Genomic DNA, 57,671 nt, shown 5'->3' with positions numbered 1-57,671 from the left:
TTTGGCCAGCGTCAAAAACAAAGACTTCATGGCTTTCTCCAAGGAGACGCCTCCCTTCGCCTACAAAATCCGGCTGCCGAACAAGGAGCACAGCAGCTCCACCGCCAGCTTCGACGTCTGGTTGTTCCGGTCGAGGCTGGGATTGACCTCCACCATATCCGCGGACGTGACGAGGCCGGACTCGCTCATCAGCTCCATGATCAAATGAGCCTCGCGGTAGCTGAGCCCGCCGCGGACTGGCGTGCCCGTCCCGGGAGCCTCAAACGGATCGACGCTGTCGATGTCGAAGCTGACGTGCAGACCGTCCGTGCCGGTCCCGGCGATCCGCAGCGCCTCCTGCACGACATGCTCGATGCCAAGCCGGTCGATCTCGTACATCGTGAAGCAGGTTATGCCCCGCGAGCGGATCAGCGTCTTCTCGTCCCGGTCCAGATCACGGGCCCCGATGATGACGCAGTTCTCCGGCTTCAGATGGACGGCGCCTGACAGGACTTGCGTCAGCTTCAGCTGCGTCAGGCCGAAGGCGGCTGCCAGGGGAATGCCGTGCATATTGCCGGATGGGCTGGTGATCTCCGTGTTCAAGTCGGAATGGGCGTCCACCCAAATGACGCCCATGTTCGGGTAGCGTCGGCTGAGCCCGGCCAGCGAGCCCATGGCAATGCTGTGGTCTCCCCCAAGAATGAGGGGGACACCGCCGGCCGATGCCGCCGCCGCAGCCTCCCGGGCCAGCTGCGAACAGATCGCCATGACCTGGTCCACATGCTTCATATGCGTGACGGGATAAGGCTTCAAGCTGGAAGGCAGCTGGATCCTCCGCCCGGCGTCCACGTCGTAGCCGAGCTGCTCCAGCTTTTTGACCAGGCCGAACTTCAGGATGCTGTCCGGCCCCTGCTCACTGCCCGGCCGTCCCGCCCCGTAACCGAACGGTACGCTGATAATCGAAATGGTTGGTTGGCCCATACGTTCTCACGCCCTCCCTTGTCCGGTGAATACCTCCCCAATTCGGCTGAGCGCAAATTCAAGTTCTTCTTCGGACAAGATGAGCGGTGGCGCAAACCGGATCGTGGTATCGTGGGTTTCCTTGCATAATAGGCCGATGCGGGCCAGCGCCTCGCAGTAGGGTCTGGCCGGTACGGACAGCTGCAGCCCGATCAACAGGCCGCGCCCGCGGACCGAGACGATATCGGGATGGGAGACCGATGTAAGCTTTTTCATAAATAGGCGTCCAAGCGTTTCGGCGCGCTGCGCCAGCTTCTCCTCCTCCAGCACATCCAGTGCAGCGGCCGCCACCGCCGAAGCCAAAGGATTGCCGCCAAAGGTCGAGCCGTGCGATCCAGGTTCAAACACGTCCATGATCTCCCGGTCTGCCGCGACGGCGGAAATGGGCAGCACGCCCCCGCCAAGAGCTTTGCCCAGGATGTACACGTCCGGAACGACGTTCTCCCAATCGCAGGCAAAACGGCGTCCCGTCCTTCCGAGCCCCGTCTGAATTTCGTCGGCCATCAGCAGGACCTGATGATGGAGGCACAGCTCCTGCACCTTGGATAAATAGCCTTCAGGCGGCATCACGATCCCGGCCTCGCCCTGAATCGGCTCCACGAGAAAAGCCGCCGTGTTCGGTGTAATGGCCTGCTCCAGTGCGGAAGCATCGCCGTAAGGGATGATCTTGAAACCGGGCGTGAACGGCCCGAAATCCTGTTTGTACGCCTCTTCGGAGGAAAATGAGGTGATGCTCAGCGTACGGCCGTGAAAGTTGCCGGCACAGACGATGATCTCGGCCTGATTTTCCGGAATGCCCTTGATCCGGTAGCCCCACCGCCTCGCCATTTTCAGCGCGGTTTCTACCGCTTCGGCGCCCGTGTTCATCGCCAAAATTTTGTCCTTGCCGGTATATGCCGCCAGCTTACTCACGAAAAGTCCGAACGCTTCGCTCTGAAACGCCCGCGATGTAAGGGTAACCTTGCCGGCCTGTTCCTGCAGCGCCTGCATGATTTTAGGGTGCCTGTGACCGTGATTGAGGGCGGAATATGCGCTGAGCATATCCATATAACGATGTCCGTTCAGATCCTCGACCCATACGCCCTCTGCCTTATGAATAACGATCGGCAGCGGATAGTAATTGTTGGCGCTGTGCTCATCCATCATTTGCAGAATCTCGTCTGTCGTTGCCATGGCTGCACATCCTTCTCTTGGCATCGTGTTCTCACCCTATGTGTATTGCTTTCTTTTTCATTTCATGTTTGTAAAAAATCCCGTAACGGGCGCATGCCAAATAACCCGCGCGGCGGGCTTTTGGCTGAGATGCTTATTCGTGATTGATCTGGGGGATTCAGGACGGGGCGACGCTTGAAATTGGTCATTTTCCGAGCTCCAAAAGAAAAAGCACCCTCCAGTTTCACGTTTTGCCGTGAAGCGGGGGTGCTTGGCCTATGGCTTCGGTTCCATGCAAATTAATTCTTGGATTCCAGCGTTTCCAGGTATTCCGAAACTTCGCCAGGCGTTTTAGCGAATTTGCTGTGCAGATGGGCGATTTTTTTCCCGTCCTTGTACACGAGCAGGCTTGGGATGCCGCGCACGTCGTTCTGGGAAGACACGTTCTCCAACTGCTCTACGTCCAGTGCATAAAATTTCTTATCCGGATGCTTGGCCATAATGTCCGGAATAAATTTATCGAGCGTTTTGCAGTCCGGGCACCAGGTTGCGTCATACTTGATCACCGTGATACCGTCCCCTTGAATCAGTTCGTTATATTGGGCTTCCGTTTGAATGCGTTCCATATCCCTATCCCCTTTGTCCATTAGTCGGTTTACAACAGGCCCGGCAGGCTGCCGGACGATAGCGGTGTAAGTGTAACCAAAATCATTACAATTTAGCCGTTACCTGTATTGTATCCGTTTATGAACGATTTTGCAAAGGACTTACATGGAATGCATCTCATGTCCCGTCACCGGGATCTCTCCGGCAGGGACGGCATGGCTGAACAAGGCGGCTGCGCACAGGGTAACGACCGGCAGGATAATATACAGCATCCAAAAGGAAAGCCGGATCGGCATCAGCCCGGGCACCGGACTGCTTCCCTCCGCCCGCTCTTCTTCGTCCGCAGACTCCTGGGCTTTATATTTCTGGTTGTGAATCAAATACATGACCATGGCTGTCATCGCAATAAATAGCGCATCCATAATAAACAGCATGACGTCCCACCGGGCACGGGGAATCATCTCGCCGAGCATGGCTCCGTGCAGTCCTCCCATGATCCCCCCGCCGATACCCTCAATCACCGCCAGCAGATGGAGCGGCTTGCCGACCAAGTAGCCGATCGCAAAGCAAAACAGCACCGACAAGCCGGTGGACAGCACGAGGTCGCCGGCAAACATCATGCCCAGGATGACCCCGATCGTCAAATTGGAGATCAGCCCCGTCGTCATCGCCACCATGTTGCCGGTCATGTTCAAGAGATGCTTCCGGTGAATTTGGACATATCCGATACATACCGCCGTATATACCAAAACCATCAGCACGCTAATATTTAACAGCATGAAGCAAAACCCGCCTTTCCAGTGCCTTTTTCCGATGATATTCAGCTATAAACAGCCTATTCTGAAAGGCGCTTTAATATTCAGGAGGGAAGCGCAGCAGCCGGACATAAAACAGCCAAAGCCTCCGTCATGACGGAGGCTTTGGCTTATCAATGCGACCGAAAAGGCTGAGGCTCACCGCCTGCAAATCGAAAGCACGGTACGAAACTTCGCTCGCTGCGAACGATGATTCGGTGTTTTGCCTCACTCGCCGGAAATTTTAATGATCCGGGTCTGATTTCAAGCTATAGGTTTACTGGCGGGATCGCCGCCTTCCGGATCAAGGATATATCTTTTCTCCTCTTTTCAGCATGTCGATAAACTGGTCGATGCGCTTGGCCCTCGTCTCCGGCTTCTTGGCGCTTTGAACCCGGAATACAATGGCGTATTTGTTCCGGCTGTCCAATGCCGCAAAAAAGGCCGCCGCATCCGGATGCTCCTCGAACTTCTGCTCCAGATCCTCGGGAATTTGCGACCGGCTCTGGGAGGCATAGGCCTGCTCCCACTGGCCTTTTTGCTTGGCTTCCTCGATTGCCGCGAGACCGGCCGGCTTCATCCGCCCTTCCGAGATAAGGCGCTCCGCCTTGTCCTTGTTGATCATGGACCAAATGCTCCTCGGCCCGCGCGGACCGAACCGCTGAATCCAATACGTCTCGTCCCAGGGCTCCTTGCGGCTGTCGATCCAGCCGTAACAGAGAGCCGCCTCCAGCGCTTCGTCGTACGTGATGGACGGGATGCCCGATTGTTTCTTGGCCATCTGCAGCCGAATGCCGTGTGACTCGGCATGGTGTGCCTCCAGCCAATCCTCCCATGCCTGCTGATTTTCAAAAAAGATCACGGGCAGTTCTTCCCGTCCGCCGCCTGTTTTACTGGACATATGTCGGTCTGCACCTCCAACGATCAGGATTTTGCTGAGCTTCTGCCTATTTCCACGCCCGCGGATGCGTGTCCTGAACCATGTCGAGGTCTGCTGCAGCCGCATTGGCCTCGACCTGCTCCGGGCTCTTGCAGCCCGGGATTACGCAGTCCACGGCGGGATGCTGCAGGCACCAGGCCAAGGCCCATTGCGCCATGCCCACGCCTTCGGGCACCTCGGTCCGCTGGATTTCCTCCACCTCGCGGAGACGGGCATCGATGTTATCGCGCTCATGCCGTTTGCGCACGTTATCCTGGAACACGGCGCCGGGCTTGTACTTGCCGCTTAGATAACCGCTGGCCAGCGGCACTCTCGCAAGCACGCCCAGATCCTGCTCGGTACAGGACGGAAAGACGCGCTCTTCCGGTTTCCGGTCCAGCCTGTTGTACACGACCTGAATCGCTTTGGCGTTCAGCTCGGTCGCCCGGGCAGTCTGTTCCAAATTATCGTTGCTGCCGATGGAAATGCCGAGATTGCGGATTTTCCCGGCCTGCACCTTCTTGTCCAACAGTGTCCACAAATCGTCGTTGTTAAATACCTCATCTGATCCCGAGTGGAACTGGTAGAGGTCGATATAATCCGTTTGCAGCGCTTTCAAGGACTCGTCCAGCTGGACGAGAACCTCTTCTGCGGACCAGGCGTTTTCCCAGTGATCATGCCACCGGTGCCCGAATTTCGAAGCCACGACCCAGTCCTCCCGGCGGTCCCGCTTCAGGAAGTTTCCGATGAGGCTCTCGGACAGGTGATGCGGACCATAGCATTCCGCCGTGTCGATCAGGTTGATGCCAAGGTCCTTCGCCTTGAACAAAATGGCGTCCGCCTCCTGCTGGCTAAAATCTTTGCCCCAGTCTCCACCGAACTGCCATGTTCCTACACCGACCACCGATACCTTCAAACCCGTTTTCCCAAGCCGTCTGTATTTCATTCTCAAGCCCACCTCTCTCTAATTGTTTTTCATCATCAGCACACTATTTTTGAAAAACGATGCTGTAATATTTCTCCGACCACGGCTGCCGGCTGAGCACCTTGAGGCCAAGCTCCTCTCCCATGCGGGCCATGTCCGATGAGGAGATGCGGTGATCCGACGGCGGTTCGCTGTCCGGATAAGCCCATTCGATGCAGAGCGCCTTGCCGCCTTTTTTGAGAACGCGCTGTATTTCCTTCATTCCCTGCTCATGCGGTTCGGCAATATGCAGAATGAGGGACAGGATCATCACGTCCACGCTTTCATCTCCGAGCGGAATCTGCTCTGCCGTTCCCTGAATCAGCCGAATGTTCGAAACGCCCCGCTCTTCCGAACGGCTTTTCAGCGTGTCCAGCATCTGCGGATAGGTATCCAGCGCATAGACCGTCCCGGAGGTTCGCGCCGCCGCCGGAAATGTGAAGTAACCGCTGCCGGCGCCCACATCCAATAGATCCTCGTGGCCAGCTAACTCCAGCAGGTCCAGCACCTTCTCCGGGGGGAGCTTCTCCAGGCGTTCAGGGCTTTCCAGCCGCGCGATCAGCGTCGGGTCGTACTCTTCTGCCGCCAATTGCTCATCCTCCTTGTCGGATATCCCCTGTTATGGATATCATCTGTAATTTCTTTCATCCTACCATTTTCAGCCATAGGGACACAATTGCCGGGGCAGCGCATGCCTCGACAAAGAACTTCCATTCAAGCCTTTCCCTATCGCGGGCTCAAGCAACGATCCCAAGGAATGGTAGCGATCCATGTACGGTTGCTCAAACCGGGTAAATGAATTCGACTGCGATCAACCGAAAACAATTTTCGGGGTGGATAAATACTGACGATGCAAACAGCAAAAGGCAGCCTGTTCAGGCTGCCTTACGAAACTTTATGTTGTTCACGCGTAACCAGCGCTAATCCGGGTCCTTCTCGGAATGCTGCATCGAACCCTCATTCTCCGCATCCTGCTGCTCCGCACACCCAAAGCATTTCAACGACTGGTCCTCCAGCACCACGCCATTCAAAAAGCCATTCTCGCAATAAATGTCCCTGCCGCAATCGCGGCATTTGCCGATCCATTCGCGCATAGGGCAATCCCTCCTGATCCCACGGATGTTTTCCGCGGCTGGTGTATTCCGTTTTTTACTAGTCCAGCTAAGATCAGGTTACCTCGAGTGAGTCCTTTGCGCAACGGATATGTTGCGGATGTGCGGCAGATTTTTTAGCTGTGACCGAAAATGCCTCGCTTTTTCGCCGCGTGCTGGCTGCTCTACACCTGCCTCTACATCGTCTGCCCCGCATCCACTGTAATCACCTGACCGGTCAGCGAGTCCTGTTCGACCACGGCACAGATCATCTGAGCAATATCCTCGGGCAAAGAAATCCGGTTCAGCAGCAAGGAGCCTGCCAGCTGCTCCATCTGCTGTTCACGCCCGGCCCACCATCTGGTGGCCACCGCCCCCGGCGCTACGCTGCTCACGCGAATGTCCGGGGCAAGTGAACGGGCGAGCGAGCGGGTCAGCCCGTGCACCGCTGCCTTGGATACGGCATACGGCAGCGATGAGCCGCTGCCCGTTATGCCGGCGATACTCCCCAGATTGACGATGACGCCTTGTTTCTGCTTTTTCATTTCAGGCGCTGCTGCCCGTGCGCAGTAGAACATCCCTTTCACATTGACCTGATACAGCTCATCCCACGCCTCATCGGTCACGGATTCCAGGTCATTCATGGCAATATGCCGGGTAATGCTGGCGTTATTAATCAAAATATCGACCGAACCGAACTCCTGGACGGCTCTGTCCACCATCGCCTGGACCTCCGCTTCCTTTGCCACGTCCGCTTGGACCGCGATGGCCGTGCCGCCGTCCGCTTGAATCGTCCGCACCGCCTCCTCCGCGTCTTCCCGCGACCGTGAATAATTGACGACCACGCGGGCGCCCCGCTTCGCCAGCTCCATCGATACCGCTCTCCCAATTCCGGTGCCTCCGCCCGTGACGATCGCTGTTTTATGCCGAATGTTCATGCCAATCCCTTCTCCTCTCCGCAACTGATTTGTTCAAAGCGCTATTCACTTTCGTTGAAATCCAATCACGGAACCATCTGCGCGATGCCGTTTCCGAACGACCAATTATCCGCCGTATTTTCCGTTAAAATGATCATAACGTCCTGCGGCCGGATGCCCGCCGATTGCTGCAGCCTTTCCGCGATGGCGGCATACAGCGCCTTTTTCTTCGCGAGCGTGCGCCCCTGCTTCAGCGTAATCTGTATAAACATCTGCTGACTGGACCGCTCGACGTTCAAATAGCTGCGATCATACAGCAGTTCCCCTGCCCCATGCCGGGTAATGACCTGAAAATAGTCGTCCTCCGGGACGTCGATCGTGTCCACCATCGCCTGATGAATGGATCGGCTGATGACAGCCAATTTTTCCTCCGAGGGTTCCTGCCCCACATCAATCCGCACAAATGGCATGTTCCATAACCTCCTGTAGCTTCAGTTTCACTTCCTGCCGGCAATGCTATTGTAAGCCCACGATGCTTATTTGTATAATTGAATTAATGAAACAATGAGTTCAAAAATATTGAATCATAGAGCAGGAGGCTGAATTTCATGGACCTGAAAGCCGTTAAAACCTTTCACCGGATCGTCGCCCTTGGCGGCTTTAACCGGGCGGCCGAGGAGCTGAATTACGCCCAGTCCACCGTCACGATGCAAATCCAGAAGCTCGAGGCGGAGCTCGGCGTCCGGTTGATCGAACGGGGCAAAACTTTTCAACTCACCGAAGCGGGCCGCCTTTTTCACGAGCAGAGCGCGCATATCGTCAAGGATGTGGAGCAGCTTCAAGGCACCATGAAGGAGCTGCTGTCGGGGGAAGCAGGCCATCTCCGCCTTGGCGCCGTGGAGCCCGTTGCCAGCTATCGGCTGCCGGAAATCCTCGCTTCTTTTCTGCGCGATTATCCTAATATACGGGTATCCGTGACGATCGCCAACTCGCCACAGCTGAACGAACAGGTGCTGCGGGGAGATCTGGACATGGCTATTTGTTCTCCTCCCCAGCTTGGTGCCGGGCTTTATTATGAACCGCTGCTGACCGAAAATTTTGTCGTCCTCATACCGGAGGATCATCCACTGGCTTCCAAAGAGCTCGTCACGCCCGCCGATCTGAGAGGACACCGCCTGCTGATTACTCAAGCCGACTGTCCTTACCGCAGGAAGCTTGAAATGATCATGCAGGAGCCCGGAGGCCCGCCTATGGATGCGATGGAAATTGGCAGCATGGCTGCGCTGAAGTTTTACGTGCAGAGCGGATTGGGTACGGCCCTTGTGCCGCTGACCGTCCTGCAGCCTGCTCCGGCCGGGACGGTGATCCGTCCCTTCAAGGGCAATGCCGTCAACATCACCTGCGGTTATGTATGCCGGTCGGCCGAATACCCGCCGCGCCTGGCCGCCTCCAAGCTGTATGAGGCGCTGAAGCTGGAACTGCCGCAGACAGAAGAGTCGTACGAGGCTGTGCGGCGGAATGCGTAAGTTTTTGCTTGAGATGCCGATTGCAGCAATATTCATGTTATAGCCAAGGTGCTAAGTACAACATGACCGTATCCACGAACCATGCCTTTTAACAATCGAGCCAGCGCAAAAAAAAGCCCATTTCCTCGAAATGGGCTTTTAACATGGGATCCTCCTCTTCAGTGCCCGTCCTCCTCCTCAAACAGCTCGTTCAGCACGCGCTTGCGGTTTTCAAGAAAACGGCGGGTGATGATATAGTGCATCGTATCTTCATATTGAATCTCTTGGGGAGGATGGACGTCAAAATCGATAATATCCGCATCGGGATATCCGAGCAGGATCGGCGAATGTGTCGCGATGATAAACTGGGCCTCTTTCTCCAAATCCTTGATCACCTTTAGCAGCGCCAGCTGCCGCGCCGGGGATAAAGCCGCCTCGGGCTCGTCCAGCAGGTAGATAGCCTTTTTACCGAACCGGTGCTTAAACAGCGACAAAAAAGCCTCCCCATGCGACTGCTCATGCAGCGACCGCCCCCCGTAATAACGTAAGCTTGCGGGCATGGTGTCCAAATGGCTGGCAAAATGGTAAAACGTCTCCGCTCGCAGGAAAAAACCGTTCGTCACTTTGGGCATCCAAGACAGCCGGATATGGTCGCCAAGCGCCGATTGGGAAGCATCCACCTCATACGCGTTGTTTCTGCTTCCGCCTGCCGTGTTGAATCCGCACCGGTCAGCGATCCCCTCCAGCAGGGTGGATTTGCCCGACCCGTTTTCCCCGACAAAAAAGGTTACGTTCCCCCGAAACGACAGCGACTCCAAATTCCTTAGCGCCGGTATGGAAAAGGGGTACTCATTCCCCTTGGTATGTTCATTGCGCAGAATCGTCAAGCTTCGTAAAAACATCGGTCTCCTCCCTTCAAAATGGCTTCAATATGGTCGGTCCTACCCGATCTCCCGTATCACCTGCTCGATGCCGGTACGGATATCCGGTTCCTTGACGCTGGACACATTCAGCTTGAGCAGCGGCTCTTTCACGAACGAATCGAGGTAACCGGTGTCTGCCGTCTCAACCCGAATGAACTTTTTCTGCAGCCGCTGAATCACCTGACGGGCACGAGCAGCATCCTCCAACTTCAGATAAGTGTGGACACCCAGCTGCCGGGCTGGCTCGTATATAAAACGGGGTGAATGCGCCTCCGCCGCGTGCATCAGGATCGTTTCATGCAGCAGGGCGGATCTACGCCCATAGCAGCTGCGCATCTTTTTGCGGTGTCGCTCGAACATGCCGCTCTTGAGGTACAGCTCCAGGGCTGCTTGGGAAAGCATCGAGCTGTCAATGTCCGCCAGCTTTTTAAATTGGTTGAAATCGTTCCGCAGCACCTCAGGGAGCACGGCCACGCCGATTCGCAGGCCCGGAAAGATGATTTTGGAATAACTCTTTAAATAGACCACATGCTTGGAGTCGTCATACGCATAGATCGGATCCTCTTTGGCATCCTGCTCCAAATCAGCCATGTAGTCGTCCTCGATAATGTAGACGTCGTACTGTGCCGCAAGACGGGCAATGGCCTTTTTCTGCGACCGGTTGTAGGATCCCCCTAACGGATTGTGAAAGCGTGGCACCGTATAGAACCACTTGATCTCCCTAGTCTTAAAAATCCGCTCCAGCTCATCCAAATCGATCCCGTCACCCGACCGCCGGATTCCCTCTGCTTCAATACCGTACGTTTTCAGGTACTCCATTAGCAGCGGATAACACGGCTGTTCCACCAATACCCGGTGCCTGGCGTTCGGAAACGGAATACGCGTCAGCAGCCCCAGCGACTGCTGCACCCCGGACGTAATGAAGATGCTGCGCTGATCCGCAAACACCTGGTAAGAGGCCAGTTGGCGCTGCATTTCGCGAATCAAGGACGGCAGCCCCTGAGGCGTACCGTAAATGAACAAGTCATTGCGGTACATATCGATCGCTTTATTGATGCAGTGCTGAAAATCCAGATACGGAAAAATATCCGGATCCGGGGCGGCTGCCGTAAAATCGATCCACGGATTGCCCGTATTCTGCTTCTTGCCGGACCGCTTCATCACGTAATATCCGCTTTTGGGTGCGGCATAAATCAGATGCTTGTCCTGCAGCTCCTCCAGCGCGCGGATCACCGTGCTTTTGCTGCAAGCATAGCGCTCCGACAGCTCCCGGATGGATGGCAGCTTGTCCCCCTCCTTATAACCGTCACTAGCGATTTGCAGTTCCAAATCGTTGATTAACTCGGAGTATTTATACATATTCGCACCCCCTCTCCCGCCATTCTGTACCGGTACAGATCATGATTAATGTTATTGTAGCACAGCCGTGCTCCCCGTAAAATGAAACCATCAACAGGACCGGTCCTTTAAGCGCGCGCAGTTATTTTGGAGGTCTGACATGATGGATGCTTCTTCGAATCAAAAAGCGGTCGCAGCCGCACTCATTAACGCCTTGATCATCGGATTATCTTTTATTTTCGTAAAAATCGCACTCAGCGTATCGGATCCGCTGGACACGCTCGCCCACCGGTTTACGCTGTCCTTTCTGGCGGCATCGCTGTTCGCCTTTCCCGGACGGGCCCGGCTGAAAGCCGCCATGCCCCGGGCAGCTAAGCTGCTTCCGCTGGCACTTCTCTACCCTTCGCTGTTCTTTGCCTTACAGGCGTTCGGACTGCTGTATGCGCCGTCTTCAGTGGCCGGGATCGTTCAGGCGGTCGTGCCGGTGTTTACGATGATTCTCGCCGCAATCTTCCTGAAGGAGCACACGACACTCGCCCAAAAAATGTTCACCCTGGTGTCGGTAGCGGGTGTGGTCCTCATTTTCGCCGTGCCTGGAGTGAGCATCTCGTCCGCCAGCCTTGGCGGTATCCTGCTGATTCTCCTGTCTGCCCTGTCCATGGCGGGATATAACGCAGGCGCCCGGAGGATGACCAAAACCTGGAGTCCGAAGGAAATGACCTACATCATTACCTTCTTCGGATTTTTGTTTTTCAACGCCGTATCGGTGATCAAGCATATATCCGCGGGGACGCTCAGCCAGTACTTCGTTCCGCTTCAGGAGCCCAAATTTCTGATGGCCATGCTGTATCTTGGCGTTCTGTCCTCCCTGATCACCTCGCTTCTGACCAACTATGCCCTGTCCCGCATGGAGGCTTCCCGCGTCAGTGTCTTCGGCAGCCTCTCCACCGTCGTGACGATCGCCGGCGGCGTGCTGCTGCTGAACGAGCGTCTCGATTGGTACCACTGGGTGGGCGCCGTCCTGATTATCGGCGGCGTGATGGGCGTGAACCTGAAGCGGCGCCCAAGCGTGCAGGCAGATCAGAGCAAGCAGATTGGGGGCTCAAATGGATGATGAGAGATGGCACTTGTTCGCATGATCCTTTGGGGAGTGAAATGGAGGGGTATGTCCTGCTGCGTAGCAAAAACAGCTGCAAAAACCTGCAGCTGTTTTTTCACTATTATTCACGAGCCAATGGATACGTCCCCAAGCCTGGCTCCTGATCCTTACCAGTCACGCCGCAGCGTAAACAGATCCTTCAGCGCATCGGTCGACAGCTCGGTAATCCAGCTTTCCGTGCTGGAAATGACATTATCGCTGAGCTGCTGCTTGCTCTCCAGCATCTCGTCGATCCGCTCTTCGAGCGTGCCGAGCGAGATGAACTTGTGCACCTGCACGTCCTTGGTCTGGCCCATCCGGTAGGCGCGGTCCGTCGCCTGGTTCTCCACGGCCGGGTTCCACCAACGGTCGAAGTGGAAGACGTGGTTGGCCGCGGTCAGGTTCAGACCGACGCCTCCGGCTTTGATCGACAGGATAAACACGTTCGGCTGCTCGGCTGCCGGCAGCGACTGGGACTGGAACTGATCGATCATCCGGTCCCGTGCGGTTTTGGACGTGCTTCCGTTTAGATACAGCACCTTCTCCTGCAGCTCCTGCCCCAGAACCCGCTGGAGCATCTGGCCCATGCCGATATACTGCGTAAAAATCAGGCAGCGGTCGCCCTCTTCCCGCAGTTCCTTGACCATGGCCAACAGTCGCTCCAGCTTGGCCGAGCGGCTGATGAGCCGTTCCGTGTCGAGCGTACCGCCTGCAGTGTCCGCTGCTGAGTCATGTTCATCCGCCGGAGCCCCTGCATCACTTATAGCAGCTTCATTGCTCTCAGCTTCATGCTTTCCAGCAGTCTCCAGATCACCCGAAACTCCTGAAGCGGTCGAATGACTCAGGATACCTGAGTCAACCGCATCGCCCGCACCTCCCGGTTCACCTGCCATGCCCGAAGCAGCTGGAATATCGCCCGGATCCACGAAGTTCTCGACCGATTCCCCGGTCAGGAGCACCGGATGGTCGCAGATCTGCTTCAGCTGGGTCAGGGCTGACAGGATAGCCCCTTTGCGCTGAATCCCCTCCAGCTTCTGCACCCGGTTCATCAGGTCGTTGACCGTCTGATCGTAGATGGCGCTCTGCTCGGCGGTCAGGTGGATGTAAGTCTTCATCTCGTTCTTCTCCGGCAGCTCAAGCTGGATGTGCGGATCCTTCTTCTTCCGCCGCAGCATAAACGGCTTCACCAGCTTCTGCAGCTGCTCCGTCCGCTGTTCGTCCTGATCCCGCTCGATCGGCTGGATGAAACGGACCTGGAAGCTGCGAAGGCTGCCCAAAAATCCCGGATTCATAAAATCGTACAGCGACCACAGCTCGGAAAGCCGGTTTTCGATCGGCGTTCCGGTCAGCGCGATCCGGTGTCTGGCTGGAAAGCTGCGGACGGCGGCCGACTGCTTCGTCTGGGCGTTCTTGATGTTCTGGGCCTCGTCCAGACAGAGCGACTCCCAGGTGAATTCCTTCAGCAGCTCCTGGTCCAGCGTCGCGGTCGCGTACGAAGTCAGGACCACATCGGCCTCGCGTAGTTCTTCGCGCAGCGCCTCCTCGCCCGACCGGCGGCTGCCGTAATGCAGCAGCACCTTGAGCGAAGGCGCGAAGCGGCTGATCTCCTTCTGCCAGTTGCCCAATACCGAGGTCGGGCAGATCAGCAGCGAAGGCAGGTGCCGCTCCCCATTGGCGTCCGCCCTCTCTTTCAGATGCAGCAAATACGTGATAAATTGTATCGTTTTCCCAAGGCCCATATCGTCGGCCAGGCAGGCGCCCAGCCCAAACCGGCGCAGAAACGCCAGCCAGGAAAAACCGTCGTACTGATAAGAACGCAGCTCGGCCTGAAGCCCGGACGGAACGTCCAGTTTCGGCCAGGCCGACTTCTGGCTGAGCTGGTTCATCAGCGTCAGAAGATGCTCGTTCAGCTCCACTTCGAGTTCGATCCTTGCCTCTTCGTCCGGGGCTTCTTCCGCCTCTTCTTCCTCACCGTCTTCCCGCTTCCGGGCGCCGGCATCCTCGTCCTTCCGCTGAAGGTGCAGATGCAGAACGTCCTGAAGGGACAAGCCCTGCGAGCTGTCGACCCCTTCCATCATCTGGCCGATTTGCTTGATTAGAACGGGATCAAGCGTAATCCATTCGCCGCGGAAGCGGACCAGCCGCTCGTTGCGGGCGACCAGCTCTTTGAATTCGTCCTCCGTGATCTGGAGGTCGCCGATCGACACCCGCCAGTCAAACTGAATGATCGAGTCCAGGCCGAACAGCGAGCTGCCCTGCCCTTTGGCGGCGGCCTCCTCGCCCTCGCCGGCCTTGACCTTGGCCCGCAGCTTCGGCTTCCGCCGGCTGGCGCCCTCCCACCACGCGGGCAGCAGCACCTGCCAGCCCGCATCAAGCAGACGGCGGCTGTCCGCCGTCAAAAACTGCCACGCCGCCGCGTCGGACAGCGGCTGGCCCAGCACGTCGCTGCGCTCCGCAGCCCGCACGCTTGCCGGCAGGCTGGCGCGCAAATGCTCCGCCCACCCGGCGGAGCGCTCTTGGATGTGGGCCGTCCAGACGTCCGGCCACACGCCGTAAGCCTGTCCGTCCGCATCCAGGCGGACAGGCACCAGCACCGACGGGTCCAGCTTGTCCTGCAGCACAAGCTGAAGGCGCCAGACGGGCTCGGCTTCGTCCGGCTCCAGCAGCTGCAGCACGGGCCGGAACGGCGCCGTGTCCGCTTTCCAACCGATCGAGATGAGCCACGCCTGCTCGGTCAAGCCGGCCACGGCCCCCTCTCTGGCGAAGAGCATCGGGTACTCGCGGCGCAAGTCGGAAGCCGTCGCTTCCGTACCGTAGCACTCGCTGAATACCATCGAAGAGAACGCGGCGCGCAGCCCCTCGGCAAACTCCGGCCCCAGGTCCCTGATCTCCTCCCGCGCATCGGCATCCAGCCGGGCTTCATCCCAGTTCCACAGAAGCTTGCCGGACTGAAATGCGGACAAGCTCGGGGAATACCGCTTCTCACGAACGCAGGACATCAGCGCGGGAGCGAGCCGGATCAGCGTCTCCGTCCCTTCGTCCCCTGCCCACTGGATATGGGCAAGCAGGTTCAGTCTGCCAAAGAAAGGAATGACGTACTCGGCCGGCAGGATGACCAGCTCGATCTCCTGCACCTGCTGTACGTCGAGCTGCGTGCCGTACAAGGTGTCTTCATGCCAGGCGAACAGCCTGTGCTTCAGGTCGATGCCGGGCACGGACCGGCGCGTTGGCGTCGATCCGTAGATGAGCGCGTCGCCGTACCCGCTAAGCCGGGTATGGATCGTGATGGTGTCGGTATACGGAATCATGGGATCAACTTTCCTTTCCGAAGCTCTTCCTGAAGCGCGCGCAGCCGGCTGTGGCGGCTGGAAAACACGATGATGAATTCTTCCCAGCGCTCCTCCCGCTTCAATTTTTTGTACAGCTTGGCCAGACGCTTGAGCAGCTTGACCGCTGCTTTGTAACCGGAACGGTTCTTCAGGAGCACATGCCGCTCCACGCCCTGATGATAGAAGGGCAGCAGCAGCTCCGGCGCCTGCTTCTCGATCGGCGCAAGCACGCTGACCCGAAACTCCAGCGGGTCTTTGCCGGAACTGAGCTGCACGTCCATCCATAAGCGCCATTTTTCATGGGCCAGCAGGTTATCTTCATAGACTTCCTTCGAATATGGCAGCATACCGGCGAGCGTATGCCACATCGTCTCCTCCGCTTCGGGAACATGCTGGACAAAGGTATTCCAATAGGCGGCATAATCGTGCAGCGGCTCCTTCCGGTGATTGCTGAACAAGGGAGCAAGCCGCACCAGCCATTCCTGCAGGCGGGCCCAGTCCTCCGATGCGGACAGCTCGTCCAAAAAGGATGTTAAAAATCCATGCGGAATGATGGACGCTTTGTCCGCCGCCTGCAGCCAGGACCAGGCCTGCCGGTCTTCCCCCATCAGGAAAGCGATCTTCGCCTGGGCGAGCATCCACGGCAGGCGGGAGAGCGTCTCCCCCAGCTCCTCTTCGGCGCTCTGCAGCTTACGCATCTCTTCCTCATGCTGAAGAGTGTCTTTTACGTTCGGATGAATCCATTTCAGCCAGAACCGGTCATAAATATCGAACAGATAGCCTTGCTGCCCCGTTTCCGTCAGCATCTGCCGGCGCAGGTAGTTCAGCGTCTTGGTCACGCGCGGCCACTGATCCGGCTCGGCGGACAGATTGATCCCTTCACCCAGCAGCTGCAGCATGCCAGCCCGCAATTCATCTGCGGCCACCTGCACATGATACCCCAAAAATGCCGGAGATCTTCCGCCCGGCGCAATCGGTTTGATCAGCTTAATCAGCATATACAGCCTCGCATGGAGCTGATACAGCTGCTCCATGGCCGGAGACAGGTCCGGCTTGACGGCGTTGATCGCATGAATGGCGTTCCGGGCATAGTGCGAATTCTGGCTCGTAAATTCCAGCGGAGTGACGCACAGCTTAAAGAAGGCGTGCCATTCAGAGAGGCTCATCTCCGCCAGATGGCCCGCTTTCTCTCTTAAAGCATCCACCGCATTTCCACGCCGCGCGGGGACGAGGTCTTCTTCGTCTTCCGGCTCCGGCAGGTGGTGCTGCAGTCTGACCGTCGTGTGCGCATTGACAATCGCATGCACGGACCGTCCTTGCCGGCTCACATACTCAAGCAGGGCGGCAATCGAATGCTTGCATCGTTCCCCGACCGGGCAGCTGCAGCGGCCGTCCTGAGGGGACTCGGGGCTCAAACGAACACGGTAAGCCTCCCCGCCCTTCACCACGGCCTCGATTTCTCCATCGCCGCCGACTGAAAACTCCGCTACCCGGCCCTGTTTATAATATTGAAATCCGCGTTTGATCGTCAGGTCGTTATAATATTCCGCAACGCTGCGGATCAGTTGCTGCCACTGTATATCGTTTAAGGTTTGGTTCACACTCATGTTTGTTCATCGTCTCCTGAGAGAGCGTTAGGAAAAAGCGTGGGGAACCCCCCACGCTTCCCTACAGCAGTTCGTTTCTTTTTTTCAAATACCGGTACAGCACAAAACTCATCGCCGAGCAGACCAAGGCGCACAAGCCGATAAACGAATATCCGGCCTGCAGTCCCCGGACCAAGCCTTCGTGGGAGCCTGCACCAAAGATATGCTTCACGCCGCTCGTGATGGCGCCGATCAGATAATTGCCGATCACGCTGCCGACCCCCATCAGGGTGACGGTGAAGGTGATGGCCGTATCGCTTCCTTTCACATAACGCTTGGCAATGACCGCCATGACGGTCGGATAAATCGGAGCAATACCGATGCCCGCGGCCGCAAACAGGAACGCGCCTCCTTCACCGCTGAAAATGGCGGCGAACGTGCACAGTCCCGAGAAGCCGGAAAGGATCATCAGCGACAGAATAAAACCGATCCGGTCCGTTACCGGGCCTAGGAAAAGCCGTGCGAGCGAGAAGCACAGGAAGAAGATCGAGAGCATGCCCGAAGCTGCGGTCTGATCCCACTGATAGCTTTTCTCCAGAAAATTCACCAGCCAACTGCCCACGGCCATTTCCGAAACGACGCCAAAGGTCAGCAGCAGTACGATCATCCACAAAGCACGGTCCTTGGACAGCATTCGCAGCGATATCCGCTCCTCCTGGACGGTGTCATCGCCCGGAAATCGGCCGAGCAGCGCCGGAATCATCGGGATTACCGCCAGCGCGAGCATCACCATATACATCTCACGCCAGCCGAGCGTCACGCCCATGATCGAAACGGACATTAAGCCCGAAGCAATCATCGGCGCCACGATCGAACTGAGCCCGTAGAAAAAGTGCGACAGGTTCATCATCGTCCCGGTATTGCGCACGAAAATCCGCGCTCCCAGAATCGCCAAGCCGATTTCCAGCATGCCGTTGCCGATGTACATGAAAAAATAGGACGCCGAAAACAGCGGGTACGTTCGCGATAATAGGATGAAGACGCCCGATAGAACCATCGATCCGAACGAGATCATGCTGACCCATTTGATCCCGATCTTGCGGGTGATATATCCAGTAAAGGAGCAGGCCAGCAAATACCCGAGCGAATTTAGCGAGAGCAGGGTTCCAAGCTGCTGCTCGTCGAGTCCGAAATCCGCCTGAATGCGGGGAATCGCCGGACCCTTGATATTTTCCGAAAATCCAAAAATGATGAACCCGATAAAAACGGTCGCCAGCTGCAGCATATAGTTGCGGCCGGCCGGCTTGGCCGTCTTCAACTCGTTCATTTCCGCCTGTGTCTGCAATGATAAATCTCCTTAATCGTAAAGTGGATAGATTGAACTAAAGTTTTGCATTTGAACTTCCTGTTATAACGGCCCGATACGGCCTATAACCTTCAATTTCTTTAGTTCATGCTATATGGATGAAAGTTTTATAGCATTAAACCCATTTGGGGTAGGCATTCTCCAAATTCGCTCTGGACACCAGCCCCTTCTGCAGCATCGGGTGCGGCACGATCCGGTTATACGTTCTGATTTTGTCGTTGACCGTATCGAGTTCGGCACGAAGCTCGTGTTCCGAACGGGGATTTTCGGCCAGACGCTTCAAATCCGCGGCGATTTCCTTCCGCAGCTCGGCCCAAGGAGGCTGATAATTGTTCTTCTTCAAAATGCTGCTGAACACATCTTCGTCGTCGATTTTATGCGGCTTGCCTTTGCCGGGCAGATCATCAAACCCGCCCCTCTTCGCAAAATCGTCAATGGCCGATTCCACCAGCCCGTACCGCGTGGACATGTTCTGGTAGCGTTCTTCCGCTTCGTCCTTTTCGCCATGATCTTCGGCTTCTTTGTTCTTATCTTCCCGATTCACCCGAGTCACCTCTCCCTATGCCAGGATCGTCGATCCGTAGTTTGGAGCCTATCGAATATCGTATAGTCTCATTGTAGCATACCCCGGTCTTCCCTCCGCATGTCGTATTCGAAACTTTTCGAAATGGCCGCAAAATTTTGTGTACCAAGCTTTATAAATTCTTGATAATTGCCCCTTACCATAACCAGTAACATCCAATAAGAGAGGAAGTTATTCATGGAAATGACACCTGTTCGTTCCGCGGCGGCATTCAGTATGACTGTGCTGCTGCTTACCCTGCTGGCCAATCTATCCGGAAATATGAATCTCGTTGCGCTCAGCCAACTCGCTCCAATCATCACCGTGATTCTGATGCTGATCATTCTGCCCGGAAGAAGGGATGCTTTACGGTCATCGGGGCTTGGCACGGTCGGCGGGCTCCGCTGGTACTTTGCCGCCATTTTGTCCATCGTCCCCATTGGGGTCGGATTTGTTGCCGCGTGGGCTTTCGGGATCGTCCATCTGCCGTCGGCCGAATTCCTGAGTCAAGGCACAGCCCATTTTACCGTTTCTGAATATGCCTGGTATATCACGAAAAGCTCCTGGTCTCCTATCATGCTGATCAGCATGCTGATCTTTTCCTTCGGGGAGGAAATCGGCTGGCGCGGCTATCTGCAGCCCAAGTTGACGGAAGCCTGCGGCATTCGGAAATCCATTATGATTACCGCCGCTGTGTGGGCCTGCTTCCATTATCCTTTTTATATCAATCAATACAATGCGGATGGTAATGTGTGGATCGACCTGGTGCTGTTCACCGTCATGATCTTCCCGCTATCCGTGTTTATGGGCTGGGTCCGCTGGCGGAGCCGCAGTATCTGGCCGGTCGTTCTCATTCATATGATCATCAATTTGTCGCGGAACTGGCTGGAGCAGCTGTTCTTCGATAAAGCTTCAGGCTGGTCTTACGTGGCCGGGGAAAGCGGGGTCATTACCATTGCGGTATGGGCGGCCTGCGCGGCGGTGATCTGGGTCCGGCTTAAGAAACATGCCCAAGTTAAAAAGACATCCGGTGAGCTGACAGGCATCCATGCGCGTTAAAGTGGAATTTGAGCAGGAAGGTTATTGCCGGTAATGGATGTTAAATTTCAAAAAAACAACCGTCCCCTTTGCGGGAGCGGTTGTTTTCTGCATTGGATTGGCTTATTCACCTAAAAAATCAAGCCTTAACCTCGCGGCGCTTCTCGGCCTTCGCCCGGTACATTCGCCAACCCGTCAGGACGGCAGCCGCCAGGCAGATGCAGGCCGACGTGCTGAACACCGCGTGCATTCCGCTTAAGAAAATGTCCGGATGTCCCGGCACCAGCCCGGTCACCCGCTGGCCGGCGCGCAGGCTCATGACGTGGAACAGAATGGTCGTCGCGACGGTAATGCCGACGACCATGCCCACGTTCCGCACCAAGGAATTGACGCTCCCGGCCGAGCCGAGCTGCGTGCGAGGAACTTGAGACATGACGAGCGAGTTGTTCGGCGACTGGAACAGGCCGCTGCCGATGCCGAGCATGGCGATCCACAGTCCGACGAGCACGAGGCTGCTTCCTTCATGAAGCCAGGCCAAGCCGAATTGGGCGATTACCATCACGACCAAACCGGCAAAGGTGAGGAGCTCCGAGCCGATTTTGTCCGACAACGCGCCGCTGATCGGCGCCACGATGACCATGCAGATCGGGAAGAGCATCAGCAGAAATCCGGCGGCAAACGGCGACAAATTCAGCATGTTCTGGGCATAGAACGGCGCGATGATGTTAAAGCAGAAATTGGCCGTGAAGACGAGAAAGCCGCACAGAATGCTGATGGAGAAAAGCGGATTTTTAAAGAGCGACAGATCCAATAGCGCGTCCTTGCGAACCGCTTCGGTGCGAAGGAAGACGACCAGCGCCACCAGCGCGACGGCAAGGGACAGCAGAATCCAGACGTTGCCGTATCCGGTCTGCTGGCCGAGCAGCAGTCCTGCAAACAAAGTGATGATGAATACGGCGAACAGCGAGCTTCCCGGCATGTCGATCTTGGCCTTAACCCGGATCAAATCGGCCGGAAGCACCTTCCACCCCATGATGATCGCAATCAAACCGATCGGTACGTTGACCCAGAAAATGTACTCCCATCCAAGCGATGAGATGATAATGCCGCCCAGCGAAGGCCCGGCAATGCTTCCGAGGGAGACGAACGTGCCGATCAGCCCCAGCGCTCTCCCCCGCTCGTTCGCCGGAAAAATATCGGTCAGAATCCCCTGGCTGTTCGCCATGGTCATGGAGGCACCAAGCGCCTGAATGACCCGGGAGACGATCAGGAACGGCAGCGTGGTGCTGAACCCGCACAACAGCGAGCCGATAATGAAGATGATCGTGCCGATCTTGAAAATACGAATCTTGCCTGCAATATCGCCCAGTTTTCCGAAGAAAAGAATGACCGCGCAGATCGCCATCAGGTACCCCGTTGTTACCCACTCGATCTGGGCGATCGGCAGTCCCATCTGTTTGGACAGCACCGGCAGGGCGATATTGACGATGCTTCCGTCCAGCGTGGACATAAACGTAAATAAATTCAAAACAATGAGGATGATCCAGCGTTTCTTCTGGATATTCGCATCCTCTTGATACGTTCGCTGCAGTGAACTCATGTGCTGCCTCCTGGTCCTGTTCATATTCATTAGTTGCGCGCGCAACTAATTGGCAGTAACAGTGTACCTTATATTAGTTGCATACGCAACCATTTTAAGATAAAATATTTTCTGAATTGCGTTTATCGTTCCCGTTGTCCCCCCACTTCATGATGAAAGAAGGTGCCGATGCATGCCGAACAAAGAACCGATTGGCAAGCTGATCTCGTACATCCATCGTCAAAACCAAAAAAGGCTCGCCAAGGAACTGGCTCCTTACGGCATGGGCGGCGGCGGACAGCACAGCTTCCTGAAGGTGATCCTGTATCAGCCGGGAATTACGCAGGAACAGTTGACCCAGCAGTTGAAATTCGACAAGGCCACCACGGCCCGTTCTATCAAACAGCTGGAGGCGTCCGGTTATATCGTGCGTAAGCCGGACCCGGACGACCGGCGTTCCCAGCTGCTGTATCCCACCTCCAAAGCCAAGCAGATGCGGCCTCAGCTGCAGGCGATCCTGGATGAATCGAACCGGATTTTGACCCGGCATCTGACCCCGGAAGAGCATGATCAGCTGATCTCCCTGCTGCACAAAGTCAGCTTGGCCCAGAACGAGGAATAAAGGAAAGGAGCCCCACGAGGATCGTGGAGCTCCTTTTTGCTTCCGTAATATTCGCTGATAAACTTACGAACCCATATTATGAATGCTGCGACTGGGCCAGGTGCAATCGGCTGTATATGCCGCCGGCCGCAATCAGCTCCTGATGCATGCCCTCTTCGGCAATGCCATGCTCATTCACGACCATAATGCGGTCCGCGTTGCGGATCGTCGTCAGCCGGTGAGCGATGACCAGCGTCGTGCGTCCCTGCGACAGCTCGGTCAGCGCCTTCTGGATCGCGGCTTCCGTCTCGGTATCGAGCGCAGACGTCGCCTCGTCCAAAATAAGGATCGGCGGGTTCTTCAGGAACATCCGGGCGATCGACAAGCGCTGCTTCTGTCCGCCCGACAGCTTCACGCCCCGCTCGCCGATCACCGTGTCCATGCCCTCCGGCATGGAGCGGATCACTTCGGCCAGCGATGCGCGCTCCGCCGCTTTCCAAATTTCCGCATCGGTAGCTTCCAAATTGCCGTAAGCGATATTTTCCTTCACCGTGCCGGAGAACAGGAACACGTCCTGCTGCACGATGCCGATGTGCCGCCGCAGCGAATCCAGCTTGATGTCACGGATATCGATGCCGTCGATCGTAATCCGTCCCCCCTCCAGCTCATAGAAGCGCGGCAGCAGGCTGCAGATCGTCGTTTTCCCCGCTCCGGAAGGACCGACGAACGCGACGGTCTCTCCTGCCCGGATCGACAGATCGATGTTGTTCAGTATCGGTTTGGCCGGATCATAACCGAAGGTGACGCCTTCGTAGCGGATGTTGCCCTGAACCCGATCAATTTCCACCGCATCCGGGGCATCCGCAATGTCCGGCTCGGTATCCATGATTTCCAAATACCGCCTAAAGCCGGCAATACCTTTCGGGTAGCTTTCAATGACCGCATTGATCTTTTCGATCGGGCGGAAAAAGACGTTGGACAGCAGCAGGAATGCCATGAACTCGCCCAGCTCGATCCGTCCGCTGAGGAAAAACCAGGCGCCGCACAGCATCACGAACACGGTGACGAGACGCATCATCATGTAGGTGACCGACATGCTTTTCGCCATCGTCTTATAAGCCATCAGCTTGGTAAGGCGGAAGTTCTGGTTGTCGACGTCGAACAGCTTCTTCTCATGCTCTTCATTGGCAAAAGACTGCACGACGCGGATACCGCCGACATTGTCCTCGATCCGGGCGTTGAAATTCCCCACGTTCCCGAACAGCCGTCGGTACGTCGTCGTCATTCGGCCGCCGAAGTGGATAATGACCCAGGCCATGACGGGGATAATGATAAAGGTCAGCAGCGCCAGTTCCAGGTTAATGGAAGCCATTAGCGCAAAAGAGCCGATCAGCGTCATGACCGCAATGAAGACATCCTCGGGCCCGTGATGGGCCACCTCGCCGACGTCGTTCAGATCATTGGTGATCCGTCCGACCAAATGCCCGGTTTTATGATTGTCGAAGAAACGGAACGAGAGCTTCTGAATATGGTTGAACAGCTTTCTACGCATATCCGTTTCAATGTTGATGCCCAGCATATGCCCCCAATAAGTCACGATATACTGCAGCACCATATTGAGCCCGTAAATGGCCAGCAGCGCCAGACAGGCGACCACAATAATCGCCCAGTCCTTGCCGGGCAGCAGGTTATCGATAAAACGGCTGACGGCGAGCGGAAAAGCCAGCTCCAGCAGCCCTGCGAACACCGCGCACACGAAATCAAGGATAAACAGCCCCTTGTACGGCTTGTAGTACGCGAAAAACCTTCGAATCATGGATGTATCACACTTCCTTGTTGTTATTTTACGCCTGGGCGTGAGCCAGGATATTGACTAGTTTACCAAAAGGATCCCTTACATAGAAACGGCGCACGCCCCACGGCTCATCTGCCGGGCCGTATTCGATCTGAAATCCCGCTTGCACCATGCGGTTCAGTGCTTCGTCAACGTCGTCCACTTCGATGGACAGATCCGGCGTTGGAGTCCCGAAGCCTCCTTCCGATGCCACGCTGACCTGAACATCCATTCGGGCATCGGTCCCATAGGTGGCGATCCATCCGTGGTCCATCCATTTCTCCAACCCGAGCACGTCCTCGTAAAAAGCGCGGGCGGCCGCAAGATCCTCGGCGTGAATATTTGTGACGATCCGCTTTACCTTCATTTCCATCCCCCTGTTCCTTTTACTTCCAAATTTAACTATTCGACATCGATCGGGAACCCCCTGCCCCCATGCCGAATTTCCTGTATTCAGCAAGGAGTTCCGCGAAGAGATCTATCCTTCGGTCCACCCGGATCTGACACCTTCTTCGGGATTTATGTAAATACGGACATGATTTTACCTTCCGTTGATGTTCGGATAACATGATTTCAACACTTCTCCCCCATCATAAGGAGGACAACATGCATTTTCCAAAGTCCAGAGGGGAGAACAACGACGATGATGAAAAAAACGATTCTGCTGGGAACGGCCCTGCTGCTTTCGGCTACGCCGCTGTCAGCAGCCATGGCCAGTGCAGCCGCGCCAGCGGGCAAAGCGCCCGCATCCGGCATCCAAGCCCATGCCAAGCAAGGCAGCTTTACCGGGGCTACCGTGGAGCGGGCCAAGGACGGTACGCTGACGCTGCACTGGCAGACCACCGCCGATTTGGGACCGGTTAAAATCTACTGGAGCCAAAGTCCGGACGGCGGCTGGAAAGAGCTTGCCCGGACCTACGCATCGTTTGGCGGTCTGCGAACCAAGGATCCGAATCCGGGCAGCCGCGTTTACTTTAAAGTGAAGGCGGCAAGCGGCGCCGTCATCAAGACCGCCGAGCGCCTGCTGCCGCTCCAAGGCGCCACCAACTTCCGCGATCTCGGCGGCTACAAGACGACGGACGGCAAAACGGTCAAGTGGGGCAAGCTGTTCCGCTCAGACGAGCTGGCCGGCCTGACGGCAAGCGACATTACTTATTTGCAGAAGAGCGGCCTGAAGACGATCGTGGACTATCGTACGGACGATGAAGTGAAGTCCAAGCCCGATCCGGCGATTCCCGGCGCGACATATGTCCGCAACCCGGTCTTCGGCCAGTCCGGCAGCGGTACCGACCTCATGAGCTTCATGGCCAGCGGCGAATTCGAAAAAATGGGCAAACCCGGCGACGTGCTGATCGCCGCCAACCGCGACATGGTCGACTCCCCTTCGGCTTACGTGAAATTGTTCGATATGATGCTGGACCCGGCATCCGCTGCTCTCGTACAGCACTGCACCGCAGGTAAGGACCGTACCGGCCTCGGTTCGGCGTTGATGCTGCTGGCGCTCGGCGTTCCGAAAGAAACCGTGGTCCAAGACTTCCTCCTTAGCAACAAGTACCGCGAAGCGTACAACAAGGCGGCCGTGGACGCCATGGTGAAGCAGTTTAACCTGACCGACGAGAACGCGATTGAAGTCATCCAAGCGTTAATGGACGTTCGACCGGAATATATCAACGCCGCTTTCGACGAAATGGCCAAGAAATACGGCTCGATCCAGGGCTTCCTGGAACAAGGCCTGGGACTGAGCGAAGACGAGCAAGCGAAGCTGAAGCGGATGTATCTCGAATAGTGACGCAGCCCGGCTCTTTCGGGTACGAAGATAGACGATCTGCATGGCCGAAGCCATGACGGATCGTCTTTTTCTTTGGTTGTTTACACGTTTGCCGATTCCCTCCCCCTCCTTCCGTGGATTTTGTCCATTTGTGGCATATGGTGCTGAAACCTCACCGATTCGTTGAGACGGATCAACCCGATTCACGTATAATAGGAATAATTGTATAGATTGAACTAAAGTTGGCATTGAACTTCCTGCTATAACGGCCCAATAGAGGGCTATGACATTCATTTCTTTAGTTCATTCTATATGGAATGAAGATGGAGGTTGAACGATGGGTTTGTTTTCTTTTATTAAAGGCCAATTTATCGAAGTCATCGAATGGACGGACAACACCAATGAAATCGTGCACCAGTTTCCGGTATACGACAAAGCGATCAAGATGGGCGCCAGGCTGACGGTGCGGGAATCGCAGGCCGCGATTTTCCTGAACGAGGGTCAGATTGCCGATGTGTTCGGTCCCGGCACGTATACGTTAAGCACACAGAATATGCCGGTGCTGACAGCGCTAAAATCATGGAAATATGCATTCAATTCGCCGTTTAAGGCGGATGTGTATTTTGTAAACACACGTAATTTCACGGATCAGAAATGGGGAACGACCAACCCGATCATTATGCGGGATGCGGACTTTGGAGCCATCCGGATGCGGGGGTTCGGCAGCTATGCATTCCGTGTACAAGACCCGGCCCTGTTCCTGAAGGAAATCTTCGGGACCCAGTCCTCATTCGGTTCGGATCAAATCGGCGGTTATCTCAAGTCGGTGATCGTGTCCGGTCTGAGCGACCTGATTGCCGAGGCCAAAATTCCGATCATGGATATCGCGCTGCAGTACGACGAGCTGAGCTCCGCCCTCCGGGCCAAGCTGGAAACCCACTTCAACGCCATGGGGCTGTCCCTGTCCGGATTTTTTATCGAAAACATCTCCTTGCCTGAAGAAGTCGAAAAAATGATCGACCGGAAGTCTTCCATGAGCATTGCCGGCAATCTCGATCAGTACATGAAGTTTCAGGCTGCCGAATCGCTTCGCGATGCAGCCAATAATCCCGACAGCGGGCTCGCAGGCGCTGGGGCAAGTCTCGGGGCGGGCATGGCCATGGGGCAAATGTTCAATCAAGCGATGAAGACTTCTGGGGATGCTGCGGAACCCCAGCCTGCCGCGCCTGCCCATCCGGCGGCCACCGCCGATACCGAACCCTGCTCCCAGTGTGGACACGGACTCAAAACCTCCGACAAATTTTGCCCGGAATGCGGTACGCCGCGGCCGGAGAAAAAGTTTTGCTCGGAATGCGGAGGCAGCTTGAGCAGCGCGATGAAATTCTGTCCGAGCTGCGGCAATAAAGTGTAGAGGAGAGCGCTTATGTCAGTCGAGGCACCCATTCGGTTCCCCTGCTCGGGCTGCGGGGCGCAAATGATTTTTGATACCGAAACCCAGCAGATGAAATGCACCTATTGCGGAAGCCTGGCTCCCATTGAACAGTCCCGCTATCCGACCGAGCCCACCGAATATGAGCTGGATTTTGCGGATGAACAAAACCAAGCCTTGAAAGACTGGGGGACCGAGCATCAGGCGGTGCAATGTGAAAATTGCGGAGCCCAGATGCTCTTGCCTGCAGGGCAGACTGCGGCTCTATGCGCATTTTGCGGATCCCCCAAGGTCCTTCCCCAAGGTGACCCGGACAGCATACGGCCCGAATCCGTCATCCCTTTTCACATCTCGAAGGATGAGGCTAACGCCCTGTTCCTGAAGTGGAAGAAGAAAAAATGGTTCGTGCCCAATGCCTTCAAAAAGCAGCAAACCCGCTCGAGTGTTTCCGGCATTTATGTCCCCTTCTGGACCTTTGATGCCCAGACCGATTCCGACTACTCGGCAGAGGTGGGAACCTATCACTACCGGACCGAAACGCGTACCCGCACCGTTGACGGAAAAACGGAGACCTACGAGGAGCAGGTTCGGTACACCGTGTGGCACTGGACATCCGGCTCTTACGATCGGTTTTTCAACGATGTGCTTGTTCCTGCTTCCAAACAACACGACACCCGCCTCATGGAGCAATTTGACGATTTCAGCCTGGAAGACCTGTTACCTTATAAGCCAGAATATTTAAGCGGTTTTGTGGCGGAAAGGTATACCGTCCCCCTCCGAGAAGGTTGGAACGACGCCGTTTCACGGATGGACGACAGCCTCGAGGATTCGATACGCCGGCAAATCGGCGGGGATGAACTGCGCAACCTGAGCATCGATACCCAATATTCCGAGCAGACCTACAAGCATATCCTGCTTCCGCTTTGGAATGCTTCTTACACATACAAAGAGAAGACTTATCGGTATATGGTCAATGGGGAGACGGGCAGCATTAGCGGCAAGGTCCCGCGCAGCGGATGGAAAATTACGTTTTTCACTCTTTTTTGCGTCCTCGTGGTCGCCGCTATTATTTTGTATTTCAACAGTAGATAAATGTAAACCCACTGTCCATATTGCGTATTACCCGGGTAGAATGATCATTCGGAAAAATAAAAGGAGCCCCGCTTCATTAGCGGGGTTCCTTTTCGGTTACTGAAATTTCCGAAAGAATATTATTTTGAAAATAGCTGTTCGGCGTCATCCATAGCCATGCTTTGTCCGAGTGAGGAGTAATCCAACCATTTTTGTCCATCTAATATGTAAACATGATTATTTTTCACAGCCTTGAGACCTTTCCAGAGCGGGTTCTTCTCAAGCTCGCTGTAGGCTTTTTTGGCATTGCCGTCGTCATTCACGATCAGAAAAATCGCATCCGCATCGAAATCGGGCAGTACTTCTTTAGAAATAACCTCATACGGTTTTCCATCCGCAATTTTTTCTACACCGTTAGCCGGGGTTAATTGCAGGTCTTGGAACATGATCGGACCAACGGGTCGGCTGGTACTCATGACTCTAATCTCTTTTGCCGATACCCGAATCGCCATCGCCTTCGCCTTCTCTCCAAGCTCATCCGATATTAATTTGCGCACCCGCTGCGTTTTCTCGTCATACTCCTGTATGAATTTGTCTGCCTCCTGATCCTTTCCCACGACGGAAGCAACCTGTTTCAATTGGTCCCGCCACGTGCCTTGATCCAAATCCATGCTGACGACAGGTGCGATTTTTTCAAGCTTGGCCCGGTCTTGCCCACCGAATTGCTCTTCGATGAAGATATAATCCGGCTCGAGAGCCAAAACAGCCTCCATATCGGACTCCCCGACGACCCCCAGCTTCACCGTTCCCTGAAGCATATCCTTCACGTGCGGGAGAAAGTCTCCAACGCCTCCGCCGATGGCCGACCCTGCCGGCTTGATTCCTAAAGCCAATAAGTTATTGGTCATGTGGATCGACATCGATGCGATTTTCGCGTTGGGATCGACGTGCTGAACAGATTCATCCGAAGCGGCCTGCTGCGACGCAGCGCCTGAGGAAGGAGCAGCTCCTTTCTCTTCGCTTGTCTTCGCCCCGCAAGCCGATAACACCCCAATCAACAGGACCATTGCCCAAACCCAACCTATTTTTCTCATCTTCATGCTTCATCCTCCGAATCGATCATCCCATTATTTTTTCTTGCTGAACAGTAAATACAGAAAGTAAGGTCCCCCGATCGCCGCGACGACTACACCGGCCGGAACGGCATTGGGTTGAAACAATGAGCGGCCGATGGTGTCGGCGAGCACTAGAATAACAAACCCAATCATGGCTGAAACCGGCAGAAAGTGCCTATGACTCGGACCGACAAGCCGTCTGGCAATATGAGGGGATGCCAAGCCAATAAAGCCGATTCCTCCAACCATAGCCACACTCGCGCACGATAACGCTACCGCAAACACAAGCAGTAAAAATCGGTTTGTGTTCACGTTGGCTCCCAAGCCCTCGGCGGTTTCATCGCCCATCGTAAGCAAATCAAGCGTGCTCGAACGATAATAAATCAGCGGTATAAACACGGCTATCCAGGGAAGTAATGTCCAAACATGAATCCAGTCCCTTCCCCACACATTCCCGGCTAGCCACCGCGCAGCAAAAGCGTAAGAGTCCTCGTCCAGTCGTAGTGATAGTAGAAGTGTAAGTGCATTAAATCCCGCCCCAATGGCAATGCCAACCAGGATCATTCGAATCGGCAATAAGCCTCGATAACGATCGTAAGCCAGCAACATGATCATGCCTGCAATGACAGAGCCTCCAAGCAACGTGAATAGCGGAATGAATAATGTTGCTGTACCTTCCATGGTTCTAAAAAAGGTAAAGTAAATCATAAGACCAAAAGCAGCGCCGGAATTGATGCCTAGAACACTTGGATCTGCAAGGGAATTTCTAGATACGCCTTGAAATGCCGCGCCAGCAACTCCAAGTCCGGAACCGGCAAGCACCGTGATGATAATGCGCGGCAGTCGATAATCATACAGGATCATTCTTTCTTCTGGCGTTCCATAACCTAGCAGTGCATTCATCACGCTGGATGGCGAGAGACGAATAGATCCTGTATTTAAGCTGATAAATATGACAGCGATTCCGATGAAAGCAAACACTAGAGAAACAAGGATGGCCCGCTTCCTTCTAAGTTGTGAATAATCATCGACCTTCAACTTATAACTCTCTCCTTTCTTTACGAGCTAGATAAAGAAAGAAGGGGACGCCTACTAAAGACACCATGGCGCCTAGCGCAAATTCTCTTGGTGGATTGACCATCCGGGCAGCGAAATCTGCCCAGACCAGCAGAACGGCTCCCAAGACAGCTGAAATCGGAATAATTTTTCGGTAGTCGACGCCTACGAGTTTTCGGGCAATATGCGGAACGATCAACCCGACAAAACTGACCGCTCCCGCGACAGAAACGGAAACTCCAGCAAGCAGTACGACGACGATCAATCCTAATAGTCGAACCAGTTGTACACGCAGCCCCAAATTGGTCGCCGTTTCGTCGCCCAGTGACAGAAAACTAATGGATCGACCCATCATTGCTGCGAAAAACGTTACAATGAGCACAATGGGGGCGAGAAATCGCAAATGAAACCAGGTGACGCCCGCTACCCCACCTGCATACCAAAAGGCCAGATCCTGACTCAAGGCAAAATGGATAGCGATTCCTGTGCTTAACGAATGCAATATAGCGGCAATCACAGCTCCGGCAACGGTTAATTGTAAGGGATCTGATTTCCCAGGAGCCAGTGCCCCTAAGGCGACGATGACGATGGTAGTCAATGCGGCACCTGCAAAAGAAAACACGATAAGCGATAAATAGGATATATTCGGTGAAAATGCGAAGCATAATACGACAATAAAAGTAGCGCCAGCATTCACGCCTAATATTCCGGTATCAGCCATTGGATTCCGAGTAACTCCTTGCATCATTGCCCCGGCTACTCCAAACGCCATGCCCACTAATGCCGCACCCAGTACCCGGGGAAGCCTTATTTCATGAACGATTTGATGAGCGGTTAAATCTGGACTGTAGTGAAAAACAGCAGACCAAACCGTAGATAATGTTAAATCTTTAGCTCCATATGAAATTGTAAAAAATAGACTGAATGCCAGAAATGAAAGGCTGGCAATCAGCACTAAGCCGAATACAATGGTTTTCCTGTTCTCCATAAGTATTTGTTTAAACCCTTCCCACTAACTGATAATGGTTCTCATTTCATTATAAGTGTGCAGGCATGTAAGTACATGAAGTTTTTTTAGATGAACGGATGAATAAATTTTGGATTTTGCCTCTATCTCTGCAGCATGAGCAGATATGCGGCCTCATCCAACTGCGACTGGATGCCGGATGGAGAATACATCATCCACTTCTCCCAATTAATGAATGTAACCCTTTGTTTACGGACAGCCGGATGACTTGACCAAAACGGATTAGAACGCATCCAATGAAAGACACGCTGCTTATCACTTGCATTTTCTACGGCAATAAATAAAAAGTCCGCTTCATAATACTGAATTTCATCCGGGGAAATCGAGGTCCACGTAAATCCCGTTCCCGCCGGATAGCGCTTCATTTGTCTTGAAATTCGATCCGGTGCAGCCAAATTTAAAGACCGGTAGAACACATGGCCGATGTTTCTGGCTCCATACATTCTGAGTTCCCGCCCTCTGCAAACACATAAAGCAACAGTCGGACTACCGACCGAACCGCGGAGTTTCTTCCGCCATGTCTCCGCTCTTCTTTCATATTCCTCCAACCAATGCTTCGCAGATTCCTGCCGATGAACGAGTCCAGCAATAGTTTGCATATGTTGATAAATATCCTGGCTTGACCACGGAATCGATACGATCGGAGCGATGTCATTAATATGTTCTTGCGCCTTGGCGAGCACATTGTCTTTACACACAATGAGATCAGGTTTAACTTTCATAAAAATCTCTCTGCCGGCATTCCATGGATCAGAGGCATGTTCCGGAAGATGGAGTTCCTGCGTTTTCATAGGTATCGATCGATAAATTTGCGCAGCCCGCGGGATATGTCCAAGCGTATATAAATGGTCCGAATATGGGGAAGAAAGTGATATCGTTGTCATTTCTCTTTTTCGAGCGAAAACGCTTGGCGAATACCCACTCTTTCTTTTGAAACGCCGGCTGAAATAAAACTCATCATTGAATCCAACACTTGCTGCAATATCAGAAACGGGCTTCTTCGTGGTCAGCAGCAGCTCTTTCGCCTTATTGATCCTGAGGTCAGTTATAAAAGCTATTGGAGTTTTCTTCATGATCTGCTTGAATATTTGAGAATAATACGACGGATGGAATTGACCTAATGCGGCAATTTCACTCATTTGAATATTTTCTTGATAATGGTCCAGCATGTATTCAATGGTCTCTTGCAGCCTCACCGCCGCATCTCCACTTTTAGTTGGAGTACATTCTAACAATCCATCCAGCAGTTCAAGCAGGAGTTGTTGTCCTTGAAAATGTCTAGGTTCCCCTGTTTTGGCTCCCTGCAGTGATATGAGCAAAGCTATAATACGCAATGTGTGATTTCCAACCGTCTTTACTCTGCCCTGCAAAGGGAAAAAGTCCTCCCTCGCATACTCCATTCGATTTGTAGTTTTGTTGGTCAGCGCATATCGATCAAACGAGACCCCATACAATTGAATGGGTTTCTCCCCTTGAGCACATATCTGAACTCGATCGCCCGGCATAAACATGTAGAGGGCATCTCTTTCCAATGCTTCGTATTGTCCATTGTGAAATAGCCCTCCGTCTCCCATCATGACAAAAAGGACCATCTGATGAGTCAATATTCGATCCCCATTTGCCCACTCCGGTACCTCCGGAAATTTTGTGGATTCGATAATTTCAAACCTTGAATGGACTAATTTCATTTTGAACTCGCTTAGATTCCTCATCATTTTGATCCTTATCTTTGTTCATAGTCTTTGAAGAAAATTATCATGTACATATAAATGAGACTGATTCTCATTCTTATTATACTTGGGCTCGATTAATATGCAACGTAAATACGATGAGGTAGCATGCTCATGCTAAAAAAACCAAAAGCAACCTGCTCTTGGTTCCAAAACATGTATAGCCTCTTCTGCTTCACAGAGCAATTGTAATTCCTTTAACAAGACTCCCAGCTCAGCTATTTAAGGAGGCCACTGAAAAAGTCCGTCTCATGAAAAAAAGGTGCCGTTCGATTAAGGCATCATGGAGAGCAGGTGAGCGGATGATTAGGTAACAACAAACCTTAATGCTATGTCCCTATGCCGAATTGTATAACCTTGTGGTACCAAGGACAATATGATGCGCCAGATCAATGAACTGGTGAACCATTGATCCCATCTCTATGTTTAAATATTTGGGGTTGAAATTTAAAGTTGATATCCCCAAATAGGACCAAAAAAAGAAGACATCTCCCCCAGAAATCGGGTAGATGTCTTTTTCGATTATGGACCTGCCGCCGAAGAGAAGAAAAACAGTAGTTCTTCAGTGGCCCCCTTGGTTGCTGAGCTCTTTTTTTAGTTTCTCCGCCGCTTACGTCACATGTTCGAGCTTGCCTGCTTCTCGGTCGATCCCTGGATGTACCGCTCTCCCCACTCGCACATCACATCGATGACCGGCCGGAGTGATTGGCCCAGCTCGCTCAATTCGTAAACGACTTTTGGCGGGACCTGGTTGTATACCGTCCGGATGATGACCCCATCCTCCTCCAACTCTCTAAGCTCTGAGTCAGCATTTTTTGCGTGATGCCCGGGGTCAATTTTTTTAGCTCGCTCGTTCGTTTCGCTCCATAGGTTAAATGGCATAAAATGAGCGTTTTCCATTTCCCACCGATGACTTCCAGGGTCGCTTCTATAGGTATATTAATAGCTTGTGGCATACTCGTTTTCATGGCATTTTTCCCCCGATCAAAATAGGTACTTTTTGGTTCCTATATTACTTTTTGGTGAAAATGACACAAAAAAGTGCGTACTTCTGTTCCTCGATTATATGATACATAATCTCCTTGTGCCAATAAGGAAATCGGCAGACCCGATCGAGCCGGTTCCGGAATGGATGATTATTCATAATGAGGAGGACATATCGAATGAAGGCAAACGGTCAAACGTCTCAAAGTTCCGGCAAGCTTTCCTGGGGCTTATTGTTCGTTTTGTGCGGCGCTATTTTTCTGGAAGGGATCGACGTGTCGATGATGGGCGTGGCTCTGCCCTCGATCCGTGCTGAACTGGGCATGTCGACCGGTTCGCTGCAATGGGTGGTCAGCGCCTATGTACTGGGGTATGGCGGCTTCATGCTGCTGGGAGGCAGGGCAGCCGACCTGTTCGGGCGCAGAAAAATGTTTCTGCTATGGCTCACCGTTTTCTTTGCGTTCTCCGGGCTAGGCGGATTATCGACCGAAGGATGGATGCTGATCACCGCCAGGTTTGTTACAGGCATTAGCGCTGCGTTCATGACTCCGGCCGGCTTATCCATCATCACGACAAGCTTTGCGGAGGGAACTGCGCGTAACAAGGCACTGCTCGTTTATGCCGGGACAGCAGCCGCCGGGTTTTCACTCGGTCTTGTGGTTGGCGGCATCTTAAGTGAGATCAGCTGGCGTTTGGTTTTCTTTGGTCCGGTTCTATTGGCATTCGTGATTCTTCTAGCCGCGATTCGCCTCATACCGGCCTCTGATCGGCCGGAGGCCTCCTTCAAAGGCTTCGATCTGGCCGGAGCAGTTAGCGTCACGGCGGCCATGCTGCTTCTGGTTTACGCTGTCGTGGAATCCTCCAACCTGGGTTGGAGCTGGACTGCCGGAATCCTGGCCTGCAGTGCCCTGCTTTTCGGTCTCTTCGCAACGATTGAACGACGCTCGGCTTCCCCCTTGGTACGCCTTGGCATATTTTCTGCCAGCTCACTCGTACGGTCAAACCTGGGTGCCATGTTGTTTGCCGGCTCTTTTTTCGGGTTCCAGTTCGTGACGGTGCTCTACCTCCAAGAACTGCGCGGCTGGTCATCTCTTGAAACAGGTCTTGCCCTGCTCGCCGTCGGTGTCGATTCCATACTCGCACCTACCCTGACCCCCAAGCTGGTAAACCGTTTCGGCAATATTCCGGTGATTTTCGGCGGGTTCTGCCTCGCTGCGTTAGCCTACGCCCTTTTTCTTCCTATCGGTTTGGACTGGACCTATGCAGCGATGTTCCCGACGATGATCCTGACGGGCCTCGCCTTTTCGCTGACTTATGGACCTTTAACCATCGCCGCCACGGATGGAATAGCGGACGAAGAGCAGGGGCTCGCCAGTGGTTTATTGAATACCTCCTTCCAGTTTGGCGCCGCACTCGGTTTGGCGGTCGTGACCGCTGTGCAGATTGGCGCTACAGGTTTGGACAAATCCCCGCAAGCACTGCTCGACGGCTACCGCACAGCGATGATGGTTCCGATTGCCGCTTCCCTTCTCGGGATTGGCATTACTGCCCTCGGCCTTCGTAAACGCTCTCCGGTAGTGAACAGTTAAATATTAAGAAGCTCCCTCCGCTGGATAAAGCTAAAAAAAGAAACCAAGAGCAGGAATTGGCCCTTGGTTTCTTTAAACTGATCTTTTGATTTATAGAATCTCTTGCATAACGAAAGCAACACACCACTGCTATAACGGGCATATAAAAACACCGTCACCACGCAGGATCATCAATGGGTAAACCACTCTTGAGCCGGTTACCAATTACACACATCCATCTTTTTAATCTTCGACTTTTATCAGTTCTGCTTTGACAATATGGTATTTGCTCAATACAATTTTTCTTCCTTCGGGTAACGTGGTTATTGTCGTGCGTGTACGTGGTTAAGCGGTTATTTGGATCAAAAATAGTTTGAAGCTGCCCAATGCCGAAATGAGCGGCTACGCCAGCGAGATTCACTTCATTCGCCAATTCAAGCAGCAGACGGGGCAGACGCCATCACAGTATAGGGAGCACAAAATAAAGCCAGACCGCTTGTAAGCAGTCTGGCCTGGTGTGCCTTGTATAACTGTCTATATTTTATACAAAGTAACTTCATAGTCTGCAAAAACCTTCCCGATCATCTGCTCTACCACACTCCACTCCCCGTTCGCCAGCCCGCAGCCAATGTTGTACGGGAGGGCGACAGACAGTCCCTTGGCCTGCGCTTCTGTCCTCAGGATGGTTAACGCTTGCTCCAGCGCAGCATAGTCCGTATACCGGGTTTTGCTCCTCCCATAATCAAGCTGGCCGAACAGATTCGCCGTGTACTTCGCGCCCGTCTGCACCAGCTGGCAGTGTCCAAGCAACTCGTCAGACGTGTACTGGTCACAGTACTTTTTATACTCAGGAAATAAGTTCGGATATCGGTCCCGCAGAATCTTCGCAATCCCCGACTCCATCACCCCCTGACAATTCACCTGATGCCCAAGAATATTTTCACTAGCTTCTAATAGATCGCCGTTTATGATTTGGATGGTCATGGTTCTCTCCTTGTTGTTGTGACTTGGGTGTTTGGTAGATAGATTGAACTTAAGAATGCCCGTTCCGGGATAGTACAGAGAATGTTTGGCCTTCCGGCCGCTGTTGTCCCCAGATTTCTTAATTTGAACTATATTAGCAGTAGAAATCCGGCGACAAAGGCGGACGCTACCGCTCCTCCAGCTCCAAAATTCTCCTCCGTCACTCTTCCCTAACCGAATAGTTTCAATTTCAATCTATCTCATTCTTGTATTAGGATTATACCATTCTCCCCCTAAGCCATTCCTCCTCCGTCTACAGCGTAGAATAATAGAGAAGATTGAGGCCGTTATACACGATATGCACCACGACTCCCGGCCAGATGGAGCCTGTCTTGCGGAACAGGTATCCCACCAGGATGCCGACCATGAATGCGTCTAACAGGATAACGGTGAATCCATGAATCACGCCGAAGATTGCAGCGCTGCCGACCACCCCGGCCCATGCTCCATATCGGTTCAGTGCATTGGCAATTACGCCGCGGAATACAAACTCCTCGCTGAGTGGCGTGAGGATGGCCCCGGTGATAATCAGAATGAAGAGCGAGAGCGGACCGCCTTGCGCTGCCGTCTGGAAGTCCGCCTGGGTGTTGATCTCGGTAATAAAGTGGTAATAGATTCCTTCAATAACAAAGCATCCCCCGAACGCGGCAATGCCGATTACGACCGCCACCAGCAACCATTTCCGTTCAGTCATCCGAAACCCGAAAGCACGTAAATTGCGAATCCGCAAGGCGTAGGCTGCAAACAAAGCCAGGAAGCCAATCAGACCATTGCCCGCACCTCCGATATTAATCCGCAAGATGGCTTGCTCATCAGGAAGTTGAAGCATCCAGACACCAAGGATAACAACGCCAACCATATAGAGGAACAGTGCAGTTAGGATCTCCGGCCAGCCGGGCCGGGTTTGAGGTATTTCAGACATGGATGGACTGCTCATTGCCAGCCTCCCGGTAGTGACCATTTTTTACTCATGCTATTAACCTCCGCTTTAATAGATTGAATGCAACCATCCTTTTCCTCCTACTCCTCTCATCGAAGCTCGAATGTGCTGCTCAGACCTATCCTACCAACCCCGCTGGAACGGAACTTAAACGAACCGATGAATTTTTGCTTAATTTTGTCCCCGCTGTTTAGGTTCTGTTAAGATAAATATGCTATTTTGAAAAAGGGTGAGAAAATGCCAAATCTATCCGCTATTAAAATCGCTATCGTTGACGACGAACCTTCGATGATCACCATGCTGCAAATGGTGCTTCGCCGGGAAGGTTTTCATCAACTGTACGGGGCTTCCACTTGTACCGAAGCTCTCAGCCTAGTGCAACGCGTGGTCCCCGATATTGTTCTGCTTGACATTATGCTTCCCGACGGCAGCGGACTGGAGCTCTGCTCCAAGATCCGCGAATACGGGAACCCGTATATACTGTTCCTGACAGCCAAGGCGTCCGATCTCGATATTCTAAAAGGCTTCGCCATGGGTGGGGATGATTATATCACCAAGCCCTTCAACCCCCTGGAGGTAGCCGCAAGAATTCAAGCGCGCATACGCCGGTTGGAGCCGGAAGCCCTGGCGTCCGGTTCTGCGAAGCATCCCGATGCGGGAATTTACCGGTTCGGCCGCTTTACCATCAACGAGGCGGAGGGCGAGCTGACCGTAGAGGGACAGCCCGTTCCTTGCCCTGCACAGGTTTTCCAGCTATTACTGCACTTCTGCAGACATCCCGGAATCGTATTCTCCAAAACCCAGCTCTACGACAATGTCTGGGGGATCAACGGACAGGGCGATGATTCGACCGTGATGGTGCATATTCGCCGCATACGGGAGAGGATTGAACTCGATCCCGGCAATCCAAAGCTGCTGCTTACGGTACGCGGACTTGGCTACAAGCTGGTGAAGGAGCCGGAGGAGCGATGAAAATCCAGCAACGTATGGCTTTCCACTTCACGTATCAGTTGATTTTCTATGCTCTGGCAATTGTGACCATTGCTTTGGTTACCTGCATCCTGTTCTTTCAGAACATGACCAGTAATGAGATACGCCGGAACTTTCCGGTTGGCGTCCTGCAACAGATTGCCCAAGAAGCCCAGTACAAAGACGGAAAAATTCACATCTTCTCCCAGTGGAACAAGCTTATCAAAGAGAAAGAGATGTGGCTGCAGGTGGTTAGTGCGGAAGGAGACATAGTCTACAGCATTAATACAACTCCCTACCCCGCACTGCCTGCCTCCTACTCCACCGCTCAATTGCTCGATATCCAGGAGACACGGAGACTGGGGTCTTATGCTGTGCAAACGCAACTGAATTTCTCGTTCCAGGACCCGCTTCTATATGTACTCGGCTATCCAACTCCTGACCTTGACCAGCTCGCGGCGTGGTTCAATGCTTACGGACAGCAGGGCATGGTAAGAAGTGAAGCGGTTCCCCTCTTGGAACAGCAGCTTCGAGAGACTGGCAGTTATCTGCAAGTGATCGACCCTGAGAGTAACACCGTACAAGGCATTGGCGATCAAACCTATGTACAAAAGGCATATCGGCCATTGGATATTCTGGCCATCCAGCAGTCTCCAGACAACTATGACGCGGGTATTGTGGCCCACCGGGACGAGCCGAGCGGAATGACCTGGATCGTCTATACGCCCCATGCAGCCGGACTCCCTCTGAAGCATCCTGTATTGGAAAACGCAACGCCGAGACTCATCTGGATTGCGGTACTGATCCTGATCCTCGCTCTGTCGATCTCCATCTGGCATGGCTACCGCTATGGGCGGCCTCTGATTCTGTTCGCAGGCTGGTTCGAACGGATGGGCCAAGGGCAGTACGACGAGGTGCTGACCGCCAAGGACAAACGCAAGGTATTCCGCCGCAATGGCACTATGCGAACCCGCAACAGGCTATATCAGGAAGTCATTCAAGCCTTCTATCAAATGACTCATCAATTGGCTCAAATCGAGAGGGACCGCAAGAGGCTCGAGAAGGAGCAGGCGGAGTGGATGTCAGGGATCTCCCATGATCTGCGCACACCTCTGGCCACGATTCAAGGCTACGGATATATGCTGGAGAAGCTGCCTGAGCAATGGAGCCAAGAGGAAATGCGGATCATGGGTGCGACCATCCGGGAAAAAGGGGATTATATGCTTGAGCTGATCTCCGACTTCTCTCTAATCCATCAGCTCAAGCAGAGCGATTCCATCATGGTCCGCCGGGACATCGATCTGGCAGAGTTGGTACGCTGCTCCGTGTTGAAGTACGTCAACGATGCCACCATGTCTGAGTATCTGTTTCACTACACCGGGGATGAGGATTCCCTGTTGATACAGGGAGATGTAACCTGGTTACAGCGGCTGATGGACAATTTGCTGTCCAATGCGGTCAAGCATAATCCGCCAGGCACAACCATTACCGTCAATCTTATCCGAGTCAACGGCCAAGCTTGCATACGGGTACTCGATAATGGGAACGGGATGGATGAGGAGACACTGTATCATTTGTTCAATCGATATTACCGCGGAACCAATACCGAGGAATCAACAGACGGCTCCGGACTCGGAATGAGCATCGCCAAAACCATCGTCGAAGCACACGGCGGCGAAATCAAGGTCCAATCGAAAATTGGGCAAGGCACGGAATTTGAGATTCTTTTGCCCTGCTGTTAGATCACGCTAATCTGTCAAGTTCAGCTAATTCGGTAATGAAGCAAAGAATTCAGGCAATCGGCCCTTAATCGTACGATATCAATTCACTTCAATCCAAATGGGGGAATTAAAGTTTCTGAAATAACTTATCAAATTATAGAGTTAATATTGAATGGATAAAAACCAAAAATGACTGTGCAGAAATCTGCAACAGTCATTTTTGTGTTTTATATTCACTTGGCTCCAGCAATCTCTTCCTCCACAAGCCTAACCAATTCCGAAGCCTTCATATTCAACGCCTCAGCAAGCGCTAGCAATGAGTTCAGGGTAGGCTGATGAATCCCGCGTTCCAGCATCGATATGTAAGTCCGGTCAAGATTGCTTTGGAAGGCTAACTTCTCTTGACTCATCTTGTTTCTCTTCCGAATAGTCTTTAACACTTGCCCAAAGATTTCTTCTGATTTCAAGGCCATACCTCTTTTAGGTTAATTATCTAGTTGTCCGAACATTCAAATCCACGTAGTATACTCTACAAAATAATAATACTTCATGATATAATTTGCATAAAGGGGATGAGGGAATGAAGAGTCTTTTAGAAAAGCTATATCATGGCCATTTGCATCCGAATGAAAACGTAATACCAAGTGACCCGCAATACTCTGAATTATGTCAACAAACATCTGAAATCATAGAGACTTGGAAGAAACGACTTACAGAAGAGGAGTTCCAACAATTAGAAGCATTGTTAGACCTAAACGCTCAGACACACGGCATGGAGCTATCCTCGATTTTCAAATATGGATTCCGTCTAGGAGCAGGCATTATGGTTGAGGTTTTAACGGGGGTGGAGGATCTTGCTAGTAGGTCGAGTAGTGTCACTGATAAGACTCAGTGATTAACGGAAAATTCTGCGTGGTTCATAAATGTTAACCTCAATTAAAAGTAATCAGAAACCTTGATTTCTCAAGGTTTTCTTTGCAATGCCAGAGTGAGCGGTCATTATTGATCTCCGGTCGCTCAGTCGTTTTAGTACATCTCTCATAAACTACGGCTAAAGTGTATCTGAAAATGCAACTTAAACTGGGTATCGTCAAGCATACTGCATTCCTCCCTTGCAGGTTGCCAGGGCAGAATGCTGGTAGGCAGAAATACACGGGGCTTTTCGGTGCTCAAACACTTGGGCCGAATCCAGACATCCCGAATCCCGCGCACCTCAATTTTCCGCCGCGTAATCCTGCTCGACTTGTCCAGATATATGATTTCTAAAGTTTGGACGATGTTCATCCTTATGATTTATGTCGGAGCTTTTCGAGCTGGAAGATACATTTATGTTGCCAGCAGATTTCCTTCTAGATGTATACCAGCCTCCAGACGATCGCGACGTCCTTGTGCGCATCTGGGTCCAACCTGACATTGCCGATAAGGTAAGGGAATCGAACAACTTCTATATAAAAACCATAGAGGATCATACGGAAGGGTTGCTGGTGACCTTACGTGTTCGGCAGCCTGAGGAATTGCTGCATTGGGTGCTCGGCTGGGGAGGCGAAGTGGTTGTGCTGGAGCCGGAATCCTTCCGACATCGGGTTAGAAACGAACTGAAAAAAACGTTAAAGCGCTACTGACATAACGGTGTCAGTAGCGTTTTTGTATACTTCAAATAAGTAAAAGCTCGAATTTGAGCTTTTATTATATCTCCTGTTATAACTATTTGTGTTATAACAAGAAACATTACAATTATTATGGAGGAATCAAGATCGAAAATTTTAGTTACTGGCGCTACTGGCAAACTAGGGTCAAAAGTATTGGATGCGCTATTGAAAACCGTTCCTGCGAGTCAACTCGCTGTAAGTGTCGGCAAACCTGAGAAAGCGGAAAGCCTTCGCGCTCGCGGCGTAGATGTTCGGTATGGGGACTTTGACCGCCCAGAAACGCTGGAAGCGGCATTTGCAGGGATTGACCGGTTATTGATCATTTCAACGGATGGGGACAATGAAACGAGAACTCGTCAACATACGAATGCAGTTGAAGCCGCTGCACGGGCGAAAGTTGGATTCATCGCTTATACAAGTGCACCGAATGCAATGGAAAGCAAGATATCCCTTGCAGCAAGTCATCAGGCGACGGAGAAGGCGATTCTGGAATCCGGCATTCCTTACTCGTTCCTGCGTAATAACTGGTATTTGGAGAATGAGACGGCAAGCATTCAAGCTGTGCTGGCTGGAGCGCCTTGGGTTACATCTGCGGGATCCGGCAAGGTAGGCGGGGCCCTTCAGCAAGAATATGCAGAAGCGGCGGCGGCCGTACTTGCCGGCGACGGACATGAGAATACAATCTATGAGTTGTCCGGAAAACTGCTGGCGCAGGAAGAACTCGCGTCCGCACTTGGAATCGTTTTGGGCAAGGAGGTTCTCGTCCAGCAAGTAGATGATGCCACCTATGCCGAGATCATGAAAAAGGCTGGCATACCGGACTTCGTTATTCCGATTCTTGTAGGGATTCAGCATGGTATTCGGGGAAGAGCTTTTGAGGTGGAAAGCAACGATTTCGATAAGTTGCTTGGCCGGCCATTAACGCCAACGAACGAAGCCCTAAGTCAACTTGTACAAGGGATCTCCTATAAGCAGTTGGATAACTAGACTGCCGTGTGGCGAATGACCCTCGAGCGAGTTATGAGTTAGAGAGCTCCGAAAGGCTCCAGACACGAATAATGCGTTAAGGTCAAGCCGTGTGGTCGCAAAACAGCTTCTATTGACATACGTAGTGTAATGGCGGTTTCCTTGAAAAGGTACCCAAGAGAGGTATCCAAATCTATCTGCGATTGTTTTTGACTCATGTCAGGAGAACGTTTAAACCTCCGTGTAATTGGTATTAATTCCCATAAAGGAGGTGTTGCCCAAGGAAGAAAAGTTGAAACATTCCCGATGTCAGTATTACGACTTATATTAATAACATAAACAACCCCATATACAAAGGAGAACATTAAATGTCAGTAATTGGACCCGACTTCATTTCACTTCAAGTGAGCAACCTTGAAGGCTCTACGGAATTCTATCAAAACTATCTCGGACTGGTCCGCTCACAGGCGGGACCACCTCATGCTGTGGTCTTTGAAACAAAGCCTATTGCATTTGCTCTTCGTGACCTAATGCCAGGAATAGAACTCGGTTCAGGTAATCAGCCTGGACTTGGTGTCGCTCTGTGGCTTCATGCCCCTGATACGCAAGAAATCCACGACAAGCTTATTGCAGGAGGCGTAAAGATTACATCCGCACCAATAGATGGACCATTCGGGCGAACCTTTACATTTGCCGACCCAGACGGTTACCTAGTTACCCTTCACAGTAAAGCCTAATACGCAAATGTATCCAGGGGGATGGTTCAGTGAATGAGTTTTTCATAAGAAAAGTTAATCATCTAGAAACCTGTAAGTTGATGCATCTCGTTGAAGAAAGTACGCGCGAATGTGCTAAAAGAAACCAAGAGCAAATTCCTGCTCTTGGTTTCTTTTTTACTTTTGATTTCTAGAATCTCATCTTGGAATGCACAAAGAGAACGAGTACTAATTACTATTCAATAGTGATAATAAAAATCATAAGAAACCTTCACTTATTATCCCTTCTCTTTTTCTTAGGCCCTTACGTAAGTTGCCAAAGGTGCTTTACGGACCTCAAAGGTACTATAAGATACTTAGATTGGCCGTTACCCCATTCCATGGCTCTTACGAGGACCCTTTGTATCGGAGATATATATTTTCCTTGGAAAGCGACAAAAGGCTGTTGAAAGGCAATTTAAGCCCTGAGAACGGCCTCTCCAACACGGAATTTGTTTTTAATCTTATTAAGACCCCTGATTTTCTTGATTAAACAAAAAATGAGCTCAGACTAATCTGAGCTCATTTGTATGTTGATTAAGAAGTTTCAGTTACATACTTTTTTTATCAGTTACAGTTTTAATTTTTCAGTTACATACTAAATTTAACGCATTCAGTCGTCGACAATTCCTTTACTCCCCTTACTCCACCGTTACGCTTTTCGCCAAATTCCGCGGCTTGTCGACGTCGTTGCCTCTGGCAAGCGATGCGTAGTAGGACAGCAGCTGCAGCGGCACAACCGACAGAGCCGGCGTCAGCAGCGGCAGCGTCTTCGGAATCGCAAACGCCTGGTCTACCGACTTCAGCAAACCTGCGACATTTTCTTCATGGGTAATCGCCATGATGTCCGCGCCGCGTGCGTTCACTTCCTTGATGTTGCTGACCGTTTTCTCCAGAACGGCTTCCTGGGTTGCCAGGGCAATAACCGGAATGCCTTCCTCGATCAGCGCCAGCGTACCGTGCTTCAGTTCACCCGCTGCGTACGCTTCGGAGTGAATATAAGAGATTTCTTTCAATTTCAGCGAACCTTCTTGCGCTACCGCGTAATCCAGTCCGCGACCGATAAAGAATAAGTGCTCATGCTTGGAAATATGCTCTGCGTATACTTTAATGGCATCCGGCTTATCCAGCATGCTTTCCACCTGCTCAGGCAATGCCTGCATGGCGGCTACGATTTGAGCCATCGCGTCCGGCGTCTGCGTGCCGCGAACCTCAGCGAGGTACAGGGCAAACAGATAGAAAGCGATCAGCTGCGACGTATACGCCTTGGTGGACGCTACGGCAATTTCCGGACCAGCCAGTGTAACGATGACGTCGTCGGCGTCACGGGCGATCGAGCTGCCTACCACGTTGGTGATGGCCAATACGTGTGCACCGTTCGCTTTGGCTTCACGCATTGCAGCGAGTGTATCCGCTGTTTCACCGGATTGACTGACTACGATGACCAGCGTTTCCGGCGTCACGATTGGAGACCGGTAACGATATTCCGAAGCTACATCCGTCTCTACCGGAATACGTACCAGCGATTCAATCGCGCTGCGTCCCACGAGACCTGCATGGTATGCCGTACCGCAGGCCACGATTTGAATGTTGCGGATATTTTTGATTTGATCGGCCGTCAGCTTCAGATCCGGCAGAACCACCTTCTTACCCGACTCGTCAATCCGTCCGCGCATCGTGTCGCGATAAGCTTTCGGCTGCTCATGGATCTCTTTCAGCATGAAATGCTCAAAGCCGCCTTTTTCCGCAGTCACCGCATCCCAGTCGACATGAATCATTTCCCGAGAAATAAAATTCCCCTCAATGGTCATCAATTCGACAGAATCCTGCGTCAATACGGCCATCTCACCATCATTCAAAATATATACGTTACGCGTATATTGAAGAATTGCCGGAATGTCCGATCCGATGAAGTTCTCTCCTTCGCCAATCCCGATAATCAGCGGGCTTGCTTGACGCACTGCCACGAGTTTATCCGGTTCGTACTCGGTCAATACCCCGAGGGCAAAGGCGCCGCGCATATAACCAATGGCCTTCTGGACCGCTTTGACGATATCGCCATCGTATTCACGGGCAACCAGGTGGGAAATAACTTCCGTATCGGTTTCCGACACGAAATGATGTCCCTGGCTGATCAGCTCATCCTTCAGCTCCAGATAATTTTCGACAATGCCGTTATGCACGACCGAAAATTTATGACTGTTGTCCGTATGCGGATGAGAGTTCACGTCCGATGGCTTGCCATGGGTAGCCCAGCGTGTATGCCCGATGCCGGCACTTCCGACCAGCGGCGTTCCTTCCAGCTTGGACTCCAGATTAGCCAAACGGCCTTGAGCCTTAGCGATTTGCAATCCCTGGTTGGTGAACACGGCAATACCTGCAGAATCGTACCCGCGGTACTCCAGCTTCTTCAGACCTTCGATCAATACCGCTTGCGTATCCTTTTTACCAATATATCCGACAATACCACACATAGTTAATATCCTCCGTTCACTTCTTCGAATTGGGTTTTAGAAGAGTACGGGAGCATAAAGGTGCGGCATGGCTCAGAATGTACAGGAAAACAAACATTGTATTCAGTTATACAAGGTGCCTTCACGAATGTACATCCTAGCAACGCCGCATCTCTTATGCGCTTGCCCGCACACTCATGAAAATGATCACTATTTTCTAACACCCACTCAAACGTTGTGTGAACAGTCGCCCATTCATTTTCCGTTTCGAGTTTACGGCTGTGGTGTATCACCGGGAGGTCCCCGCCGAACAATCCGAACACCTCCACCTCGTCAACTTGATGCTGCCGTGAATCCGAAGCGTCGTACTCCTTCAGATTCTTCCCCGCGCAAGCCCAAGTTCTGGCGCTTTTATTACTAACCTCACGACCCTCGCTTTCTGTATCGTAATGACATTTACTAATTATATTCATGTCATCTCCGTTTTGCAATCGGGCTGATAGCCCCAAATCGGAGTCCCCGTTATATACCCTGTAAAAAAGCCGATGAAACCGCAATTCTAGTCTCACCGGCCTATGGCATTTATGCTTTAATTTATAGGAAAAACCAACATTTACCTGTTACACTAGTTCCCGTTTCACGACATCGGCGATTTGGGAGACGTACTGATCCAGGTCCTCCTTATTAGGACCTTCAGCCATGACACGAATCAGCGATTCCGTGCCCGAAGGACGAACCAACACCCGGCCGTTATCCCCAAGGATCCCCTCAACCGCTTGAATGGCATCCTTAATGGATGCATTGCCTTCATACTTGCTCTTGTCTTCTACCCGTACGTTCACCAGCACCTGAGGGTACTTGCGCATCATCGTTCTCAGCTCGCTCAGCTTTTTACCAGCGGCCTGGATCGTATCCACCAGCTGAATCGCGGTCAGAATGCCGTCACCGGTCGTATTGTAGTCCAAGAAAATGACATGTCCGGACTGCTCTCCGCCCAGGTTATAACCGCCTTTACGCATTTCCTCCATGACGTAGCGGTCGCCGACAGCCGTTTTAGCCGTTTTCAGCGCCAGCTTCTCGGTCGCCTTATAAAAACCGATGTTGCTCATGACGGTCGAGACGATCGTGCCGTTGTTCAGCTTGCCTTGCTTGTTCATGGCGTCGCCGCAAATGCAGAGGATGAAATCGCCGTCCACTTCCTCGCCCTGGTCGTCAATCGCGATCAAACGATCCGCGTCGCCATCAAAGGCAAGACCCAGGTCGGCTTTGGCATTCAGCACTTCTTCTTTCAGCTTTTCCGGATGGGTGGATCCGCAGAGATCGTTGATGTTCAAGCCGTTCGGCTCGGTGCCGATCGTGACCACCTCTGCGCCAAGCTCCTCAAACAGCTTGGGAGCCAGCTCGTAAGCCGCGCCGTTGGCGCAATCCAGTACGATCTTCAGTCCGTCGAAGCTGTTGGAAATCGTCGTTTTCAAATATTCCAAATATTTATATTTCGATTCATTATCGACAATGACATTGCCCAAATCCTTGCCAATCGGACGCGGAAGCGTGTCTTCGGCTGCGTCCATCAGCTCTTCGATTTTCAGTTCGGTCTCGTCGGACAGCTTGAAGCCATCCCCGCCGAAAAACTTAATGCCGTTATCTTCCACGGGATTGTGGGAAGCCGAAATCATGACGCCGGCATCTGCCTTTAACAACCGAGTAATATACGCCACAGCTGGCGTGGATACGACGCCTACGCGGATGACATGCGCTCCGATGGACAGCAGTCCCGCTACCAGTGCCGATTCCAACATGACTCCCGAAATCCGGGTATCCATTCCAATAACAACCGTAGGTTTCTCCACGTCCCCGGTCAACACGTAACCGCCGCAGCGTCCAATGCTGTAAGCCATTTCGGCCGTCAGTTCCTTATTGGCAACACCGCGTACTCCATCAGTTCCAAAATATTTCCCCATAATTGATCTCCTTTTTGAGTGCATCTCTAGTTACTATATGTGTTCGTTCATATCAGGGTGAGCCGGTATCTGTCTGTGGCTCCTGCCCCTCCGGCGGCGTGGTGTCGTTAGCCGCTCCATTGTTGTCTGTCTCATCCACGTTCGGATCCGTCTCGGACCCTGTATTCCCGCCTGATCCTTTGGTGCCGTTATCTGTTGTGCCGTTGTCTGTTGTTCCCTTGCTGTTGTCATGCGGCTTCGAGTCCGGCTGGGTCGACGTTGTCGCAGCATTATCCTTGATCTCTATGGTAGCCGTAAGCGCAGTGCCCTGATCCACCCGCGATACATAACGTGGAAGCACCACCTGCAGGTTCACCTGATGCGTACCGGGCTTCAGGTTACCGACGCTGGCGATGAGCTGAATGTCATCCTTCGTCAGGCTGTTCAGCAGTCCAGGGGCACCGCTCAGCTTGAGCGACATGGTGCCGCTTGCCGGGCTCTTGATCGCGGCCTGCACGTCAGAACCGGCTCCGCTGATCGTAATCGGAATGTCGTCAATCACCCGTTGGGAGTTGGACACGGTAGTGATTTCAACCTCCATAGAGCTCGGCTCGATTTTCTCAAAACCCTGCGGCGGCGTCAAGTCCACAGGAAGTACCATTGTTCCCGCATCCTTGATCTGCCCCAAATCTACATCGACGTCATTATAGGACTTTATTCCCGCAAGCGCTTCTTGAGAACCGTACAGCTTCACGGTGGTCACGCTCGGCTGAGCCTTGGAAATAACGAGTCCGTCAGGCAGTTGACCGGTATAATGCAATTCGATCGGAACCTCTTTGTACGGCGGCGTGATCGGTACGACCACCGAGATGGATGACGGTTCAATCACCGCCCCCTCAATTTCCTTCCCCTGCTTGTCCAGAGCGGTTAACTTGACCCGCTTCTCCTTAATCGTTGCATCTTCGCCGTCAATCGATACTGATCCTTGAATCTTGTCCACCCTTTTCAGATCGCTTTCAGGCAGCGTAACGGAGACCGTAGACGGTTCCATAGTAATGCTCCCCATCTGATAGCCGGTAGCCGGCTGCCCGCTCGTCACGATCGATACCGGGAAGGAAGACGTATCCCTCTTCTCAATATTGACGGTCACGGACGACGGTTGGACACTAACCACCTCTACGCCCGAAGGCACGTCGACGCTGAGCGGAAGCGTGCTGGTTCCTACCTTCGCGTTGCTCAGGTCCAGCCTCACTTTATAATCTTCCGAGTACATCGAGAGCAGGTCCGACTTTTTCCCTTTGACCTCGAGCTGGACCTGATCCGTGTCCATGGCGCTCAGGATGTACTTCTTCTCATCCAGTCCAAAAGCCTGTACCTTCACATTATCGATGATCCGTGAATCAATTTTAGCGGTAGGCGTAGGCGTAACATCGTTCAAATGAACCATGCTCCAGAGCAAAATACTTACGGCAAGCGCCAGCACTTTCGAAATATTGTTGTTATTGATCCACTTATTCATGATTATCAGTCCCCTTCCGCTTCCAGAAAACAGGACGTTTTTCTTTCGCAGAGGAATTTGGACGAAGCTCTTCATACAGTTTCGATATTAAGGACTCTTCCTTAATATCACGAACGACCTGACCGTTAATGGCCAGCGATATTTGTCCGGTTTCCTCCGATACGACGATGGACACCGCATCCCCTACTTCACTGATTCCGATCGCCGCCCGGTGCCGTGTGCCCAGCTCCTTGCTGATAAAAGGATTCTCGGACAGCGGCAAATAGCAGGCGGCAGCGGCGATCTGCTGATTTTGAATAATCACGGCCCCGTCATGAAGTGGTGTATTCGGTATAAAAATGTTAATGAGAAGCTGGGAGCTCACCATGGACTGCATGGGAATCCCGGACTCCGTATATTCATTGAGACCTGTTTCTCGTTCAAATACGATTAGCGCTCCGATCTTTCTGCGCGCCAAATAATTCACGGCTTTAATGACTTCGCCGATCAGCTTATTGAGCTGTTCATCTTCCGCCGAGGAGCGGCCAAACAGTTTGCCACGCCCCAACTGCTCCAGCGCCCGTCGAAGTTCAGGCTGGAAGATGATAAAGATCGCCAAAATGCCAAAGTTAAATATCTGATTCATAAGCCATTTGAGGGTGTACAGATCAAACCATGTACTGAGCGCCCAGATGATGACCAGGACCAAAATCCCTTTCAACAGCTGAACAGCCCGGGTTCCCCTGACAAGCAAAATGACCTGATAAATGATATATGTAACGATGGCGATGTCAATGATATCTTTAATGGACTCTTTCCATGTTAAATCCGCAAAATAACTCATACTTAGGCCCCCGTACTCCCCTTTATGATGATGGGTCTCTATGTCATTTAATTTCCCCTATATTACCTAGGTTATAACGTACACCTTCAGGTTGCAAGCGGCCGCGGTTTCAAATTGGAACCATTTATAATTATTGCCAACAAAAAAGACGCCTGCTTTGTCCCAAAGAGGCGCCAATATCCACAAATATCAAGATTTACTAACGATAGGCGACATCAGAGAACATGTTTGTGATTTTATACCATATCCAGTCCATCGCCTGATCAATGCTCTTCACCTGACCCGAAATATGGGCGGTTGAGGCTTGGTACAGCGACCCATCGATGACCGTTAAATTCCCTTGAACGTCACCATAGATCTGAGTCTTTCCATTTTCTACCGTCAAATTGCCTGCTATGCTCTTGCCTTCAGGCACAATGACCGTGTTCCCTTCAATGACAACTTGATCCAGATCACTGCCCTTGACCACTAGTTGGGTATCCTGATCCCAGAAGCTCACAGTGCTAAACAGCATCACCAAGACAAATATAGCCGCGGCTGTAATGGCCGGATGTCTCTTGACCCATGTAAGCCATAGCTGCTGCTTCTTCTGCTTCGGGAGAGAATTCATGATCCGCTCAGTCAGCTCAAGAGGTGCAGACGGCGTATGGTGCGTCAGCGAGAACATCAGCATATCCGTCTGTTCCAGCTCTTTAAACTGCATCCGACAGTCAGGGCAGGACAGCATATGGGTCTTAAGCTCCAACTGCTGCTCCTTGGACAAGTCGTCATCTAAATAATCATGCATTAAAGAGACGGCTAAATTGCAATCCATTCTGAGCCAATCCTTTCATTAATATGAATGTATTCAATCTTCCCGCTTCAGGGGCATAGGTCAGTTTCATTTGTAATACGTACAGGTTCTGAAGAAGTTTCAAAACTGCGATCCGTTTTCTATAATTTGGGCTCTAATTTTTTGCGCAAAAATTCACGGCCCCGATGCACCCTTGTTTTAATCGTGGTTACGGGCATCCCCAGCACATCACTGATTTCCTGCAAGGATAAATCCTGCAAATACCTTAGGACCATGACCGACTTATATTTCGCCGGCAGGCTTTCAATCGCATCGTAAATGATCTGCTGCGTTTCGGAGATCAGCGTCTCACTCTCAGGCGTCCGGTTATCGCTCGGTATCATCGAATACCCGTCCATGCCTTCCTGGTCGTTCATCTCAGCATCCAGGGAATAGGTCGGTTTCCTTTTCCTCAACCGGTCGATGCATAAATTGGTTCCGATCCGATAGATCCAGGTGGAGAATTTCTGATTCTGGTCATACCGGTCCAGATTTTTATATACGCGCAAGAAAGTCTCCTGAACGACGTCTTCCGCTTCATGACGGTTGTTCAGCATCCTGTAAGCCAGATGATAAATCTTGTCCTTGTACAGCTCCACAATTTCGGCAAACGCCCGTTGGTCCCCTTTCAGAGCCAGTTTCGTCAGCCGGTTTTCTATATTTTCCATCAAGATTCCCCCAGACTTGCTGATGGGTACGACAACAATTTATTTTCCATTCAAATCGTAAATGATGTCTCTCTAAAAAGCAAGACAAGCCCGTATAACAGAACAATAGGAAAGCCGCAGCACCTGGGATTCAGGCGCTGAGCTTTCCTATTCTGGCTTCAAGGATGTTTATTGAAGTAATCGTATCATCAGCCTGTATTCCGGAGTCCCGAGGCAATGCCGTTGATCGTGAGAAGAACTTCACGGAGCAGTTCAGCATTATCCTCATCCTGTTCGCGCAGTCCGCGGAGCTCGCTGAGCAGCTGTACCTGCAAATAGCTGAGCGGATCCACATAAGGGTTACGGAGGCGAATCGATTCCTGAATGACAGGCACATTATCCAGAATTTCTTTTTGTCCTGTAATTTTCAAAATCAGTTCTGACGTCAGCTTAAACTCTTCCTCAATCAGTCCAAAGATGCGGCGGCGTGCTTCATCGTTGCGGGCCATACCGGAGTATTCCTTTGCAATGACCATATCCGCCTTAGCGATCGCCATTTGAAGGGAATCGACCAACGAAGTGAAGAAGGAGAACTTCTCGTACATCTCCTGCATTACCTTCAGATTCTCTTCCTTGTTCTGATAAAAGCTTTGAAGACCCGTGCCCGCGGCGTACCATGCAGGAAGCAGGTACCGGCTTTGGGTCCACGAGAACACCCACGGAATTGCGCGCAGATCTTCAAAACGATCCGTATTCTTCCGTTTGGAAGGGCGCGAACCGATGTTAAGCTCTCCCACTTCCGGAAGCGGCGTGGATTCCTTGAAGAACGACAGGAAATCCGGATCACGGAAGATCAGGTCCTGGTACTTGTTCCGGGAAACCTCGGACATCTCGCGAACGATCTCATCCCATTTCGCTTCATTCACGTCATCCTTTTCCGGCGTACGAGCGTTAATCGCTGCCGTCACCAGCGCCGATGTCGCCTGTTCCAAGCTGCGGTAAGCAATCCCTTTCAGCGAATAGCGTGAAGAAATGACCTCACCCTGTTCAGTGATCTTGATTCCTCCGCCGATCGTCGAAGCCGGCTGCGCCAAAATGCTGCGGTTCAACGGCATGCCGCCGCGTCCCAACGCTCCGCCGCGTCCGTGGAAAAACTTCAGCTTGATGTCGAACTCGCCTGCCACAGCCGTCAGCTCTTTCAGAGCGACCCGCAGTTCCCAGTTCGCTGTAACGGCGCCGCCATCCTTATTACTGTCGGAGTAACCCAGCATGATTTCCTGAAGATCGTTCCGGGCCGTAATACTCTGACGATAAATCGGCAGTTTGAAAAGCCGTCTCATAATTTCCGGAGCGGCGTGCAGGTCCTCTATGGTCTCGAACAACGGAACCGCCTGCAATGTACATTCTACGGTGCCGTCCGGATTTACCCGGAACAGCCCGACTTCCTTGGCGAAGACCATGACTTCCATAATGTCACTGGCTCCCTCAGCCATACTGATCAGATAGCTGGTAATGCATCCCTTGCCATATTCCTGCTGCGCTTCCTTTACGACCCGGAATACATCCAGACACTCTTTGGTGCTTGCGCTGTAGTCCTGGTATACCGAAGTGATCGGTCTCGGTTCGCTCAGCAGCCTGGTGAGCAGCTCGATCTTCTCCTCTTCGGAAAGTGCTGCATAGTCCGGCGTAATATTGCTCTTCTCCAGGACTTCTTTCATGGCATTCTCATGTTCCTGGCTGTGCTGACGGATATCCAGCGCGGCCGTGTGGAAGCCGAACAGTTCAACCTGGCGAATCAGCTTCTTGACATAAGTATCCGCTACATAATCCGCAAAATGGAAACGAAGGCTGCGGTCAATAATACTCAGGTCTTCGATCAACTCTGCCGGCGTAGCGTAGGATTCCGTAGTCCCTTTTTTACTTTCGTCCAGGACGTTAGATATTTTCTCCATCATATAAACCAGCTTGATACGGTATGGTTCCTTCTCATTGTTCCAGATATCCCGTTTTGTAACGGTTACATTTACACGGTCCCGTTCAATGGAATCCTGCAGCTCCTTGGAAACTTCTACAATGGAAGTGCTAAAGCTTAAATACTGCATATATTCTATTAAAATGCGCTGATATTCCCGAATAGCCAGCTTGCGCTGCATGCGAAGCGTCTGCGATGTGATTTCAGCCGTTACGGATGGGTTGCCGTCCCGGTCGCCGCCGATCCAGGATCCGAATTTAAGGTACGTAGGCACGTGCCAGAGGTGTCCCGGATAATACTTGGTCAAGCAGCGCTCCAATTCCTGATAGACGTCAGGCAGGACGTGGAACAACGTCTCGTGGAAGTAGTACATTCCGTTACGGACCTCATCCAGTACCGTAGGTTTACGGGCTCTCAGCTCATCCGTCTGCCACAGCGTAATGACTTCGTTCAACAGCTTCTCCCGAAGCTGTTCGCGCTCGCGGAACGTAAGAGTCGGATTGTCCAACAGCATGACATCTTCGGAAATCCGTTTATGAATCTCCAGGATCGCTCTGCGCATCGCCTCAGTTGGATGGGCGGTCATGACCAGTTCCAAGGACAGGCTTTCAATAATGTCCTGAACTTCCTCGACCGTAAAGTTCCGCTCTTTGAGTTCCTTAATAGCCATTTCGATCGAATCGGGCTGAGCGCCTTCACCCGCTGAACGCTCATAGTCCCGTTTTCTGCGGATCCGGTGATTTTGCTCGGCGATATTCACAAGTTGGAAGTAAATCGCGAAAGCGCGAATCACCTGATGGCGGATATCCGGTTCCAGGGTTTCAACCATCTTCTTGAATTCTTCATACAATTCAGGCAAAAAAACAGAACGTAAAGATTTGCTTGTTTCACGGATCTTCTCAACGATATCTAAGAGTTCATTGCCCCCTTGATGGACAAGTACTTCCCCGAGTATGTTCCCCAAGAATCGCACGTCACGCCGCAGCAAGTTGTTTGAATTGCTTTTGTTTGCGGTTACCGTAAGTTCAGTCATGCTACTCCTCCCGTCTCTATCCCGTCTGTATTGCTGTCTCTTTGTTCATACTTTCTTAACATCATACAATAAATCACATCGAAAATCTGCACTTTTATTAAATAAAGCGCAGATTTTCGGGTAAAAACACGATGTAAAATATGTATTTTCATTCAGTCATGCCTAAGTCCTGACATATGATTTAACAGAAGTTATGGATACGACGGTACTTATCAGCTTAATAAAATACCGCATAGGGTTTATTTATGCAACGCCACGAGGCCCCCTCCACTATTTACCTATAAAGTTAATGAATTAAACAAATCATCCCATTAACATTTGAATCTGACTTCATTTCACCGGAATGCCTCATCTGCACCATTTCAATTAAACCAGCTCATTAATCCTGCTATATATAATGTCATTTATATATAATGTCATTACTTCAATCCAGTAAGGACATCTAAAGAGCCCTGGCAGGCACATTAATGGTTAGTTTTAAATCAGCTTAGTCAGGCCTGATAAGGTTTATAATGAACGAAACGTGTGTTTTTATTAATATTCCCATTAAAAAAGGCAGGGGGCATACAAGGCGGTTTAACGGGCAATTAGGCAAAACAAGCGAACCGTTCTAAAGCGAGCCAAGGCATCGTATCCACACTCATTCGAGTATGAACCCATGCTTGGTCGAAACTGCGCAGCACGAGTTTCTATCTCGAACCTAATCCTACCGCTCCAAAACAAAAAAAACGCCTTTCGGCGTTGTCTTTTTGAATATGGAGCGGGTGATGGGAATACTCAACATCTCAATTAAAATACGAGCCTTTGGCTCGCTTCAGAGGTAGATGTTGACGCGCGTCCTGAGCGGGTTCCTTCACAGAAGCCTGCACGGAAGGTCGCACCCACGCTGCGTGGGTTCTCTCCCACACAACCGCACTAAACAAAAAAACGCCTTTCGGCGTTGTCTTTTTTAATATGGAGCGGGTGATGGGAATCGAACCCACGCTATCAGCTTGGAAGGCTGAAGTTCTACCATTGAACTACACCCGCAGATTCTTCGTGCAAGCCTTGAATAAATCATGGCCTACACGAAGCCGTGCATGCGTATCGGGATGACACGATTTGAACATGCGACCCCCTGGTCCCAAACCAGGTGCTCTACCAAGCTGAGCTACATCCCGATATCTATTGTAAAACAGTTAAATGGCGCGCCCTAAGAGATTCGAACTCCTGACCTTTTGATTCGTAGTCAAACGCTCTATCCAGCTGAGCTAAGGGCGCATATGGAGCGGACGACGGGAATCGAACCCGCGACCCTCGCCTTGGCAAGGCGATGCTCTACCGCTGAGCCACGTCCGCATCAAACAAAGTGGTGCGCGTGGAGGGACTTGAACCCCCACGTCAAAGACGCTAGATCCTAAGTCTAGTGCGTCTGCCAATTCCGCCACACGCGCAAATTCTGAAAATAAAACTGGTGAGCCATGAAGGACTCGAACCTTCGACACCCTGATTAAAAGTCAGGTGCTCTACCAACTGAGCTAATGGCTCTCACTGGCTGGGGATATAGGATTCGAACCTATGCATGACGGAGTCAAAGTCCGTTGCCTTACCGCTTGGCTAATCCCCAAAGTCACGAATAACTATAGTCTGCCCAATTTCAAGTATTTCATATCATAAATGGTGGAGGCTGAGGGGATCGAACCCCCGACCCTCTGCTTGTAAGGCAGATGCTCTCCCAGCTGAGCTAAGCCTCCATGCAAACTATGTATTCCTTAAAAGCACACGATGACCCGTACGGATATTACTCTTCGTATGAAGACGGCGAAGCTTGTCCCAACGAAAGTACTTCCGACGAACCTTATGTGGAACAAAACAATAAAGTGACCCGTATGGGATTCGAACCCATGTTACCTCCGTGAAAGGGAGGTGTCTTAACCCCTTGACCAACGGGCCACAAACTATGGAGCTCTCAACCGGGATCGAACCGGTGACCTCATCCTTACCATGGATGCACTCTACCTACTGAGCTATGAGAGCAAATGGCTCCCCGAACAGGACTCGAACCTGTGACAACTCGATTAACAGTCGAGTGCTCTACCAACTGAGCTATCAGGGAATATACCGCTTGGCAACGTCCTACTCTCCCAGGACCCTTCGGTCCAAGTACCATCGGCGCTGGAGGGCTTAACGGTCGTGTTCGGGATGGGTACGCGTGGAACCCCTCCGCTATCGCCACCAAACGTTCAAGTGGTTTGATCACCTGAAAACTAGATACGAAACGAATCTGCGCTTTAAGAATTATCGGGTCCCCGCCAAAGTACTCGGAATCAGCTTCAGCGCTATTCTTCACTTTGGTGGGTTTCTTTTTGGATAAGCCCTCGACCGATTAGTATTGGTCAGCTCCATGCATTGCTGCACTTCCACCTCCAACCTATCTACCTCGTCGTCTACAAGGGGTCTT

At 52.3% G+C, this 57,671-nt stretch carries 49 protein-coding genes, 11 tRNA genes, 2 rRNA genes and 1 pseudogene (1 of these 63 running past the window's edge); 15 read left to right on the top strand and 48 right to left on the bottom strand.

Annotated elements, in window-relative coordinates; genetic code table 11:
* The 11 genes from CJP46_RS33305 to CJP46_RS33260 all read right to left on the bottom strand — a co-directional run.
* A protein-coding gene (locus CJP46_RS33305; RefSeq protein WP_094599917.1) for a proline dehydrogenase family protein crosses the window boundary here: on the bottom strand, positions 1–42 show its beginning. Its footprint begins 873 nt before the window's first position; only the first 42 of its 915 coding nucleotides appear in the window; it begins with the start codon at positions 40–42; the stop codon falls past the left edge of the window.
* Between the two features lie 18 nt (positions 43–60).
* A complete protein-coding gene (gene rocF, locus CJP46_RS33300) occupies positions 61–960 on the bottom strand; it encodes an arginase (protein WP_094599916.1) in 900 nt (299 codons plus the stop codon).
* A gap of 6 nt (positions 961–966) precedes the next feature.
* A complete protein-coding gene (rocD, locus tag CJP46_RS33295; RefSeq protein WP_094599915.1) occupies positions 967–2,172 on the bottom strand; it encodes an ornithine--oxo-acid transaminase in 1,206 nt (401 codons plus the stop codon).
* A gap of 278 nt (positions 2,173–2,450) precedes the next feature.
* Positions 2,451–2,777 carry a thioredoxin family protein gene (locus CJP46_RS33290; RefSeq protein WP_094599914.1) on the bottom strand — a complete coding sequence of 109 codons (327 nt, stop codon included), beginning with the start codon at positions 2,775–2,777 and terminating at the stop codon, positions 2,451–2,453.
* A gap of 141 nt (positions 2,778–2,918) precedes the next feature.
* Entirely contained in the window at positions 2,919–3,536 is a 618-nt protein-coding gene (locus CJP46_RS33285; protein WP_094599913.1) for a hypothetical protein, read from the bottom strand.
* A 319-nt stretch (positions 3,537–3,855) separates the two neighbouring features.
* Positions 3,856–4,452 (bottom strand): YdeI/OmpD-associated family protein, encoded by a 597-nt coding sequence (locus CJP46_RS33280; protein ID WP_094599912.1) that lies wholly within the window; start codon positions 4,450–4,452, stop codon positions 3,856–3,858.
* Positions 4,453–4,498: 46 nt separating this feature from the next.
* Entirely contained in the window at positions 4,499–5,416 is a 918-nt protein-coding gene (locus CJP46_RS33275; RefSeq protein ID WP_094599911.1) for an aldo/keto reductase, read from the bottom strand.
* Between the two features lie 43 nt (positions 5,417–5,459).
* On the bottom strand, positions 5,460–6,023 hold the full coding sequence (locus CJP46_RS33270) for a class I SAM-dependent methyltransferase (RefSeq protein WP_179281436.1): 564 nt from the start codon (positions 6,021–6,023) through the stop codon (positions 5,460–5,462).
* 331 nt (positions 6,024–6,354) lie between these two features.
* Positions 6,355–6,528, bottom strand: coding sequence for a hypothetical protein (locus CJP46_RS36755; protein ID WP_179281435.1), 174 nt, complete (start codon positions 6,526–6,528; stop codon positions 6,355–6,357).
* Between the two features lie 194 nt (positions 6,529–6,722).
* On the bottom strand, positions 6,723–7,463 hold the full coding sequence (locus CJP46_RS33265; RefSeq protein ID WP_094599909.1) for an SDR family NAD(P)-dependent oxidoreductase: 741 nt from the start codon (positions 7,461–7,463) through the stop codon (positions 6,723–6,725).
* Positions 7,464–7,528: 65 nt separating this feature from the next.
* The gene (locus CJP46_RS33260) at positions 7,529–7,912 is read right to left on the bottom strand and encodes a tautomerase family protein (RefSeq protein ID WP_094599908.1); all 384 of its coding nucleotides are present in this window, start codon (positions 7,910–7,912) and stop codon (positions 7,529–7,531) included.
* A 138-nt stretch (positions 7,913–8,050) separates the two neighbouring features.
* Between CJP46_RS33260 and CJP46_RS33255 the strand changes: the two genes are divergently transcribed.
* Positions 8,051–8,968, top strand: coding sequence for a LysR family transcriptional regulator (locus tag CJP46_RS33255; RefSeq protein WP_094599907.1), 918 nt, complete (start codon positions 8,051–8,053; stop codon positions 8,966–8,968).
* A gap of 158 nt (positions 8,969–9,126) precedes the next feature.
* Here the strand turns inward: CJP46_RS33255 and CJP46_RS33250 are convergent, their stop codons facing one another.
* Both CJP46_RS33250 and CJP46_RS33245 read right to left on the bottom strand, forming a co-directional pair.
* A complete protein-coding gene (locus CJP46_RS33250; protein ID WP_094599906.1) occupies positions 9,127–9,849 on the bottom strand; it encodes an AAA family ATPase in 723 nt (240 codons plus the stop codon).
* Between the two features lie 39 nt (positions 9,850–9,888).
* Complete coding sequence (locus tag CJP46_RS33245; protein ID WP_094599905.1) at positions 9,889–11,229, bottom strand: aminotransferase-like domain-containing protein; 1,341 nt, start codon at positions 11,227–11,229, stop codon at positions 9,889–9,891.
* A 139-nt stretch (positions 11,230–11,368) separates the two neighbouring features.
* Here CJP46_RS33245 and CJP46_RS33240 point away from each other — a divergent pair, with 139 nt between their 5' ends.
* Entirely contained in the window at positions 11,369–12,322 is a 954-nt protein-coding gene (locus CJP46_RS33240; RefSeq protein WP_094599904.1) for a DMT family transporter, read from the top strand.
* A 152-nt stretch (positions 12,323–12,474) separates the two neighbouring features.
* Here CJP46_RS33240 and CJP46_RS33230 read toward each other — a convergent pair whose 3' ends face one another.
* The 4 genes from CJP46_RS33230 to CJP46_RS33215 form a co-directional block, all read right to left on the bottom strand.
* On the bottom strand, positions 12,475–15,654 hold the full coding sequence (locus tag CJP46_RS33230; RefSeq protein ID WP_256992649.1) for a DEAD/DEAH box helicase: 3,180 nt from the start codon (positions 15,652–15,654) through the stop codon (positions 12,475–12,477).
* Positions 15,651–17,282, bottom strand: coding sequence for an SWIM zinc finger family protein (locus tag CJP46_RS33225; RefSeq protein WP_094599903.1), 1,632 nt, complete (start codon positions 17,280–17,282; stop codon positions 15,651–15,653). Before CJP46_RS33225 ends, CJP46_RS33230 begins: the two co-directional genes overlap by 4 nt.
* Before the next feature lie 61 nt (positions 17,283–17,343).
* Positions 17,344–18,588, bottom strand: coding sequence for an MFS transporter (locus tag CJP46_RS33220; RefSeq protein ID WP_094599983.1), 1,245 nt, complete (start codon positions 18,586–18,588; stop codon positions 17,344–17,346).
* Positions 18,589–18,742: 154 nt separating this feature from the next.
* On the bottom strand, positions 18,743–19,171 hold the full coding sequence (locus CJP46_RS33215; protein ID WP_256992648.1) for a DnaJ family domain-containing protein: 429 nt from the start codon (positions 19,169–19,171) through the stop codon (positions 18,743–18,745).
* 216 nt (positions 19,172–19,387) lie between these two features.
* Here CJP46_RS33215 and CJP46_RS33210 point away from each other — a divergent pair, with 216 nt between their 5' ends.
* The gene (locus CJP46_RS33210) at positions 19,388–20,248 is read left to right on the top strand and encodes a CPBP family intramembrane glutamic endopeptidase (RefSeq protein WP_094599902.1); all 861 of its coding nucleotides are present in this window, start codon (positions 19,388–19,390) and stop codon (positions 20,246–20,248) included.
* Between the two features lie 118 nt (positions 20,249–20,366).
* Here CJP46_RS33210 and CJP46_RS33205 read toward each other — a convergent pair whose 3' ends face one another.
* The gene (locus CJP46_RS33205) at positions 20,367–21,827 is read right to left on the bottom strand and encodes an MFS transporter (protein ID WP_094599901.1); all 1,461 of its coding nucleotides are present in this window, start codon (positions 21,825–21,827) and stop codon (positions 20,367–20,369) included.
* A 172-nt stretch (positions 21,828–21,999) separates the two neighbouring features.
* Here CJP46_RS33205 and CJP46_RS33200 point away from each other — a divergent pair, with 172 nt between their 5' ends.
* Complete coding sequence (locus CJP46_RS33200; protein WP_094599900.1) at positions 22,000–22,428, top strand: MarR family winged helix-turn-helix transcriptional regulator; 429 nt, start codon at positions 22,000–22,002, stop codon at positions 22,426–22,428.
* A gap of 76 nt (positions 22,429–22,504) precedes the next feature.
* Here CJP46_RS33200 and CJP46_RS33195 read toward each other — a convergent pair whose 3' ends face one another.
* The gene (locus CJP46_RS33195; RefSeq protein WP_094599899.1) at positions 22,505–24,223 is read right to left on the bottom strand and encodes an ABC transporter ATP-binding protein; all 1,719 of its coding nucleotides are present in this window, start codon (positions 24,221–24,223) and stop codon (positions 22,505–22,507) included.
* Positions 24,224–24,251: 28 nt separating this feature from the next.
* Positions 24,252–24,608, bottom strand: a complete 357-nt coding sequence (locus CJP46_RS33190; protein ID WP_094599898.1) for a VOC family protein — start codon at positions 24,606–24,608, stop codon at positions 24,252–24,254.
* Between the two features lie 276 nt (positions 24,609–24,884).
* On the opposite strand from CJP46_RS33190, the gene CJP46_RS33185 reads away from it, so the two are divergent.
* The 3 genes from CJP46_RS33185 to CJP46_RS33175 all read left to right on the top strand — a co-directional run bounded on the left by CJP46_RS33185 (position 24,885) and on the right by CJP46_RS33175 (position 28,530).
* Positions 24,885–26,027 (top strand): tyrosine-protein phosphatase, encoded by a 1,143-nt coding sequence (locus tag CJP46_RS33185; RefSeq protein ID WP_256992647.1) that lies wholly within the window; start codon positions 24,885–24,887, stop codon positions 26,025–26,027.
* A 319-nt stretch (positions 26,028–26,346) separates the two neighbouring features.
* The gene (locus CJP46_RS33180; RefSeq protein WP_094599897.1) at positions 26,347–27,420 is read left to right on the top strand and encodes an SPFH domain-containing protein; all 1,074 of its coding nucleotides are present in this window, start codon (positions 26,347–26,349) and stop codon (positions 27,418–27,420) included.
* Positions 27,421–27,432: 12 nt separating this feature from the next.
* Positions 27,433–28,530, top strand: a complete 1,098-nt coding sequence (locus CJP46_RS33175) for a TFIIB-type zinc ribbon-containing protein (RefSeq protein WP_094599896.1) — start codon at positions 27,433–27,435, stop codon at positions 28,528–28,530.
* Positions 28,531–28,649: 119 nt separating this feature from the next.
* Here CJP46_RS33175 and CJP46_RS33170 read toward each other — a convergent pair whose 3' ends face one another.
* The 5 genes and pseudogenes from CJP46_RS33170 to CJP46_RS33150 form a co-directional block, all read right to left on the bottom strand.
* Positions 28,650–29,603, bottom strand: a complete 954-nt coding sequence (locus CJP46_RS33170; protein ID WP_094599980.1) for an ABC transporter substrate-binding protein — start codon at positions 29,601–29,603, stop codon at positions 28,650–28,652.
* Positions 29,604–29,636: 33 nt separating this feature from the next.
* The gene (locus tag CJP46_RS33165) at positions 29,637–30,662 is read right to left on the bottom strand and encodes a FecCD family ABC transporter permease (protein ID WP_094599895.1); all 1,026 of its coding nucleotides are present in this window, start codon (positions 30,660–30,662) and stop codon (positions 29,637–29,639) included.
* 1 nt (position 30,663) lies between these two features.
* Complete coding sequence (locus tag CJP46_RS33160) at positions 30,664–31,668, bottom strand: FecCD family ABC transporter permease (protein WP_094599894.1); 1,005 nt, start codon at positions 31,666–31,668, stop codon at positions 30,664–30,666.
* 122 nt (positions 31,669–31,790) lie between these two features.
* Complete coding sequence (locus CJP46_RS33155; protein ID WP_179281434.1) at positions 31,791–33,311, bottom strand: helix-turn-helix domain-containing protein; 1,521 nt, start codon at positions 33,309–33,311, stop codon at positions 31,791–31,793.
* A 741-nt stretch (positions 33,312–34,052) separates the two neighbouring features.
* A pseudogene (locus CJP46_RS33150) lies at positions 34,053–34,393 on the bottom strand (winged helix-turn-helix transcriptional regulator).
* Between the two features lie 207 nt (positions 34,394–34,600).
* Between CJP46_RS33150 and CJP46_RS33145 the strand changes: the two are divergent.
* Together CJP46_RS33145 and CJP46_RS37680 are read left to right on the top strand one after the other, a co-directional pair.
* Positions 34,601–36,010, top strand: coding sequence for an MFS transporter (locus CJP46_RS33145; RefSeq protein ID WP_094599892.1), 1,410 nt, complete (start codon positions 34,601–34,603; stop codon positions 36,008–36,010).
* A 373-nt stretch (positions 36,011–36,383) separates the two neighbouring features.
* Complete coding sequence (locus tag CJP46_RS37680) at positions 36,384–36,491, top strand: AraC family transcriptional regulator (RefSeq protein ID WP_373558068.1); 108 nt, start codon at positions 36,384–36,386, stop codon at positions 36,489–36,491.
* Positions 36,492–36,523: 32 nt separating this feature from the next.
* Here the strand turns inward: CJP46_RS37680 and CJP46_RS33135 are convergent, their stop codons facing one another.
* Entirely contained in the window at positions 36,524–36,973 is a 450-nt protein-coding gene (locus tag CJP46_RS33135; RefSeq protein WP_094599890.1) for a macro domain-containing protein, read from the bottom strand.
* A 292-nt stretch (positions 36,974–37,265) separates the two neighbouring features.
* The gene (locus tag CJP46_RS33130; RefSeq protein ID WP_094599889.1) at positions 37,266–37,949 is read right to left on the bottom strand and encodes a CPBP family intramembrane glutamic endopeptidase; all 684 of its coding nucleotides are present in this window, start codon (positions 37,947–37,949) and stop codon (positions 37,266–37,268) included.
* Between the two features lie 240 nt (positions 37,950–38,189).
* Here CJP46_RS33130 and CJP46_RS33125 point away from each other — a divergent pair, with 240 nt between their 5' ends.
* Positions 38,190–38,924: a response regulator transcription factor gene (locus tag CJP46_RS33125; RefSeq protein ID WP_094599888.1), complete on the top strand. Its 735-nt coding sequence runs from the start codon at positions 38,190–38,192 to the stop codon at positions 38,922–38,924.
* Complete coding sequence (locus CJP46_RS33120; protein WP_094599887.1) at positions 38,921–40,663, top strand: HAMP domain-containing sensor histidine kinase; 1,743 nt, start codon at positions 38,921–38,923, stop codon at positions 40,661–40,663. Before CJP46_RS33125 ends, CJP46_RS33120 begins: the two co-directional genes overlap by 4 nt.
* 212 nt (positions 40,664–40,875) lie before the next feature.
* Here the strand turns inward: CJP46_RS33120 and CJP46_RS33115 are convergent, their stop codons facing one another.
* On the bottom strand, positions 40,876–41,109 hold the full coding sequence (locus CJP46_RS33115) for a helix-turn-helix domain-containing protein (protein ID WP_094599886.1): 234 nt from the start codon (positions 41,107–41,109) through the stop codon (positions 40,876–40,878).
* Positions 41,110–41,222: 113 nt separating this feature from the next.
* Between CJP46_RS33115 and CJP46_RS33110 the strand changes: the two genes are divergently transcribed.
* The 4 genes from CJP46_RS33110 (at position 41,223) to CJP46_RS33085 (ending at position 43,994) form a co-directional block, all read left to right on the top strand.
* Positions 41,223–41,537: a DUF6809 family protein gene (locus tag CJP46_RS33110; RefSeq protein ID WP_094599885.1), complete on the top strand. Its 315-nt coding sequence runs from the start codon at positions 41,223–41,225 to the stop codon at positions 41,535–41,537.
* A 433-nt stretch (positions 41,538–41,970) separates the two neighbouring features.
* Positions 41,971–42,264, top strand: coding sequence for a helix-turn-helix transcriptional regulator (locus tag CJP46_RS33100; protein WP_483874444.1), 294 nt, complete (start codon positions 41,971–41,973; stop codon positions 42,262–42,264).
* Between the two features lie 117 nt (positions 42,265–42,381).
* A complete protein-coding gene (locus CJP46_RS33095) occupies positions 42,382–43,278 on the top strand; it encodes an SDR family oxidoreductase (protein ID WP_094599883.1) in 897 nt (298 codons plus the stop codon).
* Between the two features lie 347 nt (positions 43,279–43,625).
* Positions 43,626–43,994, top strand: a complete 369-nt coding sequence (locus CJP46_RS33085) for a VOC family protein (protein WP_094599882.1) — start codon at positions 43,626–43,628, stop codon at positions 43,992–43,994.
* 659 nt (positions 43,995–44,653) lie between these two features.
* Here CJP46_RS33085 and glmS read toward each other — a convergent pair.
* The 20 genes from glmS to CJP46_RS32980 all read right to left on the bottom strand — a co-directional run.
* Positions 44,654–46,486, bottom strand: coding sequence for a glutamine--fructose-6-phosphate transaminase (isomerizing) (gene glmS, locus CJP46_RS33080; RefSeq protein ID WP_094599881.1), 1,833 nt, complete (start codon positions 46,484–46,486; stop codon positions 44,654–44,656).
* A gap of 599 nt (positions 46,487–47,085) precedes the next feature.
* Entirely contained in the window at positions 47,086–48,426 is a 1,341-nt protein-coding gene (gene glmM / locus CJP46_RS33070; protein ID WP_094599879.1) for a phosphoglucosamine mutase, read from the bottom strand.
* Positions 48,427–48,478: 52 nt separating this feature from the next.
* Positions 48,479–49,924, bottom strand: a complete 1,446-nt coding sequence (locus CJP46_RS33065) for a CdaR family protein (RefSeq protein WP_179281433.1) — start codon at positions 49,922–49,924, stop codon at positions 48,479–48,481.
* Complete coding sequence (gene cdaA, locus CJP46_RS33060) at positions 49,917–50,747, bottom strand: diadenylate cyclase CdaA (protein WP_094599877.1); 831 nt, start codon at positions 50,745–50,747, stop codon at positions 49,917–49,919. The genes CJP46_RS33065 and cdaA overlap by 8 nt, the downstream gene beginning before the upstream one ends.
* A 199-nt stretch (positions 50,748–50,946) precedes the next feature.
* Positions 50,947–51,561, bottom strand: a complete 615-nt coding sequence (locus CJP46_RS33055; protein ID WP_094599876.1) for a zf-HC2 domain-containing protein — start codon at positions 51,559–51,561, stop codon at positions 50,947–50,949.
* Positions 51,562–51,680: 119 nt separating this feature from the next.
* Complete coding sequence (gene sigW / locus CJP46_RS33050) at positions 51,681–52,247, bottom strand: RNA polymerase sigma factor SigW (RefSeq protein ID WP_094599875.1); 567 nt, start codon at positions 52,245–52,247, stop codon at positions 51,681–51,683.
* Positions 52,248–52,435: 188 nt separating this feature from the next.
* Positions 52,436–55,231 carry a phosphoenolpyruvate carboxylase gene (gene ppc / locus CJP46_RS33045; protein WP_094599874.1) on the bottom strand — a complete coding sequence of 932 codons (2,796 nt, stop codon included), beginning with the start codon at positions 55,229–55,231 and terminating at the stop codon, positions 52,436–52,438.
* Between the two features lie 955 nt (positions 55,232–56,186).
* Positions 56,187–56,260: transfer RNA gene (locus CJP46_RS33040), tRNA-Gly, on the bottom strand.
* A gap of 57 nt (positions 56,261–56,317) precedes the next feature.
* Positions 56,318–56,391, bottom strand: a tRNA-Pro gene (locus tag CJP46_RS33035).
* Positions 56,392–56,414: 23 nt separating this feature from the next.
* Positions 56,415–56,491: transfer RNA gene (locus CJP46_RS33030), tRNA-Arg, on the bottom strand.
* Between the two features lie 3 nt (positions 56,492–56,494).
* Positions 56,495–56,569: transfer RNA gene (locus CJP46_RS33025), tRNA-Gly, on the bottom strand.
* 11 nt (positions 56,570–56,580) lie between these two features.
* Positions 56,581–56,664 (bottom strand) — tRNA-Leu (locus CJP46_RS33020).
* Between the two features lie 18 nt (positions 56,665–56,682).
* Positions 56,683–56,758 (bottom strand) — tRNA-Lys (locus CJP46_RS33015).
* 4 nt (positions 56,759–56,762) lie between these two features.
* Positions 56,763–56,837: transfer RNA gene (locus tag CJP46_RS33010), tRNA-Gln, on the bottom strand.
* Between the two features lie 51 nt (positions 56,838–56,888).
* A tRNA-Val gene (locus tag CJP46_RS33005) sits at positions 56,889–56,964 on the bottom strand.
* A 127-nt stretch (positions 56,965–57,091) separates the two neighbouring features.
* A tRNA-Glu gene (locus CJP46_RS33000) sits at positions 57,092–57,163 on the bottom strand.
* Between the two features lie 8 nt (positions 57,164–57,171).
* A tRNA-Thr gene (locus CJP46_RS32995) sits at positions 57,172–57,247 on the bottom strand.
* 3 nt (positions 57,248–57,250) lie between these two features.
* A tRNA-Asn gene (locus tag CJP46_RS32990) sits at positions 57,251–57,326 on the bottom strand.
* A 7-nt stretch (positions 57,327–57,333) separates the two neighbouring features.
* Positions 57,334–57,450: ribosomal RNA gene (rrf, locus tag CJP46_RS32985) — 5S ribosomal RNA — on the bottom strand.
* Between the two features lie 126 nt (positions 57,451–57,576).
* Positions 57,577–57,671: ribosomal RNA gene (locus CJP46_RS32980) — 23S ribosomal RNA — on the bottom strand; the annotation flags it as partial.

The organism is Paenibacillus sp. XY044 (assembly GCF_002257645.1).
In the GTDB taxonomy this organism is placed as follows: Bacteria; Bacillota; Bacilli; order Paenibacillales; family Paenibacillaceae; genus Paenibacillus_AQ.
This window is presented reverse-complemented; position numbering and strand designations above follow the sequence as displayed.

What these genes read in the sequence shown, in the direction of transcription:
- glmS (WP_094599881.1), bottom strand. Translation starts at nt 46,486, where the DNA reads ATGTGTGGTATTGTCGGATATATTGGTAAAAAGGATACGCAAGCGGTA.
- CJP46_RS33085 (WP_094599882.1), top strand. Translation starts at nt 43,626, where the DNA reads ATGTCAGTAATTGGACCCGACTTCATTTCACTTCAAGTGAGCAACCTT.
- CJP46_RS33250 (WP_094599906.1), bottom strand. Translation starts at nt 9,849, where the DNA reads ATGTTTTTACGAAGCTTGACGATTCTGCGCAATGAACATACCAAGGGG.
- CJP46_RS33265 (WP_094599909.1), bottom strand. Translation starts at nt 7,463, where the DNA reads ATGAACATTCGGCATAAAACAGCGATCGTCACGGGCGGAGGCACCGGA.
- CJP46_RS33100 (WP_483874444.1), top strand. Translation starts at nt 41,971, where the DNA reads ATGTTGCCAGCAGATTTCCTTCTAGATGTATACCAGCCTCCAGACGAT.
- CJP46_RS33190 (WP_094599898.1), bottom strand. Translation starts at nt 24,608, where the DNA reads ATGAAGGTAAAGCGGATCGTCACAAATATTCACGCCGAGGATCTTGCG.
- cdaA (WP_094599877.1), bottom strand. Translation starts at nt 50,747, where the DNA reads ATGAGTTATTTTGCGGATTTAACATGGAAAGAGTCCATTAAAGATATC.
- ppc (WP_094599874.1), bottom strand. Translation starts at nt 55,231, where the DNA reads ATGACTGAACTTACGGTAACCGCAAACAAAAGCAATTCAAACAACTTG.
- CJP46_RS33210 (WP_094599902.1), top strand. Translation starts at nt 19,388, where the DNA reads ATGGAAATGACACCTGTTCGTTCCGCGGCGGCATTCAGTATGACTGTG.
- CJP46_RS33230 (WP_256992649.1), bottom strand. Translation starts at nt 15,654, where the DNA reads ATGATTCCGTATACCGACACCATCACGATCCATACCCGGCTTAGCGGG.
- CJP46_RS33055 (WP_094599876.1), bottom strand. Translation starts at nt 51,561, where the DNA reads ATGGATTGCAATTTAGCCGTCTCTTTAATGCATGATTATTTAGATGAC.
- CJP46_RS36755 (WP_179281435.1), bottom strand. Translation starts at nt 6,528, where the DNA reads ATGCGCGAATGGATCGGCAAATGCCGCGATTGCGGCAGGGACATTTAT.
- CJP46_RS33285 (WP_094599913.1), bottom strand. Translation starts at nt 3,536, where the DNA reads ATGCTGTTAAATATTAGCGTGCTGATGGTTTTGGTATATACGGCGGTA.
- CJP46_RS33195 (WP_094599899.1), bottom strand. Translation starts at nt 24,223, where the DNA reads ATGATTCGAAGGTTTTTCGCGTACTACAAGCCGTACAAGGGGCTGTTT.
- CJP46_RS33170 (WP_094599980.1), bottom strand. Translation starts at nt 29,603, where the DNA reads ATGAGAAAAATAGGTTGGGTTTGGGCAATGGTCCTGTTGATTGGGGTG.
- CJP46_RS33180 (WP_094599897.1), top strand. Translation starts at nt 26,347, where the DNA reads ATGGGTTTGTTTTCTTTTATTAAAGGCCAATTTATCGAAGTCATCGAA.
- CJP46_RS33145 (WP_094599892.1), top strand. Translation starts at nt 34,601, where the DNA reads ATGAAGGCAAACGGTCAAACGTCTCAAAGTTCCGGCAAGCTTTCCTGG.
- CJP46_RS33160 (WP_094599894.1), bottom strand. Translation starts at nt 31,668, where the DNA reads ATGGAGAACAGGAAAACCATTGTATTCGGCTTAGTGCTGATTGCCAGC.
- CJP46_RS33240 (WP_094599904.1), top strand. Translation starts at nt 11,369, where the DNA reads ATGATGGATGCTTCTTCGAATCAAAAAGCGGTCGCAGCCGCACTCATT.
- CJP46_RS33185 (WP_256992647.1), top strand. Translation starts at nt 24,885, where the DNA reads ATGATGAAAAAAACGATTCTGCTGGGAACGGCCCTGCTGCTTTCGGCT.
- CJP46_RS33135 (WP_094599890.1), bottom strand. Translation starts at nt 36,973, where the DNA reads ATGACCATCCAAATCATAAACGGCGATCTATTAGAAGCTAGTGAAAAT.
- CJP46_RS33225 (WP_094599903.1), bottom strand. Translation starts at nt 17,282, where the DNA reads ATGAGTGTGAACCAAACCTTAAACGATATACAGTGGCAGCAACTGATC.
- CJP46_RS33220 (WP_094599983.1), bottom strand. Translation starts at nt 18,588, where the DNA reads ATGAACGAGTTGAAGACGGCCAAGCCGGCCGGCCGCAACTATATGCTG.
- rocD (WP_094599915.1), bottom strand. Translation starts at nt 2,172, where the DNA reads ATGGCAACGACAGACGAGATTCTGCAAATGATGGATGAGCACAGCGCC.
- CJP46_RS33260 (WP_094599908.1), bottom strand. Translation starts at nt 7,912, where the DNA reads ATGCCATTTGTGCGGATTGATGTGGGGCAGGAACCCTCGGAGGAAAAA.
- CJP46_RS33275 (WP_094599911.1), bottom strand. Translation starts at nt 5,416, where the DNA reads ATGAAATACAGACGGCTTGGGAAAACGGGTTTGAAGGTATCGGTGGTC.
- CJP46_RS37680 (WP_373558068.1), top strand. Translation starts at nt 36,384, where the DNA reads ATGAGCGGCTACGCCAGCGAGATTCACTTCATTCGCCAATTCAAGCAG.
- rocF (WP_094599916.1), bottom strand. Translation starts at nt 960, where the DNA reads ATGGGCCAACCAACCATTTCGATTATCAGCGTACCGTTCGGTTACGGG.
- CJP46_RS33205 (WP_094599901.1), bottom strand. Translation starts at nt 21,827, where the DNA reads ATGAGTTCACTGCAGCGAACGTATCAAGAGGATGCGAATATCCAGAAG.
- CJP46_RS33200 (WP_094599900.1), top strand. Translation starts at nt 22,000, where the DNA reads ATGCCGAACAAAGAACCGATTGGCAAGCTGATCTCGTACATCCATCGT.
- CJP46_RS33245 (WP_094599905.1), bottom strand. Translation starts at nt 11,229, where the DNA reads ATGTATAAATACTCCGAGTTAATCAACGATTTGGAACTGCAAATCGCT.
- CJP46_RS33120 (WP_094599887.1), top strand. Translation starts at nt 38,921, where the DNA reads ATGAAAATCCAGCAACGTATGGCTTTCCACTTCACGTATCAGTTGATT.
- CJP46_RS33290 (WP_094599914.1), bottom strand. Translation starts at nt 2,777, where the DNA reads ATGGAACGCATTCAAACGGAAGCCCAATATAACGAACTGATTCAAGGG.
- CJP46_RS33130 (WP_094599889.1), bottom strand. Translation starts at nt 37,949, where the DNA reads ATGAGCAGTCCATCCATGTCTGAAATACCTCAAACCCGGCCCGGCTGG.
- CJP46_RS33065 (WP_179281433.1), bottom strand. Translation starts at nt 49,924, where the DNA reads ATGAATAAGTGGATCAATAACAACAATATTTCGAAAGTGCTGGCGCTT.
- CJP46_RS33280 (WP_094599912.1), bottom strand. Translation starts at nt 4,452, where the DNA reads ATGTCCAGTAAAACAGGCGGCGGACGGGAAGAACTGCCCGTGATCTTT.
- CJP46_RS33110 (WP_094599885.1), top strand. Translation starts at nt 41,223, where the DNA reads ATGAAGAGTCTTTTAGAAAAGCTATATCATGGCCATTTGCATCCGAAT.
- glmM (WP_094599879.1), bottom strand. Translation starts at nt 48,426, where the DNA reads ATGGGGAAATATTTTGGAACTGATGGAGTACGCGGTGTTGCCAATAAG.
- CJP46_RS33095 (WP_094599883.1), top strand. Translation starts at nt 42,382, where the DNA reads ATGGAGGAATCAAGATCGAAAATTTTAGTTACTGGCGCTACTGGCAAA.
- CJP46_RS33125 (WP_094599888.1), top strand. Translation starts at nt 38,190, where the DNA reads ATGCCAAATCTATCCGCTATTAAAATCGCTATCGTTGACGACGAACCT.
- CJP46_RS33255 (WP_094599907.1), top strand. Translation starts at nt 8,051, where the DNA reads ATGGACCTGAAAGCCGTTAAAACCTTTCACCGGATCGTCGCCCTTGGC.
- sigW (WP_094599875.1), bottom strand. Translation starts at nt 52,247, where the DNA reads ATGGAAAATATAGAAAACCGGCTGACGAAACTGGCTCTGAAAGGGGAC.
- CJP46_RS33175 (WP_094599896.1), top strand. Translation starts at nt 27,433, where the DNA reads ATGTCAGTCGAGGCACCCATTCGGTTCCCCTGCTCGGGCTGCGGGGCG.